The 48357-nt window shown below is 46.6% G+C and carries 34 protein-coding genes, 2 tRNA genes and 1 pseudogene; 24 read left to right on the top strand and 13 right to left on the bottom strand.

Features of this window, described 5'->3' with window-relative positions; genetic code table 11:
• The coding region (locus tag BMY80_RS05335) for a transposase (protein WP_143066457.1) at positions 1-294 on the top strand (294 nt) is incomplete at its 5' end.
• 251 nt (positions 295-545) lie between these two features.
• Here BMY80_RS05335 and BMY80_RS05330 read toward each other — a convergent pair.
• The gene (locus tag BMY80_RS05330) at positions 546-1127 is read right to left on the bottom strand and encodes a hypothetical protein (RefSeq protein WP_093141626.1); all 582 of its coding nucleotides are present in this window, start codon (positions 1125-1127) and stop codon (positions 546-548) included.
• A gap of 191 nt (positions 1128-1318) precedes the next feature.
• Here BMY80_RS05330 and gltS point away from each other — a divergent pair, with 191 nt between their 5' ends.
• Positions 1319-2524 carry a sodium/glutamate symporter gene (gene gltS / locus BMY80_RS05325; protein ID WP_245730055.1) on the top strand — a complete coding sequence of 402 codons (1206 nt, stop codon included), beginning with the start codon at positions 1319-1321 and terminating at the stop codon, positions 2522-2524.
• Positions 2525-2816: 292 nt separating this feature from the next.
• Here gltS and rne read toward each other — a convergent pair whose 3' ends face one another.
• Both rne and BMY80_RS05310 read right to left on the bottom strand, forming a co-directional pair.
• Positions 2817-5642 carry a ribonuclease E gene (gene rne, locus BMY80_RS05315; protein WP_245730053.1) on the bottom strand — a complete coding sequence of 942 codons (2826 nt, stop codon included), beginning with the start codon at positions 5640-5642 and terminating at the stop codon, positions 2817-2819.
• 825 nt (positions 5643-6467) lie between these two features.
• Complete coding sequence (locus tag BMY80_RS05310) at positions 6468-7868, bottom strand: sodium:solute symporter family protein (RefSeq protein ID WP_093141622.1); 1401 nt, start codon at positions 7866-7868, stop codon at positions 6468-6470.
• 489 nt (positions 7869-8357) lie between these two features.
• Here BMY80_RS05310 and rluC point away from each other — a divergent pair, with 489 nt between their 5' ends.
• The 12 genes from rluC (at position 8358) to BMY80_RS05245 (ending at position 18522) form a co-directional block, all read left to right on the top strand.
• A complete protein-coding gene (rluC, locus tag BMY80_RS05305) occupies positions 8358-9335 on the top strand; it encodes a 23S rRNA pseudouridine(955/2504/2580) synthase RluC (RefSeq protein ID WP_093141629.1) in 978 nt (325 codons plus the stop codon).
• Positions 9328-10008, top strand: a complete 681-nt coding sequence (locus BMY80_RS05300) for an HAD family hydrolase (RefSeq protein ID WP_177178496.1) — start codon at positions 9328-9330, stop codon at positions 10006-10008. The genes rluC and BMY80_RS05300 overlap by 8 nt, the downstream gene beginning before the upstream one ends.
• Positions 10009-10258: 250 nt before the next feature.
• Positions 10259-11341, top strand: coding sequence for a hypothetical protein (locus BMY80_RS05290; RefSeq protein ID WP_093141614.1), 1083 nt, complete (start codon positions 10259-10261; stop codon positions 11339-11341).
• 203 nt (positions 11342-11544) lie between these two features.
• Positions 11545-12063, top strand: a complete 519-nt coding sequence (locus BMY80_RS05285; RefSeq protein WP_031578686.1) for a YceD family protein — start codon at positions 11545-11547, stop codon at positions 12061-12063.
• Between the two features lie 14 nt (positions 12064-12077).
• Complete coding sequence (gene rpmF, locus BMY80_RS05280) at positions 12078-12248, top strand: 50S ribosomal protein L32 (RefSeq protein ID WP_031578687.1); 171 nt, start codon at positions 12078-12080, stop codon at positions 12246-12248.
• Between the two features lie 24 nt (positions 12249-12272).
• Positions 12273-13280 carry a phosphate acyltransferase PlsX gene (gene plsX, locus BMY80_RS05275; protein ID WP_143066456.1) on the top strand — a complete coding sequence of 336 codons (1008 nt, stop codon included), beginning with the start codon at positions 12273-12275 and terminating at the stop codon, positions 13278-13280.
• Between the two features lie 6 nt (positions 13281-13286).
• A complete protein-coding gene (locus tag BMY80_RS05270) occupies positions 13287-14237 on the top strand; it encodes a beta-ketoacyl-ACP synthase III (RefSeq protein WP_093141608.1) in 951 nt (316 codons plus the stop codon).
• Positions 14238-14248: 11 nt separating this feature from the next.
• On the top strand, positions 14249-15184 hold the full coding sequence (fabD, locus tag BMY80_RS05265) for an ACP S-malonyltransferase (protein ID WP_093141606.1): 936 nt from the start codon (positions 14249-14251) through the stop codon (positions 15182-15184).
• A 14-nt stretch (positions 15185-15198) separates the two neighbouring features.
• Positions 15199-15930, top strand: coding sequence for a 3-oxoacyl-ACP reductase FabG (gene fabG / locus BMY80_RS05260; RefSeq protein ID WP_093141603.1), 732 nt, complete (start codon positions 15199-15201; stop codon positions 15928-15930).
• A gap of 154 nt (positions 15931-16084) precedes the next feature.
• Positions 16085-16321 (top strand): acyl carrier protein, encoded by a 237-nt coding sequence (gene acpP, locus BMY80_RS05255; RefSeq protein ID WP_031578692.1) that lies wholly within the window; start codon positions 16085-16087, stop codon positions 16319-16321.
• A 104-nt stretch (positions 16322-16425) separates the two neighbouring features.
• On the top strand, positions 16426-17676 hold the full coding sequence (gene fabF, locus BMY80_RS05250) for a beta-ketoacyl-ACP synthase II (RefSeq protein WP_031578694.1): 1251 nt from the start codon (positions 16426-16428) through the stop codon (positions 17674-17676).
• A 255-nt stretch (positions 17677-17931) separates the two neighbouring features.
• Positions 17932-18522: a sugar O-acetyltransferase gene (locus BMY80_RS05245; RefSeq protein WP_093141601.1), complete on the top strand. Its 591-nt coding sequence runs from the start codon at positions 17932-17934 to the stop codon at positions 18520-18522.
• Positions 18523-18645: 123 nt separating this feature from the next.
• Here the strand turns inward: BMY80_RS05245 and BMY80_RS05240 are convergent, their stop codons facing one another.
• A complete protein-coding gene (locus BMY80_RS05240; RefSeq protein ID WP_093141598.1) occupies positions 18646-19803 on the bottom strand; it encodes an N-acetylmuramoyl-L-alanine amidase family protein in 1158 nt (385 codons plus the stop codon).
• A gap of 557 nt (positions 19804-20360) precedes the next feature.
• Between BMY80_RS05240 and BMY80_RS05235 the strand changes: the two genes are divergently transcribed.
• The 4 genes from BMY80_RS05235 to BMY80_RS05210 all read left to right on the top strand — a co-directional run bounded on the left by BMY80_RS05235 (position 20361) and on the right by BMY80_RS05210 (position 25748).
• A complete protein-coding gene (locus BMY80_RS05235) occupies positions 20361-20582 on the top strand; it encodes a YdbC family protein (RefSeq protein WP_093141596.1) in 222 nt (73 codons plus the stop codon).
• A 318-nt stretch (positions 20583-20900) separates the two neighbouring features.
• Complete coding sequence (locus tag BMY80_RS05225; protein WP_031580108.1) at positions 20901-22538, top strand: AAA family ATPase; 1638 nt, start codon at positions 20901-20903, stop codon at positions 22536-22538.
• Between the two features lie 950 nt (positions 22539-23488).
• A complete protein-coding gene (locus BMY80_RS05215) occupies positions 23489-24724 on the top strand; it encodes a Bcr/CflA family multidrug efflux MFS transporter (protein WP_093141588.1) in 1236 nt (411 codons plus the stop codon).
• Positions 24725-24839: 115 nt separating this feature from the next.
• Positions 24840-25748: a PHP domain-containing protein gene (locus BMY80_RS05210; RefSeq protein WP_093141585.1), complete on the top strand. Its 909-nt coding sequence runs from the start codon at positions 24840-24842 to the stop codon at positions 25746-25748.
• Between the two features lie 768 nt (positions 25749-26516).
• On the opposite strand, the gene BMY80_RS05200 is transcribed toward BMY80_RS05210, so the two are convergent.
• The gene (locus tag BMY80_RS05200) at positions 26517-26711 is read right to left on the bottom strand and encodes a hypothetical protein (protein WP_093141583.1); all 195 of its coding nucleotides are present in this window, start codon (positions 26709-26711) and stop codon (positions 26517-26519) included.
• Between the two features lie 237 nt (positions 26712-26948).
• Here BMY80_RS05200 and BMY80_RS05195 point away from each other — a divergent pair, with 237 nt between their 5' ends.
• Positions 26949-28445 carry a hypothetical protein gene (locus BMY80_RS05195; RefSeq protein ID WP_093141580.1) on the top strand — a complete coding sequence of 499 codons (1497 nt, stop codon included), beginning with the start codon at positions 26949-26951 and terminating at the stop codon, positions 28443-28445.
• A gap of 135 nt (positions 28446-28580) precedes the next feature.
• Here the strand turns inward: BMY80_RS05195 and trhP are convergent, their stop codons facing one another.
• Together trhP and rdgC are read right to left on the bottom strand one after the other, a co-directional pair.
• Positions 28581-29915: a prephenate-dependent tRNA uridine(34) hydroxylase TrhP gene (trhP, locus tag BMY80_RS05190; RefSeq protein WP_031579802.1), complete on the bottom strand. Its 1335-nt coding sequence runs from the start codon at positions 29913-29915 to the stop codon at positions 28581-28583.
• Positions 29916-30223: 308 nt separating this feature from the next.
• Positions 30224-31126: a recombination-associated protein RdgC gene (rdgC, locus tag BMY80_RS05185; protein WP_093141578.1), complete on the bottom strand. Its 903-nt coding sequence runs from the start codon at positions 31124-31126 to the stop codon at positions 30224-30226.
• A 663-nt stretch (positions 31127-31789) separates the two neighbouring features.
• Between rdgC and gyrA the strand changes: the two genes are divergently transcribed.
• Positions 31790-34645, top strand: a complete 2856-nt coding sequence (gyrA, locus tag BMY80_RS05180) for a DNA gyrase subunit A (RefSeq protein ID WP_093141575.1) — start codon at positions 31790-31792, stop codon at positions 34643-34645.
• Between the two features lie 281 nt (positions 34646-34926).
• Complete coding sequence (serC, locus tag BMY80_RS05175) at positions 34927-36012, top strand: 3-phosphoserine/phosphohydroxythreonine transaminase (RefSeq protein WP_093141573.1); 1086 nt, start codon at positions 34927-34929, stop codon at positions 36010-36012.
• A 180-nt stretch (positions 36013-36192) separates the two neighbouring features.
• On the opposite strand, the gene BMY80_RS05170 is transcribed toward serC, so the two are convergent.
• The 4 genes from BMY80_RS05170 to BMY80_RS05155 all read right to left on the bottom strand — a co-directional run bounded on the left by BMY80_RS05170 (position 36193) and on the right by BMY80_RS05155 (position 41786).
• A complete protein-coding gene (locus BMY80_RS05170) occupies positions 36193-38565 on the bottom strand; it encodes an EAL domain-containing protein (protein ID WP_093141570.1) in 2373 nt (790 codons plus the stop codon).
• 143 nt (positions 38566-38708) lie between these two features.
• The gene (locus BMY80_RS05165) at positions 38709-40595 is read right to left on the bottom strand and encodes an EAL domain-containing protein (protein ID WP_093141568.1); all 1887 of its coding nucleotides are present in this window, start codon (positions 40593-40595) and stop codon (positions 38709-38711) included.
• 1008 nt (positions 40596-41603) lie between these two features.
• Positions 41604-41679: transfer RNA gene (locus BMY80_RS05160), tRNA-Asn, on the bottom strand.
• Positions 41680-41710: 31 nt separating this feature from the next.
• Positions 41711-41786, bottom strand: a tRNA-Asn gene (locus tag BMY80_RS05155).
• A gap of 370 nt (positions 41787-42156) precedes the next feature.
• On the opposite strand from BMY80_RS05155, the gene uvrB reads away from it, so the two are divergent.
• Positions 42157-44199: an excinuclease ABC subunit UvrB gene (gene uvrB, locus BMY80_RS05150; protein ID WP_093141565.1), complete on the top strand. Its 2043-nt coding sequence runs from the start codon at positions 42157-42159 to the stop codon at positions 44197-44199.
• 270 nt (positions 44200-44469) lie between these two features.
• A complete protein-coding gene (gene nrdG / locus BMY80_RS05145) occupies positions 44470-44973 on the top strand; it encodes an anaerobic ribonucleoside-triphosphate reductase-activating protein (RefSeq protein WP_037319513.1) in 504 nt (167 codons plus the stop codon).
• A gap of 130 nt (positions 44974-45103) precedes the next feature.
• Here nrdG and malE read toward each other — a convergent pair whose 3' ends face one another.
• A complete protein-coding gene (malE, locus tag BMY80_RS05140) occupies positions 45104-46309 on the bottom strand; it encodes a maltose/maltodextrin ABC transporter substrate-binding protein MalE (RefSeq protein WP_093141563.1) in 1206 nt (401 codons plus the stop codon).
• A 552-nt stretch (positions 46310-46861) separates the two neighbouring features.
• Between malE and BMY80_RS05135 the strand changes: the two genes are divergently transcribed.
• A complete protein-coding gene (locus BMY80_RS05135; RefSeq protein ID WP_093141560.1) occupies positions 46862-47830 on the top strand; it encodes a PIN domain-containing protein in 969 nt (322 codons plus the stop codon).
• Between the two features lie 246 nt (positions 47831-48076).
• Here BMY80_RS05135 and BMY80_RS12375 read toward each other — a convergent pair.
• Positions 48077-48357 (bottom strand): annotated as a pseudogene (locus tag BMY80_RS12375) (transposase); the annotation flags it as partial.

Genomic DNA, 48357 nt, shown 5'->3' with positions numbered 1-48357 from the left:
TATCCAAGAGCCATGAAACGCTGGTATGACAATTGGGATGCAATATGCCCGATTTTTAAATTCTCAGCTGAAGTCAGAAAGGTCATTTACACCACCAACGCCATCGAAAGCCTTAATGCGTCTTACCGCAAACTTAATCGCCAGAGAAGCGTATTTCCTAGCGACCAGGCCTTGCTGAAAGCACTGTATCTTTCCACTTTTGAAGCAACCAAAAAATGGACCATGCCTCTAAGAAACTGGGGAGTAATCTACGGTGAATTTCAGATAATGTATGAAGGCCGATTACCAGACTGATTTCCGGTATGAACAAAAGACGGAAGCTGAAACTTCCGTCTAGGAATTATTTTGTTTTTTAATAAAAATAGTTAAATTTCAATAGAAATAATTGACTATTTTATTTATAAAACATAAATCTTGACTTATAAAAACAAACAGGTAATATTAATAACACCAAAGCAGTGACCTTCTGGTTACTGCTTAAAAAATTTTCTCAGGATATTTTTCTATTTACAGAAAGATTTTCACATGCTCGCCGGTGCAGACCGTTAGTATACGGAAGCACAGGTGGTGGTGATGTCCTTGAGATTCTTCAGACTGTCTTCTCTTGGATTGAGTTCACCGATCTTTTCTTCAGCAAAGAAAACTTCAATCTTTGTGGCTTTCTGCAGCTTCTCCAGAAATTCAGTCCAGGCAAGGCCGGTGGATTTGTATTCCGTAGGAATCTCAATTAAATTGTCTTTCATCTCGGTATCAAAGGTGTAGAGCTTGCCGTCTATGTAGAACTCAACCTGATCATAGCCGTCCCGAGTGTTTTCCTCTTCGTTTTTGTAGTATTCAACCTTGTTGGCATGTTCCTTCTCGATTAAATCCTCACCGTCCGCGTAAACGTACAGGTTGCGATGAATCTCTTCACCTTCACCTTCATCTTCATCATCGGCATTTTCATTGACTTCACCCATGCAGCCGATGGCGATTTTGATTTTATTCTTTGGAGAATGAATAGTGTATTCCCACCACTGCTGCTGGAATTCGCTGCTCCAGATGTTGGGTGCGGCTTCGGCGATGCCTGCGGTGAACAAACTTAAAATGAGGCCGGTAAAACAGCCTTTCAATAATCTGTCAGTCATTGTTTTATCCCTTTATATCGACAAGGTTCATAACCGGTCATGTATATTAACATATTCATGAGCATGTAATGTCGTTTTATTAAGGATCTTTGTCTTAAGCGTGACATCAGATTAGCATATTTCCTGAATTTTACTGTATGATTAGGGGGTAATTTAAAAAAGTGTTTCATTTACAGAAAATCCATACGATTATGCAATCTCAAACCGTAATTTACAGTCTTGACATGATGAACTCTCTTATCTGCGCCACTCTGGTTCTTATAATGGGACATGCGGTCAAGAGTATCCTGCCTTTTCTCAGAAAATTCTTCATTCCCGGACCCGTTGCCGGAGGTATCTTTTTCGCGATAATGTCATTGATTGCTCATGAATACTGGAATCATGAACTGCATTTTGATAACCAGCTGAAGGATCTGACAATGATGATGTTCTTCACCGGAATAGGTTACATGGCATCCTTCAGACTGCTTCTCCGGGGAGGAAAGGAGGTTCTGCTGTTTACTCTGTGTACGGTACTGATGATTGTGGAACAGAATCTTACAGGCATCGGTATGGCCTGCCTCTTCAATGAGAATCCTCTGCTGGGACTGGCGACGGGATCCATTTCTCTTGTGGGCGGACACGGAACTTCGGCGGCCTTCGGTGTTGAACTTGAGAAGGCTGGGCTTGCCGGCGGTCTCTCTATAGCCGTAACCTGCGCCACCTTCGGTCTCATCTCAGGTTCTCTCATCGGCGGACCTCTCGGAAAATTCATTATAAAAAGGCACAGCATCGAATATCCCGGACACAGTGAGTTTTCATCAGATGAGTGTGAACAGGAACAGACCGTAAAGCATCTTCGCGAGGATACGCTGGGAGCTGCACTGATATATATTTTTTCAGCGGTGGCAGTTGGAACTCTGCTGATGGACTGGTTGAAATCAGCAGGATTTGTACTGCCCGCCTATCTGGGACCGATGGTTGTGGCCTGTTTCATCAGAAATATCGTTGACTGTACCGGACACCGCGTTCCCGATCATGCGATAGCAACATCCGGCAATCTGGCTCTGCAGTATTTTCTGGCCTTTGCCCTGATGAATCTCCATTTATGGGAACTAAAGTCTCTGGCGGGACCGATTGCGGTAACGCTGGCTGTTCAGTGTCTGTTCCTGATACTGTTTGTTTATTTCGTTACCTTCAGAATAATGGGAAGAAACTATAATTCCGCCGTACTCTGCTGCGGACAGTGCGGTTTCGGTATGGGAGCCACACCTAATGCCCTGGCCAACATGGCTACTCTTACGGGATTTTACGGTCAGGCACCGAGAGCCTTTTTTGTAGTCTCAATTGTGGGCTCGCTTATTATTGATTTCGTAAATGCCCTGATTATCACGGGGTTCAGTAAGGTTCTGTCATAACGGTAAAAATGATTTTCCCGGATATCCGTAAAGATAATCCGGGATGAAAATGTCCGGAGACAGGATTTTCATGTTCATTCGGTAAAGAAGCTGAAAGTCCATGACTCATAAAGCAGAGTCCATGCCTTAAGTTTAACAGTGTCTCACGGAGAATGAACATCAGATGCGGCAGACCGTCAAAAGAGCTGAATACCGCTGTTTCTGAATGCTTCCCGAAATGAAATGAAATAAAAAAGGCATGAATATGATTCATGCCTTTTGTGTCAGATTAAATAAACGCGTCTGCGTTTAATTATTCTGCTTTGCCGTTTTCTTCAGGAAGAACCTGCGGTTCCGATGCTTCTGAACTTTCAGCCGCTTCAGGTTTAACCTGTTCTTCTTCTGCCTTTACTTCCTGCTGGACTTCGACAGCACTCTGAACGTTTTCTGCCTGAGCTTCTGTCTTAACTTCTGCTTCAGCATAAACTTCAGGTACTGATTCTTCCTTTGCTCCGGCTTCGGTCATTGGAACAGTGGTGAGGTTTCTGATGGAGCTTACTCCGGCAAAACCGGCTGCTTCATTGAAGAGCTCATTCTGTTCGGTTCCTGATGAAGGTTCAACGACAGGAAGTTCACCTGCTTCCGGTTCGGTCATTTCAACGTGAGCCAGATTGCTGATGGAACTGAAGCCTGCATGTCTGCCGCATGCTCCGGTAGGAGTTTCGGTTTCGATACCGGCTGAAGGAGCAACCTCGTCAAGATCGCAAGGTGCAGGTTCAGTCATGGCTACAGCCACGAAACTTACGTTGGAGATACAGCCGATTCTGGCAGGAGTTCTGTATTCAAACGGAACAGCCTTAGGAGCTGCAGGTGCCGTCACAGCGGTTTCTGCTGCCGCAGCTTCGGTTTCAACCGCGGTTTCAGGTTTGGCAGCCTGCTGATTCTGGCGCGGCTTGCGTTCCTTTCTCTGGTTTTCACCGTTCTGGTTTCTCTTCTGCTGCTGTTTGCCGTTTCTTGCAGGCTTTTCAGACTTCTGAGTCTGCTGAACTTCAGCAGTGTTTTCAACTGCGGTATGTTCAGTCTTGACTGCTTCTTCCCTGCGGTTGGCGTTCTTTCCTTCCTGAGGATGATTCTTCTTGGCGCTGCGGTTTCCCTTAACCTGAATTTCTTCTTCGATAACAGGTCTGTTCTTGGACTTGTTTCCTGCAGGTTTCTGTGCCTGAACAGCAGTGTTCTGAGCAGGTTTTCTGCCTGTCTGGGTGCTGCGGTTCTTTGCTCCGGCCTGATTTCCGGCAGGACGGTTCTTGCCGTTGCGGTCGCGCTTGGCTGAAGAGCTGTCCTTTCTGTTCACGTTTACCTTGGAGATTGAAGGCTTGCTGACGGTAGCGTCATTGATGTCCTTGTCTTCGGCACGGAACAGACCGACGATGCTGTTAAGCATGCGCTTGAATATACCTACGGACTGAACAGGAGTTACCGCAGGAGCCGGCTTGGCAATGCTTTCGCTGATTGCTTCAAGGTTTACGGCAGGTTTCTGCGGTTCGTAACGGTTTCTGCTGCTGATTACGGTCTGGTCTTCATGGGCCGCAGGGAAATTGCTTGGAGCAGGGGTGTTGAACTGAGGAGCGTTACGCTTCATTAAGTTGAAGGTATTGATTTCAGCATCTTCACCGCTTCTGATACGGGCAATTTCGTAGTTAGGAGTTTCAAGAGTTCTGTCAGGTATGATGTAAACGCGTACTTCGTGACGCTTTTCAATACCGTCGAGAGAATGTCTCTTTTCGTTCATCAGGTAGGCTGCCACTTCAAGAGGAACTCTTGCACATACTGAGGCAGTGAAATCCTTGATGGCTTCCTCTTCAATGATACGGATAATTGAGAGGGCGAGAGAGCCATTGTCTCTGATTGAACCGAGGCCTGCGCAGCGCGGACATACGTGAGAGGTTGATTCACCGAGTGATGGTCTGATACGCTGTCTGGACATTTCCAGAAGACCGAAACGGGAAATTCTGGCAAACTGGATTCTTGCTCTGTCCTGTCTGGTTGCTTCGCGCATCTTGTTCTCGATTTCACGCTGATTCTTAACAGGCTTCATATCGATGAAGTCGATAACAATCAGACCGCCGACATCTCGTAAACGGAGCTGTCTGGCGATTTCCTCGGCTGCTTCAATATTGGTCTGAAGTGCGGTTTCTTCAATGTCTCCGCCCTTGGTGGCCTTTGCCGAGTTAACGTCAATTGAGGTCATTGCTTCGGTAGGATCGATAACGATTGAACCGCCTGAAGGAAGTTTAACTTCTCTCTGGTATGCGGATTCAATCTGTGATTCAATCTGGTAGTGACTGAACAGCGGGTCGCTGCCTTCGTACAGATGAACCTTGGAAATAAAGTCAGGACGAACCATGGAAACATGCTTCTTGACCTGTTCAAATACTTCAGGCACATCAACCAGAATTTCACCGATGTCCTGTCTCAGGTAGTCACGGATGGCTCTGAGAACAATGTTGCTTTCCTGATGGATGAGGAAAGGAGCAGGTCTGTCGTTGGCAGCCTGCCTGATCATTTCCCAATGCTTTACAAGAATATTAAGGTCCCAGTTGAGATCCTCAGGGCTCTTGCCTACACCGGCTGTTCTGACGATAACACCCATGCCTTCAGGAATGGTGAGAGAATCAAGGGCTTTTTTGAGCTCGGTTCTGTCATCACCCTCAATGCGGTGTGAAATACCGCCGGCGCGAGGATTGTTTGGCATCAGAACGATGTATGAACCTGCAATGGAAATATAGGTGGTTAGAGCGGCACCCTTAAGTCCGCGTTCTTCTTTTTCAATCTGAACGATAACTTCGGTACCTTCTGCGATCGCATCTTTCAGGGTGGATTTGTTGGTGTAAGAAAAACCAGGCTTGTAGTATTCTCTGGCTATTTCCTTGAGTGGAAGAAAACCGTGTCTGTCAGTACCGTAATCAACAAATGCGGCTTCCAGACTTGGTTCAACGCGGGTGATTACGCCTTTGTAGATATTAGCTTTCTTCTGCTCATGTCCGGCTGATTCGATATCTAAATCATAGATTTTCTGACCATCAACCAGGGCAACACGCATCTCCTCTTCCTGAGTTGCGTTTATTAGCATTCTTTTCATTAATTACTGCTCTTATCTGGTTATGGTACAGTATTAACAGCAGAATACGTAGAATATGCCGTCCGAGCTTGTATTAGAATTAATAGCAAGTCTTATCAGAACATGGCACATGCCTGAGTCTTATCTATATCTCAACCGCATTCACTTGAAGGCCCGTAAAAGGGGGAATGCTGAACTTATTTTCACGGTTGCCTGAAAATCCATCGGAAAACCGGAATCTCCTGGTCTTATACCGTGTCTTAATGTGAACCCGGATGTTATCCCGGTTCTTATGCAATCTTTAGTTCGGGTCGATTACTCTGCCTTTCATACGTCTCTAAGAGTTAATCCGTACCTGTATACATCTATTTTTCATTTAACACGCCGGCAGGGTGTGAATCACCTGGAGGCATGTCCTGTGGATATTTCCGGAAGGTATCGGAAGGTACCTTTCTGGTTGGAAATAATCCGCGCTAATTATCTCATTATTAATTACTCAGTGGCAATAAAAAAAGCAGAAATAATGTTAAAAAATGTTTGTTTAGGCGAATATTGAACACTTATTCTGCATAATTATGCAGAAACGGACATCAGGAATAATTATGTCGGATTATGAAAAACGCATTATTTCCGGGAGTGGAAAAAATTACGGCGGTTCCGGAAATCCCGTTTTATTTATAATCAGGTTGTACACTTGTTATCCACAATTTATTCACCGCCCGTGAAACCGTAAACAGCCGAACGCAATATTAAAGGCACGGGCGGATAAAACGCCGCGGGACAGTGCGGCCGCTTCGGGACCGGCCGCAGACTCAGTCTGTTCAGACCTGCTTCCTTAAAACCGTGTTACCTTTCGACTGCTTTTTCCACACTAGGTGACAGTGTTTTTCTGTTTAGGATACGGGCGATGACAATCATGATGATTACGGCCGCAAAACCGAGAAAGAGCGGCGGAACGGTGCTGTGAAGCACCGGTCTGGCAAGTCCTGCCACCAGAGTGCCCGCCAGCATGGCGGGAACGGCCCAGGCCGGAGGAATGAGTTTCGGACGGTACAGTGCCAGAACCAGAGGTATGAAGATACCGGCTCTGAGAGCCAGCGCCAGTATGTTCCAGGTCAGTATCTGTGATTCAAGATTGCACAGGGAGAAGGTGATGGTGAGTACGGAAATCAGAATAACGGTGAGACGGTTGGTTCTCAGTATCTTTCCGCTTTCGGTAATTCTGAATACCCTGGTCCATATATCTCTGGTGAGCAGGGTGCTGATGCCCAGCGTGAGTCCGGCAATGGAACTTATCAGGGCGATAATCAGAACTCCGAGGGCTATGCCGGCGAGCGGTTCGGGAAGATAGCGCATGATGAATTCAGGCAGCGCCATGATGGGAGTTACCTCCGGATGCATGGATTTCATGTACATTGAAGCCAGTACACACGGAATTCCCACCGGAAAACTGAGTGCGGAAGCCGCGAAGCAGCCGATTCTGGCGGCTTTCACATCCCTTGCGGAAAATATTGCCTGAGCATAGTTCTGGGCGCACAGAAGTCCGGCAGACATGGATATCACTGTTTCGAGAGGCTGCCAGTATCCCTGTCCGAACATGTCCAGTCCGCGGGGAATGAAATACTCTATGTCCTTCACCTCATGCAGACCCTTTGACGCGGTATAGCCGATGACCGTCAGCATCAGCCACAGAATCACGCTTTTGAAAAGACCTGAAACGCTGGCTCCTTTGATTCCGCCGAAGTATATGTAAACGATAATCAGGAAGAACAGGATGGCACCGGCCGCATAGATGTTTATATCCATAAGGTGGGATATGAGGTAGATGGCCGGAAGTACGGAGGCGACGGCGGCGAAGAATATGCCGCTTGAGGAAATGACGGAGGCTACGGGACCGCTGCCGGAACCGTAGGTGTTTATCAGCAGCTGGGTGATGGTTTCGCTGCCGCTTTCACGGAACCTGCGGGCGAAGAACAGGCCCATGAAGAGAAATCCGGTACCGATGCCGATGGTGAACCACCAGGCGCTGAATCCGAAGGAGAATGCCATCTGCGAAGTGCCTATGGTGGCACCTCCGCCGATGCAGCTTCCGGCTATGGCTCCGGCCACCATGCCTGCCGATGCCCTGCGTCCGTTAAGTGAAAAGCCTTCGGCGGATCTGATTTTTCTGGCGGACCAGATGCCTGCGCCAATGATTAGACTGATGGTGGCAACCATCATGACCATCTGTATTAGTGTAACGGACATAACTGTACTCTTAATTCTGTAATAATCTGTAATCTCTGAAGCCCGGCCGGTGATTTGCGCGCGTGTTTTTCCCGTTCACGCGGCGCTCCGGCTGAATGGTTCTGTCTGAATGCGTTTATCAGTCCGTTTCTGGAATTTGATTGTTATAGTTATGGTTTAAACCGGATTATCCGGCAGGGGCGGTAAAGCCCGTGATGTTATCTTTTACGGTGAGGAACCTCGTGCCGGCGTCTCCGGGGTGTTGCCGGTGAATCATCTGCAGACGTCTAAGTCCTCCGTAAAGTATTATAGATCAATTTTTTCCGCGTGATCACGGCATGGGCGGAATTGTTTCTTTTTTCTTCTGCCGTATTTTCTGAAGTCTTTATGAACATGTATTCTGGCAGGCATGTAACGTTTATTCCTGTCATGTGGAGAATGTCACGAAAATAAGTTAAAATACGAACCGTAGATAAATAGGGTGATGAAAGAGAGATTACCGTGCAGGATATTCGTGAAGAACACAGGGGCGTAAGTTTTCAGACCGTAAATGAGGATGAGGCCGGCGCCAGAATTGATAATTTTCTGATAAGAGTGCTCAAGGGAGTGCCCAAGAGCATGATTTACCGTATCCTTCGTAAAGGTGAGGTAAGAGTAAACAAAAAGAGAATCAAACCGGAGTACAAGCTTCAGGCCGGGGATGAAATCAGAATTCCTCCTCTGAGAATGTCTGAAGCCAAAGTGGTTCTTCCGTCAGCCAATCTTGACAGGGTCAGTGCCCTAAAGGATGCCGTTCTTTATGAAAATGACGGTCTCATGGTGATCAACAAGCCGTGCTTCATGCCCGTTCACGGCGGAAGCGGGGTTTCCTACGGGGTAATCGAGGCTCTGCGTTCCATAAGACCGGAACTTCATTTTCTGGAGCTTGCCCACCGTCTGGACAGGGAAACCAGCGGCTGTCTGATTGTGGCCAAGAAACGCAGCGTGCTGCGTCAGCTGCATGAACAGTTCAGGGAAAAGAACATGCAGAAGCAGTATCTTGCCCTGGTTCGCGGTGTGTTCAGCAAAAGAATAACCACGGTAAGAGCTCCTCTTGCCAAGAACGTGCTGATGAGCGGTGAAAGGGTGGTTCGTGTTGACGAGGTCAACGGGAAACCTTCGGTTACCGATTTTAAAATCAGGGAGAATTTCAGGGACGTGACCCTGGTGGAGGCATATCCGCATACCGGGCGTACGCATCAGATTCGCGTGCACCTTGCCTACAGGAGTCATCCGATACTCGGTGACGACAAATACGGCGACAGGGAGTTTGACCGCAGGTTTGAGGCTCTCGGGCTTGACCGCATGTTCCTTCACGCCGAACACATAACCTTTACCGATCCCGTAATCAACAGGGAAATAACCGTTTACGCGCCTTTACCCGGGGATCTGGAAAATCTGCTTTCAAACATTCGTAAGGAAGATGAGGAGGGAGAGCAACATGTTTGATGACGTAAAAGCCGTTATATTTGATATAGACGGTACATTAATGGATTCCATAAGCCGTATAGTTGAATGCATCAGAATATCCTGTTCAGAGGTCGGAGCCGACGTTCCATCAAACGAGGATTCCAAATCGGTTATAGGGCTGTCTCTAGGCGAGGCCATTGCCAGTATCCTTCCGGGACGAAATGAGGAAGAGGTGAGAAAGGCTGTTGAGGTATACAAGGATACCTACCTGCGTCTTGAAGCCGAAAATCCTACCACTCTTTTCGGAGATGCCTACGATGTGGTATCTGAACTCAAGAAGCGCGGCTACAAGATAGGTATCGCCACCGGTAAATCCCGCAGAGGCTATGACAGGGTGATGAGCTATGTTTCCATTGCTCCGTTCATAGATGTTTCATCAACCGGGGATGAAGTTAGATCAAAGCCGGATCAGCAGATGCTGAACAGACTCAGCGATGAACTCAGAATTCCGCCGAAGGGCTGTCTGATGGTGGGGGATTCAAGTCTTGACATCTGCATGGGCGTAAACGCTCATACCCGTACCGCCGGAGTGCTTACCGGGGTTCATGACAGAAACACTCTGATGAATGCCGGCGCCGATGCGGTGGTGAACACTCTTTCAGATCTCCTTGATCTTCTGCCGGGAACCGGAAACTCTGCCGGAATGCGGTAGGATAACGTCCGGTTAAGGATGATTTTTTCAGAGCCTGAAGTTTGCACTTCAGGCTTTTTTTCGCAGACTCCGGTTAAATCGGACTTAACATGCGTTTTCGGGATAAATGTTTTTGAAAATCAGGTTTTTTCCAGTAAGCTTTATATTAAGGAAGAGTCCTGACGGGCTTTCCGTAAAGTCAGGTTTTTGCGTGCTGACGGCCTGAGTGAACATGGATTTACCGTATCCGTAACCGCAGGAAGGAGAGTTTATGACAGAAAACACTGTTTCAGAATCCGGAAACAAAGATAAGAATCCCGGCGAGGCGGCGGATTGCAGACCTCTGGAGGTTAATATAAGACATGCCAGAGTACTGCGTTCTGCTCTGGACTACTGGCATGAAACCGGCCTGCTTTCCGATGAGCAGCTTAAAACTCTTAATGCCAGCATCAGAGTCGGAATAAACTGGCGCAGAATAATTTTTCATTTCACGTGGATTGCCGTGTGCTGCATGATTATTGCGGTCGGATCACTTCTTTGCAGTGACCTGATTGTCAGACTGATGAATAATACCCCGGCAGCCGTAAAAACCGTGGGGGCCTTTGCCATGGCCGCGGGATTTATCTGCTCTGGACTTGTACAGAAGGAAAAATCTCCGGAATACGTAAAAACATACAGCCTGCTTCTGGTGCTCGGATGCCTGTGCATCGCTTCGGGGCTGTTCTGCTTCGGTATGGCGCTGAACCTGCCTGAAGCCGGCATGGTGTGGATGATGATGGTCGGGTGCTTTGTGTACGGCGCGGTTGCGTGGCTCGGAAAGTCCGGACTGGTGTGGCTCTTTGCCCTGATATCATTCTGTAACTGGCTGGGCTGCTCCAGCGGCTACAGTTTCGGCGCATACTGGCTGGCCATAAAGGAGCCGTACAGATTTCTGATATTCGGCGGTCTGCTTACGTTACTGTCCTTCTGGCCGGTTTCAGCCGGAATCCTGCAGTCCCGGGATCTGCTCGGCACGAGCAGAGCGTACGGCATTCTGGTTTCGTTTACGGCACTGTGGTTTCTGTCAATTTTCGGCGACTCGAATCCGGAACTGTTCTTCTGGGCACTCGTTCTCGGAGCGGGGGCGCTCTACGCCATCTGGTTAGGCGTAAAGACGGAAAGCAGAATGCTTCTGGGATTCGGATGCGCATTCATGGGAATGGATCTGTATACCAAGTATTTTGAATACTTCTGGGACAGACTGCATGTGTCGATATTCTTCTTCCTTTCCGGTGCGGGACTTTTGATAGGTATAAAATGCATCAGAAAATTCATCATTGACAGAGAAAAAGGAAGAGTGGTGTCTGACGACTGACGGAAAGCTCTCGGACAGCCGGTGAAAAAGCTGTTGAAAAAACATCCGCGGAAATCCGGATATTCCGCAGACATCGTTATTCAGCTGAAAAAACCGGCTGTGAGTAAACCTGTGAGTATTTTAGAGGTCAGTTAATAGTCAATTTGTAATTTTTAATTTTTTTCTTTGACTATAATTTGTTTTTTATATATCATAGCGACACTATGCAAAAAGTGAAAATCCCACAGAAAGTGGACCCTCGATATACAGCAGCCAAAAGACTGGACTACGTTGGTATTATTCCAAAGGAAAAGTTGGAAAGACTGCAGGGTATAGTAGAGGAAATTGTTGAAGATGCTGAGGTCAGACTGACTTTCGGTGTCGATTTGCAGGGTATAACAGCAATTGAGGGCAGTGTTGGTACTGCTGTGAAGTGTGTATGCCAACGTTGCGGTGAACTCTTTGACTTGAAATTAAATTCCGAGATTCGCTACACTCCCGATCTGAAAAAGGTTGAGGAGCTTGGATTGGAGGATTTATATGATTACGTCGAAGTCGATGAATTCGGTGAAGTCGATTTATACCAGATTCTGGAAGACGAACTGATTCTCTCATTGCCTTCCTCTCCCAGACATGAGGATGCCGATTGTCCGGAAGGCGGAAAGGAATGGGTGGCTGGCGAATTCATAGAGCCGGAGAAAGCCAACCCTTTTGCGGTTTTGAGTAAATTAAAGAGTAAGTAAATTAGGAGAAGGCAATGGCCGTTCAACAGAATCGTAAGTCTCGTTCACGTCGCGATATGCGCAGATCACATGATAGTTTAGCTACCCCAACTGTATCTGTGGATAAGACCACTCAGGAATACCATTTACGTCACAACGTAACCGCTGACGGTTACTACCGTGGTGTTAAGGTAATTAACAAGTAATCTGAGTAAATAAAGCAGATCACCTTGGAAGGTATTACTGTAGCACTAGATCTAATGGGGGGCGATTTCGGTCCCCGAGTGTCAGTGCCTGCTATCAAGCAGGCACTGGCGTTTTATTCTGATCTGAATGTTCTGGCGTTCGGTAAGGAAGATCTGGTGCTGGATCTTTTCAGAAAAGAGAAGCTGACAGGCAATTCCAGGGTTGAACTGATAAATACTGCCGATGCCGTCGAGGGAAATGAGAATCCTATTCATGCACTGAGACACAAAAGGCAGTCATCAATGTGGGCGGCTATTGAAGCCGTTTCTACTAAAAAGGCCATGGCAGCTGTGAGTGCCGGAAATACCGGTGCTATGGTGGCGATAGCCAACCACCTCCTCGGAAACATTCCTGGAATTCACCGCAGCGCACTGGTAAAAGTGCTTCCTACATTAAATAAGAAGGGGACAGTTTTTCTGGATTTGGGCGCGAATCTTTACTGCGATCAGGATACTCTGTTCCAGTTTGCCCTGATGGGATCAATTCTGGCTTCCGACTACCTGAATATTGAAAATCCGAGAGTTGCTGTTTTGAATGTGGGACGCGAGGCTATAAAGGGGACTGATGTAATTCAGGGCGCATCTGCGCTTCTGAGTCAATGTAAAAATCTGAACTACATCGGGTTTGTGGAAGGTAATGATATTTTCGGCAGTGCCGCAGATGTCATAGTTACCGACGGATTTTCAGGAAATATAGCCCTGAAAACCGCAGAAGGTCTTTATCGTGTGATAGAACAGCGATTATACGGATTTTCTGTTTTGCACAAACTGCTCAAACCTATAAAATATCTTCTTAAAAAACGTATAACTGATATGCAGCCTGATGAATTTAACGGATCATCTCTTCTGGGACTGAACGGTGTTGTCGTTAAAAGTCACGGGGCTGCTGACTGTAATGCTTTAGTGAGTGCAATCGCTCAGGCCAGATCTGAAAGTATTAATCAGGTGCCTAAGCATATTGCTGATTGTTTGGTTAAGTTAAAGGGCGCATAGAACTCTATGTACAGTAAAATTCTCGGTACAGGCAGCTACGTTCCTCCTAAGGTTCGTACCAATGCCGATCTTGAAAAAATGGTTGAAACCAGTGATGAGTGGATTGTTGAAAGAACCGGTATTAGAGAGCGCCGAATAGCTGAAAATGAAGATACTGTTTCAGTAATGGCTTACAAGGCTGCAGTAAAGGCTGTTGAAGCCGCAGGCATCACCGCTGACGATCTTGATCTTATCATTGTCGGAACCACCAGTGCTCCGAACGCTTTCCCTTCCGCAGCCTGTCAGGTACAGGCCATGCTGGGAACAAAGGGACAGCCCGCCTTTGACGTGGCGGCAGCCTGCAGCGGTTTCTCATACGGTTTAAGCATTGCCGATTCATACATAAAGGCCGGTACTGCCAGAAGGGCTCTGGTTATCGGTGCTGACGTAATGTCTTCAGCATGTGATCCTAACGACAGAACCACCATCATTCTTTTCGGTGACGGTGCCGGTGCCGCCGTTATCGGTGCCAGTGAAGAACCGGGCATCTATTCCGCCACCATTCACGCCGACGGCTCATACGGTGATCTGCTCAAGCTGCCTAACGTAAACCGTCTCAACCCTGAAATCGGCTGGCTCTACATGAAGGGCAACGAAGTATTCAAGGTGGCGGTAAACACCTTGAGTCACGTGGTTACCGAAACAATGGAAGAAAACTCCATTGACCGCAGCGAACTCAAATGGCTTGTTCCTCATCAGGCAAATCTCCGCATCATCGCGGCCACCGCACGCAAGCTGGCACTGCCTATGGAACAGGTTATAGTAAATCTTGATAAATACGGTAATACTTCAGGCGCATCCGTACCTATCGCACTTGATGAAGGCATCAGAGACGGCCGCATCAAGAGAGGCGACCTGATTCTTCTTGAATCATTCGGCGGCGGTTTTACCTGGGGCAGTGCTTTAATTAAATACTAGGAGTTGTTTATATGGCTAATTTTGGTTTTGTGTTCCCGGGTCAGGGTTCACAGTCTGTAGGTATGCTTAAGGAACTTTCAGAATTATATCCTGTAATCAAGAATACCTTTGCTGAAGCTTCAGAAGTTCTCGGATATGATCTCTTTGATCTCGTTATGAACGGACCTGCTGAAGAACTCGGCAAGACCTACAAGACTCAGCCTGCCTTACTGACAGCTTCTGTTGCCTTATACAGACTGTGGCAGGAAAAGAGTTCCTTAAAGCCTGCAGTTATGGCCGGTCATTCACTCGGTGAATACAGTGCCCTTGTCTGTGCAGGCGTTATCGATTTCAAGGATGCCGTAAAGCTGGTCAAGCTTCGCGGTGAATTCATGCAGGCTGCCGTTCCTGCAGGCGTAGGCGCCATGGCCGCTGTAATCGGTCTTGCCGATGACGTTGTCATCAAGGCATGTGCCGAAGCCGCAGGTTCACAGGTATGCTCGGCTGTAAACTTCAACTCACCAGGTCAGGTTGTTATCGCAGGTAACAAGGAAGCCGTGGACAAGGCTTCAGAAGCTCTGAAGGCTGCGGGTGCCAAGCGTGTTCTTCCGCTTGCCGTAAGCGTTCCTTCACACTGCGCCCTCATGAAGAGCGCTGCCGATGAACTGGCCAAGGAACTTGCAAAGGTTGAATTCAGGGTTCCTTCCGTTCCTGTAATCAACAATGTTGACGTGGCAAAGGTTACCGATGCGGATTCAATCAGGGATGCCCTGGTAAGACAGCTTTACAGTCCCGTACGCTGGGTAGAAACCGTTCAGTCTGCTTCCGCAGAAGGTATCAAGACCATGATTGAAGTAGGTCCTGGTAAGGTTCTGTCAGGTTTAATCAAGCGCATTGACAAGGAAGTTAACGCAATTTCTTTAAATGATGCCGCAACTTTAGACGCAGCTCTGGCTGCAGTCGCCTAAGTAAAGGAGAAAATATGGATTTTTCAGGTAAGGTTGTACTTGTAACAGGTGCATCAAGAGGTATTGGTCGTGCCATCGCTGAAAGCTTTGCCAAGCTCGGTGCAAAGGTCTGCGGTACTGCTACTTCAGAAAGCGGTGCTGCTAAGATTTCTGAATATCTTGGTGAAAACGGCATCGGTCTGGTACTCGATGTTTCTTCTCAGGAATCAGTAGACAAGTGTCTCGAAGCCGTAAAGAACGCTTTCGGTGACGTTGATATTCTGGTTAACAATGCCGGTATCACCCGCGACAATCTGTTAATGCGCATGAAGGATGAAGAATGGGATGCCATCATCAACACCAATCTTGCAAGTGTTTACAGAATGTCAAAGGGCGTTCTCAGACCGATGATGAAGAAGCGTTCAGGCAGAATCATTTCCGTAAGTTCCGTAGTAGGTCTGATGGGTAATCCTGGTCAGTGCAACTACGCTGCTGCCAAGGCCGGTTTAATCGGTTTCTCAAAGAGCCTTGCAAAGGAAGTTGCATCACGCGGCATTACCGTTAACTGTGTGGCTCCTGGCTTTATCGCTACCGATATGACCGCTGCTCTTACCGAAGAACAGAAGTCAGCCATTCTGACTCAGGTTCCAGCAGGCAAGCTCGGCGACCCTCAGGATATCGCCAATGCGGTACTGTTCCTTGCTTCCGACATGGCTTCATACATTACCGGTGAGACCATCAGCGTAAACGGCGGCATGTACATGTAGTATATTTTTAGTATATTAGTGACATAGGACAGTTTTTTTAATATTTTACTAGATATACTAGATATAAATAGCTATAATGAGCTAAATTAAATAAGATTCATAACCCGAAAGGGTTTGTATATTAACACGATAATCGTAAATAGGATTAATATAAATGAGTAATATTGAAGAACGCGTTAAGAAAGTAATCGTTGAACAGCTCGGTGTTAACGAAGATGAAGTTGTATTATCAGCTTCTTTCATCGACGACTTAGGTGCTGACTCTCTTGATACCGTAGAATTAGTTATGGCATTAGAAGAAGAATTCGATACCGAAATCCCTGACGAAGATGCTGAAAAGATCACTACCGTTCAGAGCGCTATCGACTACATCGAAGCACATCGCAAGTAATAGCTACTTAATGTAGTTTTTCCGTGATATTAAAGAAGAGCGTTTTAGTGATTAACTGAACGCTTTTCTTGTTTAGGTCTTTTTAATTTGTACGGAGGCAATCTGTGTCAAAACGCAGAGTTGTAATAACTGGTCTTGGGATGCTCTCTCCGGTAGGTAACACCGTTGAAGAAGCATGGAAGAATTTATTAGCAGGTAAGAGCGGTATCTCTCTTATCGATCATTTTGATACTACTGATTTTCCAAGCAAAATTGCTGGTCTGGTAAAAGACTTTGATTCTGAAAAGTTTGGTATCAATAAGAAAGACAGCCGTAAGATGGACCTGTTCATCCAGTACGGTATTGCAGCAGCCTTAATGGCTTTTGAGGATTCAGGTCTTGAGATTACTCCGGAAAATGCTCCTCGTGTAGGTTGTGCAATTGGTTCAGGCATCGGCGGTCTCGGTCTTATCGAAAAGAATGCAGAAGCCCTGATTGAAGGCGGTCCTCGCAAGATCAGTCCATTCTTTGTTCCATCAACCATTATCAACATGGTTTCCGGTCATGTATCAATCAGAACCGGTGCACGCGGTCCAAATGTTGCTACCGTAACTGCATGTTCATCAGGTACTCATGCCATCGGTCTGAGTGCACGTCTGATTCAGTACGGCGACGCAGACGTAATGATCTGCGGCGGTGCCGAAAAGGCTTCAACCCAGATGGGTATCGGCGGTTTCTGTGCCCTCAAGGCATTATCAACCCGCAATGACGATCCGGAAAAGGCAAGCCGTCCATGGGATATTGATCGTAACGGTTTCGTGTTAGGTGACGGTGCCGGTGTACTGATCCTCGAAGAACTTGAACACGCCAAGGCCCGCGGTGCCAAGATCTACGCAGAACTCGCCGGTTTCGGCATGAGTTCAGACGCATTCCACATGACTGCTCCTCCTGATGACGGTGCAGGTGCGGCTCTTGCCATGCAGAACGCTATTCATGACGGCGGAATTACCGCTGACAAGGTTGGCTATGTAAACGCTCACGGTACTTCAACTCACCTCGGTGACCTCGCTGAAATCCGTGCCGTCAAGGCAACCTTCGGTGATTCAATTTCCACCGTTCGCGTAAGCTCAACCAAGTCAATGACCGGTCACCTCTTGGGTGCTGCCGGTGCAATTGAAGCAGTAATCACCACTTTAGCAGTGCGTGATCAGATCTGCCCTCCAACCATCAATCTGGTAAATCCGGATCCTGAAGTTGAAGGCATCAATCTGGTTCCTAATGTTGCCCAGAAGGCTGAATTTGATTATGCATTATCAAATTCATTCGGCTTCGGCGGTACCAACGGTTCATTACTGTTCAAGCGTTACGCTGAATAATCAGTTTTATTAAACTTAATTTGAAGGGACGGCTCAGCTGTCCCTTTTTTTGTATTAATAAAAAATGGCACGGTCCCGGCCCCGGAAGGAATCCGAAAAGGAGTACGATGCCTTCTGCGCAGGTTGACCGTATCATCTCATAAATTCAGATTTAAGGAATGCATGTTATCTTCGACAGGTTTCATGAAGATGGTGCGGATTATCTGCTTTTTTTCGGTTATACTGACTGTCAGGCAATAAGTAACAGGAGAGCTTATGACTGAAAAAGAAAAAATGCAGAAGCAGATGCTTTATGACGCCAACTACGACCGGGAACTTATCCGCGAGAGAGCGGCGGCGAAGGAGCTGTGCTACGATTTCAACAGTCTACGTCCGTCTGACGAAGAAGGACAGCGTCGAATCATGCGTGAGCTTCTCGGCAGAACCGGGGGAGCCTTTACAATCGTCGCTCCGTTCTGGTGTGACTACGGATATAACATTGAAATCGGCGAGAACTTTTTTGCCAATCACAACACGGTCATTCTTGACGGCGGTAAAGTGATATTCGGCGATAACGTGTTTATTGCTCCCAACTGCGGATTCTATACCGCAGGTCATCCGACTGATGCTGAAAGAAGAAATGCGGGACTTGAGTACGCATATCCCATCACCGTAGGTGACAATGTCTGGATAGGTGCGGGAGTGCAGGTAATGTCCGGAGTTAAAATCGGCAGCAATGTCGTTATCGGCGGAGGCAGCGTGGTGGTAAAGGATATCCCGGACAATTGCGTGGCGGTAGGGAATCCGTGCCGCGTGGTAAGAGCCATTACCGATGAAGACAGAAAAAGATGCTGGGACAGAAATTAACTTAAGGCCTGTACCGGACTGATTTATAAAAAGAAGGCTGCAGAAAAGAAAATGTCTGTTTTTCTTTCTGCAGCCTTTCTGATCGGTAAAAGGAGTTAAAAATCTCCGTTTATCTGATTTCTGTTATTTCTCCGCTTCAAAATACGCATCGATGCCGTCAGCCACGGCTTTAACGTATCTGTCCTGAAAATCAGGATTCAGAGCCATTTCCTCATCTCTGGGATTGGTGATTACCGCCGTTTCGAGAAGCACGGCCGGAATGCTGCTGCGGCGCAGTATGTAAAGATTGCGGCGGTCATAGACTGCAAGGTCGTCATTTACCAGAATCATTCTCTTGTCATTTCTGTTGTACAGGTTGGGCACCATTCTGCTGTTCTTAAGATATGAGCTGATGGCATATGACAGTCTGTATGATTTCCGAAGCTGCGGGTTTTCGTCGGAAATCAGCACGCAGTAGCCGTTAGCCCTGTCCGTTCTGCAGGTCATGTTTTTTGTCCATTCGCAGTCCTTCTCATGAACCGAGTCATGATGCAGGGATACAAGGATGTCATGTTTTCTGATTTTCGCCACTCTGTTTTTAAGCGGTGACTTCTCCAGAAGGGTACGGGTGAAGTCCACGGAGTATCCGCGTTTTCTGAGTTCCTTTTCGAGCTTCAGGGCCAGATTATGGTTGAGTACGAATTCACTGACGCGGTATTCGGTGGAGACGGCTCCGTAGTTTTCATAATCATGTCCCGGATCCAGCAGTATGCTGATGGAGGAGTGCGCGGCCACGGCTTCTCGGGAATAAACGGTCTTGGATATTTCCTTTGGTGATTTTATCTTTATGTCAGGGGTGGCGAAGGCTTTGTTTATGCTTTCGGGATTAATCTTTCCCTTCTTTTTCTTTCCGCCTTTTTCCTTCGGGGAATCACTGTTCCGCACGTTCTGTTCCGCCGTAACGGAAGTTTCGTCGAAGGCATCATCAGGCTGGGTTTCATCACCGGCATTCTCTTCAGGTTTGTTATCGGACGGATCGGCGATGATTAGGAGTGAGCCCGGAGTGCTGCCGGTCTGATGTTCGTTTTCCGGACGGGAAAAAGCGTCCGGAGAGAGGCAGTTTTTTATAACATGGGTGATGGTATCCGTTCCGTGACCGTTAACGGCAGCCTCATCCCCGGCCTGAACTTCGGGACATAGACACATGGCGGCAATTAAGGCGGCGATTCCCGGAACGCCGGTTTCTGAAAGGAATCCCTTTCCCGTAAACAGAGACTTAAGTAAATTCCCGTCCTTTGACATGAAAAACCTCCTGCAGATGACATACGGTAAATATTCTAACGTTTGCCGTTCTCCCGTTACAGTCCGGCATTGCACTGTTGCTCGGAAGGTCAAAAAAAATCGTGAAGCGGTATCCGTTATTTCAGCTTCATTCCGTATGCCGAAGCTTTTTCCGGTTAAAACCGACTGAAACTGTCTGAATTCTGTTTTGACGGTATTAAATAATTATATTTATCTAAAACAATCTATTTATGAATATTCCCGATGGTTAAAATAGATATTAAGTTAAATAACGATTTTTATTTATTAAAAAGCAATTAAGATAATAAAAGTGTTTGTTTTATAAAAATATTTTTAAAAATATTTTACAATTTTTTCAAAAATGAGACATCGTATACAGATGTGCATGGCAATTAATGAAAGAATATAACGCACAATAAATCAGCTTATGATGTTCCGCAGGTGAATAAAGGAGTGAAAACGGTTGGTTTTCAGAACGGCGGAGCACGGAGAAATAAAAAATAGCAAAACCGGATACTTATAAAAATAATCAATAATTAATACCATAGGAAAGACTAATGACTGATATCAAATTTGAAATAGTAGAGGAGCTGGCTGTTATTTCCGAAAACCCTAAGGGATGGCGCAAGGAGCTTAACCTTGTTTCCTGGAACAATGCCGCCCCGAAGTACGATCTGCGTGAGTGGGCCCCTAACCATGAAAAGATGGGCAAGGGCGTAACCATGACCAAGGATGAGCTCAATTCACTGCGCGCGGCTCTCGGTTCAATCGCAGGATGATTTCCCCGTGAATATCAGCGGGGATGCCCCCGGTGTTTCCGCTGATATTCTTTTTTTTGTTACATGTGCTGCCGTACGCTTTTTCTTATGAAAAACACCGTTACCGGCAGTTTCCTGAAAATCAGGCCGGAAACGCCTGATTTTTCTGAAAACGGACGGATGCGTTCAGCATAATCCGTGAATCCTGCAATAAATTCAGGCTGAAACCTTTTAATACAAGAAATTTTGTTACAATACTGTATAATATGCATTGAATTGTACGATGTGTGTTTAAACGATTTCTGTTTTTCAGAATAATTATAAAAACCGGTATTGCAGATGCTGATTGATGTAACTCAGGATAATCTTTATATTTCTCTCTGTTCACGCAAGCTCAGAGCCGACAAGACCTCATACATTGAAGAGGTCGACAATGCTGTTTCAGAGGGGCACAATTTCATATCCCTGTGCGCACCGGGCGGACTGGGCGTGTCCACCTTTGCCGACATGGTAGGGGCTTTCTACAATGAAAAGACCGAGACCTCCGTATTCTGGGGAACCGATATAGTCAAGTCTGCGGACACTTTCGCCAAAAGAGGCAGGTACGCGGTACTTACCTTTGATTTCATGGAAGTTAACAACACCACTCAGTACAACAGATTCATTACCGACCTCTGCGAACAGACCGCACAGGCCATCAGGACTCTTTATCCTGAAACCGGAAAACTGCCGAAATACGACTGGGCGGCACAGCTTAAGACCCTGAGTGCTGATACCGGCAGAAAGCTGGTACTGATATTCAAGAATTTTGACAGGGTACTGCGCTTTGTAACCCGTACCGCTGATTTTCTGAATGCCTGGCGCAGGCTCTGGGCAGGTCTTATCGAAAGCAGCCGCAGGGACGGTTTTATCTATCTTGCCCTGGCAGGTACCCATATTCCCGGGATTACCGATATGCTGGTTCATCCTGAACATCCGGGGGCAGGTTCACTTTTCTACAATCTTTCCTCAGAGAAGCAGACCGGTTCCACCCGCATGTTCGGCTGGTGCGGTATCACCTTCGAGGAAATGACCACCATTCTGAAGGCAAGCTTCTCCGAACTTGATTCCGATGAACTGTACGACTGGTGCGGTCATTATGACGGGGGACTGGTAAAGCCGAGCACTCTGTTCACCTCAATTGAGGCCAGGGACATGTTCATCACCTCCAATGTGAGCAATGCCATCTGGTTTGTGAGAGACAGTCTCGGCAGCGGAACCGGAGCCTATCTTCTCTGCGGTGACATCGGCGTGGCCAGACTTCTTAACGGCGAAGTGGTGAACATGAAGGAGGTCAGCCAGTATGATCCCCGCGTAAATACCGGCTACGCCAGGGAAATCTATGCCTATACCAGAAGATTCCTGCAGATTCTCTATGCGGAGGGGCTGGTATCACTGGTAACACAGACTGACAGCCGTCTTGACGTGGCGGAACTGGTGAATACCGAGATCGTTATGGCGGTGGCAGATGAGGTTAACTCCAACAGTGATTACCTCAGAGACCTGTGTTCTCTGGTTTCACGCAGGGAACAGATTGAGCAGGCGATTGAGGATGCTGATGCCTCCGTGCTCGGCGAAGTGCTGAGGGATTATCTCCTGCTGCAGAAGAAGTACCTCGGAAACCGCAGCAGCATAACCATCTGGCAGGCGGTTTATGACTTTATTTCCGATATGGAAAACTATGAGATTATCACCTTCGGCAACATCTTCATTCTGAAGGATATCGGCGGTTCCGAGAGCTATTCGGTTATTGCCGTGGCCGTGAATGTCGATGAAAACAGATTCCTTGATGAAACTCTTAACCTGAGACTCAGATCCGGCGCCTTCAGAAAGCTGATTAACGGTTACACCGGCAGAATCTGTGTCATGGCCTATAATTTTGTTCTGTCAAACGACAGCGAGCCAAAGGTTTCAGCGCGTTCGGCTCTTCTTGCCTAGACGTCATTCATTTTTCAGATCTGCTGCGAAGCGGTGTCAGAACTGACTGACACCGCTTCGATCTTTATGGTGGCTGTATTGTTGTTTTTTCCGGAGAATCAGGAGGTCATTGCGGTCATGGTCTTTTTAATCAGATTTACTGAAGCCTGCACATCCCCGTCCATTTCAATTCAGTTTAAATACAGCAGGCTCAGAATAAAAAATGCCCGGCACGACACTGACTCAGGTATTACACGGCACACACAGTTTATCAAAACAGGCAAAATGCTGATGAGTTACGGTTAAAGGTTTTCCGAGTGCCTCAAAACATAACGCCAAAGAGTTAAGATTAGTAGATTTTCTAAAACTCAGAATATTATTTAACTGCTGCCCGGCTGCACCAATACGTCCGGCTGACTCTGCAGGTTTTACCATTAAATCATACATGGTATGGTGAACATATAGCCATTCCTGCTGTACCACTTATCGTGGTTCGAGCCTTTTTCTGGCTTTGCTCCGTTTGCACATACCGCTTTTTCAGGGGCCTGCTTCCTGATTTTTACCTAATTGCTTTTTTTTCAAGGCATCACCGGCATTAAGCTGTTTATCAGACTTTATGTCCGGTATAAATATAAAGTACTTTGTTTATATGTAATACATGCGACATACATGTAAATCATTTATTTTTACGTACTCCATGAAGTGGAATCTGGACTGAATAAACAAAAAAAGACCTGAAACCTGTAATGCCTCTGCAGGCCGGACAAACCTGCGGGAACTTTTTATTTTGAGTGCCGGGCGTTTTTCAGAAAATCAGCTGCGGCAATGTGTGTTAAAATTAGTGCCCGGATTCATTCCCGTTTCATGAACCTGATAATGAAGTCCGCCGGCAAATCTGAAAAGGCAGGGCTTTCCGCCGGGATCATGACAAAGTTAAAAACCAGTTCGCCGTCAATGGAGTATAAGTGCGTATGTCTGATGCCAAATTCATTAAAACAGTTCTGATTCTCTGTTTTGCCAGCTGTGTGGCTCCTCTTGCCACGGATATGTATCTGCCGTCGCTTACCACTATTGCCGGAGTCATGAATTCCTCCATTAACGATATGCAGCTTACCGTAAGCGTGTTCTTCGGAGGTTTTGCCGTGGGGCAGCTTTTTTACGGTCCGGTATCCGATGCCCTGGGACGCAGAAAGATAATTCTGGCGGGAACTCTGCTCTTTACCCTGGCTTCTCTCGGAGCCGTGCTTACCACTGATTTCAGGGTGTTTTTCTGCATGAGACTTCTTCAGGCTTTAGGCGGAGCCGCCGGAGCGGTAATCGCCAATGCGGTGATGAAGGATATTTTCAGGGGAACACAGTTCAACAGAGCCATAAATCTTTCAATGATAGCCATGAGTCTTGCTCCGCTGGTGGCTCCGACACTTGGCGGTTTTCTTGCCGGTTTCGGCTGGAAATACTGTTTCTATCTGCTGACCTTCATCGGGGTGATGATTCTGATATTCATAGGCTTCGGTATAAAGGAATCGCTCCCCGTCGAAAACAGACAGCCTCTTAATTTCAGAGCCGTGGCCGGAAACTACCGCCGAATCCTGGGACATCGCGGTGTCTGCGGTTCAGTGCTGGCTCAGGCCATGAACTGTGCCGCCATGTTTGCCTTTATTTCCGGGGCCTCTTCCGTGTATATGGGGATTTACGGTCTGGACAGCATGACCTTCGGCATCGTGTTCGCCATGAACGTGGTGACCATTATGGCAGTGGTAAGCTTCACCGGTTTCTTCGTTAAAAGATTCGGCTTCATGCCTACTTTCCTGAGTGCTCTCTGTCTGAGTGCCGCAGGCGGAACCCTGCTTCTCGCAGGCGCACTGGTGGAGGTTGAGAGCATCGTACTGGTGATTATTCCGGTGGTGATGACCGTGTGCACTGTGGGGCTTGTGGGTGCCCTCAGTACCACCTACACTCTGGGCAAGTTTCCGGAAATGACCGGAACCGCTTCGTCCGTAATGGGATTCATGCGTTTCGGACTCGGTTCGATTGCCGGACTGGTGTTCAACTGCATTCCCGGTAAATCAGCGGTACCAATGGCCGGAACCATGTTCGTACTGTCAGTCAGAGCACTGCTGGTGTTCCTGTTAAGCCGCAGATACCGCAGGGACGATCCGGCGATTCCCGGAGCCGTGAAAGAAAAGGTGACTGACGCTGAGAAATAAAGTCTGACGGCTTTTCTAAGCAGTGCGTATGATGTAGGATATCTACGGAAAATACTGCGGATACGTCAGCGTGCTGAAAGCTGAATTACGGTGATAACAGAATTAAGGAGGTCTCATGAGTGAGGCTTGTGAAGGTTTAAAACTGGATTTGCACAATCATTCCAACAGGTCAGACGGAGCACATACTCCCGCCGAGGTCGTCAGAAAGGCTGAAGCCGCCGGCATCAGAGTGTTCGGTCTGTCCGATCATGACAATGTATCCGGCATAGATGAGGCATATGAGGAATCCCTGAAGACCTCGGTAAAGCTGGTGGCCGGTGTTGAGATTTCCACTCCGAAAAAGATTCACATTCAGGGACTCTGTCCTGACATCAGAAACGAATGCCTCACATCTCTTCTGAAACAGCAGGACGAAAAAAGAAAGGAGCATACCAGGGAGCTCTGCCGGAAAATGAATGCCGCGGGAATCATGGCCGATTACGATGACCTGATGAACTCCTTTCCCGGAACCGTAAACAAGTACAGCGTATCTCAGTATCTGCTGAAGAAAAAGCTTGTTAATCTCAGTTCTCCGGATGATGTATATCGTAAATATTTCGGGATCGGCGGTGAAATACAAATCGGGGAAGCCGGCTGGTGTAAAATGGAAGAGGCTGTTGAATGCATTCTGAAGGCCGGAGGCATTCCCGTTCTTGCCCATATCTGGCGTTACTTTGATCCTAAAAAGCCTGAAAACACCAGGGAAAGAAGACTGGAAAAAATGCATGATCTGGCTGAACGCTTCAAAAAAGCAGGCGGCGAGGCCATGGAAACTCTGGGATGCAGACAGGGGGAGACGGAAGATTTCAGGTACGAACTGACTTATCCTACAGAGCTTGCTCTTGAGTTTGATCTGTATGCTTCCTGCGGTACCGATTATCACATGGACAGCAAATCTCCTTTAGGAGCCGAGTATGTCTTTGATAAAAGGCTCAAGCCGGTATGGATGCACCCGAAATTCCATTTCTACAGGCCTGAGAACTGATTACGGTTCTTACGGCTTCCCAAAAGGGATCAGAAGATTTTGCGGTTGAACGGATCCGCACGGCAAAGGTGAAAACATGAAACGAAAGGATCTGGCAATGCGGAAGGATGAGGTCAGAGTCATGAAGATTGCCAGAGAGGCTCTTTTTGAATTCATTTATGAAAAGTTCATTAAGGAACAGTAAGAGTTTTCTGATGCTGAAGCCGCGTCAGTGTCTGATTTCTTCGATATTGATCCGTCATCCGGAGAATTCGTTTTCTGCGCCATTGAAGGTGAGAATGAAAACGGCAATCTGCAGACACTTCAAAAAAAGTTGATCTTAAAAAGGTAATGCACCGCATTCCTGATACCGCATCTTCGATGTTTTCTTCAGAAAAACGCTACCGTAAATATACCACTGATGAGCCTGAGAATCCGTCAGAAGACTGAGTCACCGCATCAGGGCAGGGGAATCCGGGCTGCCGCATTCAGCTGATTCTGATACGATATACAACTACGGATTGTTGCCGGGACCTTATTTTTGGAGGCCATAAATCAGTTTTTCTAGCGGAATTTAATCGTTATATCAAAGCAAGCCGCATTTTGGGGCTTTTCACGGAAGTGCCGGAAGCTGACTTATAAAAACAAACAGGTATATTGATAACACAAAAGCCGTAACCTGAAGGTCACTGCTTTAAAAAAATTCTCAGGATGTTTTCTATTTACAGAAAGATTTTCACATACTCCATACTCGAATAAATAGGCCGGTTCTGTTTCCGCCCCTCCAATTTATTCAAATTTAATTTCTTCCTCAGCTCTCGCATAAACGTCAATCTGATTCTGTACATCAGGTTTACTTGCAGACCAACCTCCTGCCATACACAATTTTATAAAATCATCAATGCGATTTACACCATTCATCTCTTTTAACGTAACAGCAACGCCAAATTGCAATGGTTCCAGGTCAATGATACAGGTCATCATTTAATGAAGATATTTCCGATGATTTTTCAGAAATATTTTTAGAAATAAAAGTATATGTTTTAAGTCACATTACTCAATCGGTTTTGTTTGTATGATATCTGATCATGCGTGTAAACATTGCAGGTCAGTACCTGCATCATGTTTTCCGCAAGCCGTTTTTTTTGAAATAACGTCAGGCATGCCTGCATATCTGCGGTACACGGTTATTGGAATTCAGTGATTTAAACAGGAGTCTGTATGAAAACTTCAGAACATACCAGGTGTCCGAACTGTTCTGGCAATATGACCTTTAACATAAGGGAGCAGAGACTTGTATGTGAATCGTGTTCCAGCAGGTTTACCGTATATCAGTATGACCGTCTGCTCAGGGAGAAGAAGGAAGCCGGGGTGGAGAATTTCGCCAGAGGCGCCGTGGTTAATGAAAGTGATTCAGAAAACAGTGAGACAGATCTTCACCGTTCATACATCTGTTCATCCTGCGGCGGTGAAATAACTCCGGGTGTTTTATCAACCACCGAAAACTGTCCGTTCTGCGGCAATGCCATTGTTTTTACCGACAAGTACCGGGATCAGCGTGTACCTGACAGGATTGTTCCGTTCAAGAAGGATAAAGAGGACTTTCTGGAAATCTACCGTAAAATCCTCAAATCCAAGCGCTTTGTTCCTGACAGCTTTCTGGTTGAAGCCAGGGTGGAAAAGATAAAGGCCTGGTATGCGCCGTTCTGGCTTTACGATATGGAGGTGTCCGGCAACGCCGCGTTCAAGGTTGAGAAGGTGAAGCCTTCCGGCAAGAAATATGAACACACCGTATATTCCGGTGTAAGTACGGGCAGAGCAAAATTCTACAGTATTCCTCAGGATGCGTCGGTAGAGCTTGATGACCGCATATCCCAGGGACTGGAACCGTACAATGTGCAGAATGCACCGGAATTCAATTTCGCATGGCTTTCCGGACTTGATGCCGAAATCTACAACATGGATCATGAAGGCGGAATGATCTCTGCCAGACGCCGTGTTGAAAGATCCTTTGACCGTTACCTGTCCGGATCCAAGGATTATGAGTACTACCTGATTACTCACCGTGAATACAGCTTCAAGGCTGCAAAGATAAGCTATGCTCTGTTCCCTCTGTGGCACATGAACATATCCTGGGCCGGCAGGAAATACATGTTTTCCATGAACGGTGAAAGCGGTAAAGCCCTGTGCATATTCCCGATAAGCGAGATTAAACTGCTGTGCTGCGTATTTTTCTCGTGGCTGCCGTTTCTTACCTTTTCATGCTGGCTGACCACGGTTGATGAGTTTATGAAAATCAGGGATTCCGGAAAGGGAATGGGGGTGCTGTTTCTGGGGTATTCATTCCTGGTTTATTCGGTATTCTCCAGATACATGTTCAACAGAAACCTTACATGTATTCTTTCATCAGTTCTGTTCACACTGATTTCCTCATTTTTCGTGTACCTGTATCTTACAGGAGCTGATTCATCAGGTGACCACCTTCTGGCGATGATTGCCGCGGGCATTGTCATCGTTGTGGGTATGGTCGGTACATATGTTGCAGTCAAGAAATCCCTCAAGAAGGAATATACCCTGAAGCTCAAGAAAAACAGCGATGACTATATTAACTTCGGTGACTGCGAGCTGCACACGAAAAAGGACGTCACCATGTCTAAAATACTGGATAACAGCGGCTCTGTCATCAAGGGAATCAATCCTAAGGAAGACGAAGACTGATTTCTGAAAGTGCGGAACCTGTCGCGGAGGCGTTTTCACCGGTGAATACGTGTGACGTCACTGAAAACTCAGGATAAAAGTAACGGCAGACGATATCACGTCTGCCGTTCTTTTCATGAATCCGGATAATGCCGGTTATCTGATTACCGGATTTCTGGTGTTTTCACCGTTTCTGAAGTGACGGACGATAATGCCCATATGAGCCCTGTCGGCAGGGAACGGACACCTGAAGTAAACCACGTGACCGTCTCCCGGAGCTACGGTAATCGGCTGCTTCTTCCTGTCCATGAGGTTGTCCAGGGTGATGAAATCCCTGAAGCCCGGAGCCAGAATTTCCAGAGTGTCGCCGAGTTCAAAACGGTTGCGTACGCTGACCTGCCACAGGCCGTCACCGTCAACACCGGTTACTTCACCCACGAACTGGCTCTTGTCGGAAATGCTGTAGCCGTAGTCGTAGTTCTGATATTCACTGATGCCATGACGGGTAAGGAAGCCGTCGGTATAACCGCGGTGAGCCAGGGATTCGAGTTCAGACTTGAGCTCCTCCACGATGTCCTCTCCGCGCACTGCCGCGTCGATGGCCCGGCGATATACGGAGGCGGTTCTGGCACAGTAGTAGAATGATTTGGTGCGACCTTCGATTTTCAGGGAATCAACGCCGATTTCGCAGAGACGTTTTACGTGTTCAACCGCACGCAGGTCACGTGAATTCATGATGTAGGTGCCGTGTTCGTCCTCGTCGCAGGCCATGAGTTCACCCGGTCTCTTTGGTTCTTCAAGCAGATAGCTGTGCGGGGTAATCAGATCGCTGCCGAGATCCGGTTCAACCAGTTCGCCGGTATCGTCTTCAACCGCCCTGTGAAGCCTGTAGGCCCATCTGCATGAATTGGTGCAGGCACCCTGGTTCGAGTCGCGGTGGGTGAGATAGCCGCTCAGCAGACAGCGTCCGGAGTAGGCCATGCATAACGCGCCGTGAACAAAGACTTCAAGTTCCATCTGCGGACATTCGTTGCGGATTTCCTCGATTTCGTCAAGGTGAAGTTCACGTGACAGGATGATTCTGCTGAGTCCCATCTTTTCCCAGAAACGTACTGAGGCGAAGTTGATGGTGTTTGCCTGAACGGAGAGATGGACAGGCATGTCCGGATAGGCTTCCCTTACCATCATGATCATGCCGGGATCTGACATGATGAGAGCGTCGGGATTCAGGGCGACGATGTCGGCCAGATCTTTCGCGAACTTCTTCACCTTGATGTTGTGAGGCTGAATGTTTACCACCATGTAAAGCTTTTTGCCTGCTTCATGAAGCTCTTTAATGGCAGAGTCCAGAGTCTGATAATCAAATTCGTTGTTTCTGATGCGCAGACTGTAGCGGGGCTGACCGGCATAGACGGCATCGGCTCCGAAAGCCGTAGCGTATCTGAGATTCTTTAAAGTACCTGCCGGTGATAAAAGCTCTGGTTTTTTCATTTATGATCCCTTAAATCTGGTAACTGTATTTTTCAAGCCGGTATATTGTATTATGTTATGAACGATTTGTGTACCGCTCCGGGACATTCAGGAGAAAACTGTCCTGAGAGTGTCATAAGACATGAATCTTTTTCCGGCTGATTTTTTGCGGTATATGGTATCACGTTTGGGGCATTCAGTCAGTAGATTATACTTTCGCCGACAGGAAGGGGATTACCTGTCTCTAATCAGAAAAAAAACGTCAGTCACCGGGACTGACGATTTTTTAAGGAGTTTTATCCGGCGGACGGATAAACAGGTCTCCGCCGTTATTCGCTTTCGCCGCCGAAGGCGTCGATAAGGGTAGGCAGAATCCTGGAGAATTCACCGCTTATAAGGGTAAGGTCCGCATCAAGCTGCGCAACCGGATCATCACTTACGGTGGCGTTTTCATCGATAACGGTATCTGAAAGCTTGATTCTCTTTAAGGAGAAGGTGTCATCGATTACCAGGGAAACATCGTCGTTCACGGTAATGGCCAGACTGGTTACCACCTTGCCTGCTTCGAGGTGAGCCTTGATTTCGGCAGTATCGAGATCCTGCTTCTTGGCCTTTACGGTACCGCCGGCACCTTCAACGGCCTTGAGTTCAACTTCATCACCGATTTCAATGCCTGCCGGACCTTCACCGTTGGCAACCCATTCGGTCATGCAGTCATTGATTGACTTGTTGAACTTGAAAAGTCTGGCAGGGAGTGAACCGAGGCTCTTTCTCAGAAGGGCAATCAAATCTTCGGCCTGTTTTTCGGAGGCGACGTTAACCACTACATAGCCGTATCTGCCGCTTACCCAGATCCAGTTTTCCCTGTGCAGACGGAAGGCTCTCGGCAGAAGTTCGGTAACGATGCTTTCCTTGAGTTCGGCCTTTTCCTTCTTGCTGACGTTGCGGGCCTGCTTGAGTTCGAGCTCTTCAACCTTTTCCTTGAGTTCTTCGTTTACCACACTTGCAGGAAGCATTCTCTTTTCGGTTTTGCAGCGGAAAAAGTAGTCATCGTTGATTTTATGACATAAAACCTCTTCATCCTGACCGAGAGGACTTACCCAGCCGAAACGTACCATGTCCTGACCTGAGCATGGAACGTATTTCTGCGGAGCGAGAAGTTTATCCAGTTCATCGGGACTGTATTTGAAACCGGTATCGAGTGTGTATACTCTGACGTTTTTAAACCACATGTTTAATTCCTTTAAGCTGTGAGACAACTTTACCGGATGGTTCCGCGCGCTTAAGCTGAAACCCCGTGCGGCGGGGGCTGCGGAGAAATCCGTTCTGCAGGCATCCCCCTGACATGCAGGGAAAAGGCGCCGTTTTCCATCAAGTTGTCAGAATTAGAAAATCCGTATAATTATATACGAGTTGTTTTCGTTTTTTCAAAATATTGTCAAAATCCTGAGAGGGATCCTGTTTTCGCCTGAAACAGTCTGCATCCTTTGAGAATCACGCGGCTTCCGGGAAAAAACGGCGGCTCTGAACGGGCCTCAGGCATTGTGAATAAAGGAAAAAGCCCGTTTTTCCCGGGTCGCCGGGGCCGCGGTGATTCCTGTAAGGATTTCATGCCTTTCAGATATCCTGACGGAGATTTTTTTCCTGCCCGGATGCATAACGGGCGGTTCAGGATTTTAACGACGGAATGATAGTCTCCCGAGAGTTTTTATTCAGGTTATACAGCCGTAATCCGGTGATGCTGATTACTATGTGAACAGTCAGCGGAATAAATCCTCTGTTTATTTGAATCAGTGCGGTAATCGGCACATCAGCTTCATGAATATCTTAAGGTTTTTGCGGTTTTATGGTACAATGGCACGCAAATTTTTATTATTTATTAACGAGTAAATGAGATGAGTGACAATACAACCTCCAGGGATACTCTGCCGGAAAACGTTCGTCCGGTGAAGATTACTGAGCAGCTTCAGACTTCATTTATCAATTACGCAATGAGTGTAATTGTGGATCGTGCTCTTCCGGACGTGAGAGACGGTCTGAAGCCTGTGCACCGCCGCAGTCTGTATTCCATGTACAAGCTGAGAAACTTCTACAATACCAAGCATCTGAAATCAGCCCGTGTGGTTGGTGACGTAATCGGTAAGTACCATCCTCATGGTGATACCTCCGTGTATGACACCATCGTACGTATGGCTCAGGATTTCTCTCTCCGTTACCCTCTGGTTGACGGTCATGGCAACTTCGGTGACGCCGACGGTTACAAGCCTGCGGCAATGCGTTATACCGAAGTCAGAATGTCAAAGATCTGCGGTGAAATGGTTGCGGATCTTGAAAAGGAAACCGTTGATACGGTTCCTAACTACGACAACAGTGAAGAAATTCCCGTAGTAATGCCTAACAAGCTGCCTAACCTGCTGATTAACGGTACCTCAGGTATCGCGGTAGGTATGGCCACCAACATTCCGACCCACAATCTGACCGAAGTAGTCAACGCCACCGTGGCACTGATGCGCAATCCGGAACTCACCGTTGACGATCTGATGCAGTACATTCCCGCACCTGACTTCCCAGGCGGCGGCATCATTTACGGTCAGAACGAAATCAAGAGAGCCTACCGTACCGGTAACGGCAAGGCAATCATCCGCGCCAAGACCTCCATCGACGATGACGGCAACGGCAGACAGAAGATTGTGGTAACCGAACTTCCTTACGGCGTAGGTCCTGCTGAAATCGAAAAGAAGATTTCCGAATGCATCCGCGATCGTACCATTGAAGGTATCACCCGCGTGAACAACGGTTCAACCAAGAACGTTCACATTGAAATCTTCCTGCGTCAGAACGAATCTCCTGAAATCGTGCTGAACAAGCTGTTCCAGCAGACCAGAATGCAGATCTCCTTCCCGATCAACATGCTGGCTCTGGTAAACAACCGTCCTGAAGTACTCAACCTCAAGCAGATTATCGAATACTTCATCAAGCACAGAAAGGAAGTGGTAACCAGACGTACCGTATACGATCTGAAGGTTGCCCGTGAAAGAGCGCACAGATTGGAAGCTCTCCTTGTCGCCCTGAGCAATATCGATGAAATCATCAACATCATCAGAAGCAGTGCCAACAGACAGGCCGCCCACGAGGCTCTGATGGCTCATCCTTGGAAGTACGGTGATCTCTCATCGCTCATTCAGGTTGACGCCAGCGGCAGGGAACTCTGCAAGCCTGAATACATTGATGCCGCATTCGGTATCCGTGACGGCTTCTATTACTTCTCCGATCCTCAGACCACTGCAATTCTGGATATGCCTCTGCACCGTCTGACCAATCTTGAACGCAGCAAGATCAGTGAGGAATACGGCGAACTCACCGCCAGCATCAAGTACTATCTTGAAATTCTCGGTTCCGAAGAGCTTCTCCGCAACATCATTATCGAAGAGCTTGAAGAAATCCGTAACACCTACGGTGACGCCAGAAGAAGCGTTATTGAAACCAATACCGCCGAAATCACCAAGAAGGATCTGGTTGACCCTGTATCTGCGGTTATCACACTGTCTCATGCAGGCTACATCAAGTATCAGCCTCTTTCCGAATACGAAGCCCAGAAGCGTGGCGGCCGCGGCCGTCGTGCCACCCTGGTTAAGGATGAGGACGTAATCGACAGCATGTATGTGGTTAACACCCACGATACCGTGCTGTGCTTTACCTCACGCGGCAAGGTGTTCTCCATCAACGTATACGATCTGCCGGAAGCCTCTTCAAATTCAAAGGGCCGTCCGATTGTAAACATGCTGAGACTTGACGAAAACGAATCAATTCAGACCATCGTGCCTGTAAACAGCTTCGAGGAAAACAAGTTCCTGTTCTTCGCGACCTCCAACGGTTACGTGAAGAAGACCAAGCTGAGCGCATACAAGAACGTTAACGCCCAGGGCCTGCGCGCCATCAAGCTTGACGAAGGCGTAAGTCTGGTTAACGTGGCTCTTACCTCAGGCAGCGACGTAATCGGTCTGTTCAGCTCTGACGGACGTGCATGTCTCTTCAACGAATACTCTCCTCTCACTCCTACCGCCGACGCTACCGTTGACGCTGAAAGTGAAAACGAGGAAGGAGCAGATGTGGCTGAAGAAGCTGCCGACGTAAGCGCAGACGTTGAAAACGATGCTGAAGGTTCAGAAGACGATGCTCTGGTCATCGGCCCTAACTACAAGGGCGGCGTAAGAGCCTCAGGCCGTGTGTCACGCGGTGTGAGAGGCATGAACCTTGCCAAGGGCCATCAGGTTGTCTCCATGATGGTTGTTGACGCAACTCTTCCATACGTGCTGATTGCCACCGAAAACGGCTTCGGCAAGCGCAGTCCGGTTGCAGACTTCCCGTTAAGACGCCGTAACGCCAAGGGTGTTATCGCCATCAAGGGTGAAGACCGCAACGGCCGCGTAATCGGTGCGGTACAGGTTACCGACGGTGATGAAATCATTCTGATTAACAATGCCGGTATTCTGGTTCGTACCCGCGTGGACGAAGTGAGCGTAATTTCCCGTTACGGTCAGGGTGTGCGTCTGATTCGTCTTGATGAAGGCCTCAAGCTTGTATCCGTACAGCGCGTGGTAAAGACCGACGATGAAGAGCAGAACGAAGCTGAAGCTCCGGATGCCGAAGGCTCAGCCGGGGCGGCCGATGCGGAAAACGCGGCCGACGATCTGTCTGCAGACGTTCCGGGTGCAGCCGCAAATCCTGCCGACGATGATGCCGACATCTAGTCGCGGTGATGAAAAGGCCTGCTGATGCAGGTCTTTAACCGAAAGATTCAGGAGGAGAAAAACGCAGTTTTTTCTCCTCTTTTCTTTTTACGGCTGAGAGCGGAGCGGAGGACTGAAGGAGCGGTTTCGGTTTTTACGGAAAGGGCGTTTTTTTCAATCCGGAAAATATTGCCATTTATGTGATATTTTTGTCTTACCGCGTTATTTTTCTGTATAATGCTCTAAGTCGTTTATTTAAATATTTTTGAGTAAAGATTCAAAGTAGAACAGGGTGTCTCATTATGAGTAAGGTATACAATTTTTCTGCCGGTCCTTCCATGCTTCCTGAAGCAGTAATGAAGGAAGTTCAGAAGGAGTTTTTGGATTTCAACGGAATCGGAGCCGGTGTAATTGAAATTTCTCACCGTTCCAAGGATTATCTGGCTATCGCCGAAAAGGCAGCCGCAGATCTTCGCGATCTCATGAATATTCCTGACAATTACAAGGTACTGTTCATGCACGGCGGCGGCAGAGGCGTGTTCGCCAACCTTCCTATGAATCTGGGAACCGCTGAAGGCAGTGCAGACTACATTGTTACCGGCGCATGGTCAGGCTATGCCGCTGAAGAAGCAGTGAAGTACACTCACGTTAACTCCATGAGAGGTGACTTCGTCAATGCGGACGGCAAGGTTGAACTCAAGCTTAAGGATCTTCCTTTAAAGAAGGATGCCGCTTATGTTCACATGTGCATGAACGAAACCATTCACGGTATCGAAATCTTTGATGCTCCTGAAACCGGTGACGTTCCTCTGGTTGCGGACATCTCTTCATGCATCCTTTCACGCCGCATGGACGTAAGCAGGTACGGCATGCTTTACGGCGGTGCTCAGAAGAACATCGGACCTTCAGGCATTACCATCGTAATCGTAAGAGAAGATCTTATCGGTCACGCCCAGTCAATCACTCCTGCAATCTGGGACTACAAGGTAACCGCCGACCACGATTCAATGCTGAACACTCCAAACACATTCGCATGGTACTTCGCAGGCAAGGTATTTGCGTGGTTAAAGAGCATCGGCGGTGTTGAAGCCATGGAAGCCATGAATAAGGAAAAGTCTGAACTTCTCTACGGTTTCATCGACAGTTCAGATTTCTACAGCAACAACGTGGCCGTAAGTGCACGTTCACGCATGAACATTCCTTTCTTCCTTAAGGACAGCAGTCTTGATCAGCAGTTCATCGCTGAAGCCAAGGCAAACAACCTCATTTCCCTTAAGGGACACCGTGTACTCGGCGGTATGAGAGCAAGTCTCTACAACGCAATGCCGCTTGAAGGTGTGAAGGCTCTCGTTTCCTTTATGGAAAAGTTTGAAAAGGCTCATAAGTAATTCAAAGGCAATGACCGCGGTTGACGCGGTCTGCCGTAAAGCACATAAAAAACTGCATTATTAATAAAAAAAGAAAGAAAAAAGATTTGGCGGTTCCGCCAAATCTTTTTATTTTTTTGTTTCAGGTTTTAAGCCCCGGCACTCCGGCGCGACCGGAAGGATGCATGCTGTAAAACATCTTTAGATTGAATCCTCACGGTTGACGAAGGCCTTGACGGCACTCAGGTCCTGAGTGCACGGGAAGAGCGAACCCGACATGAGGTTTACGCCGAGTTCCTTGAAGGTTTCCATGGTAATCATGCTGTCAACGTCCTGCAGGATGATGACAGGTTCAATGTTCTCATTCCACTTCTTCACCAGCTGGCTCAGCATGTAGCGGTCATATTCACTGGTAAGCACACGCTTGGTGAGTGAACCGCTGAGCATGGCGGAGGCGAAGCCGTGTTCCCTGATGAAGTCCATGTCCATCATACCCATGTTGTAGTTCTGCAGAGTGAAGTGATAACCGGCTGAGCTCAGCTTCTGGATGGCGGTGAGACAGTTGGTTATATCGTTGCTGATGGCGTTCTCGGTCAGGGCGAAGGTGATTCTGTTCGGCATGATGCGGTACTTGACTGTTACCATGTCAAGGAAGCTCGGCAGGTCGCTGTCAAGAAGCTGACCGTAGTTGAGCGGAATGATGATGCCGATGTTGTGGTTGGTGTCCTGATCAAGCTCTGACAGGTCGTGGAGGGCGTTTTCCACCTTCCAGTAGCAGTTTTCGGTATTGAGACCGGCGCTGATGATCTGATCGGTGAAGTCATCCAGATTGTAGGTGGTGCCTTCCTGGAACCAGTAGTTTCTGGCGATGAGACTTACGATGGTCTTGGTGGACACGTTCATTACCTGATCGTAACGGATAATCAGATCTCCCTTCATTCTCGCGTGCTTGAGCCTGTTGGCGAAGGCGGTGTCGATGCTGGAGGTCTGAGTGTTCATGGAGTCGTTGTATACGGCATAGCTGTCGTTCACCTCAAGCTGACAGCTGTGCTGATAGGCAATGTGGGTCTGCTTCATGATAACGGCAGGGCTGATGGAATTACTCAGTACCTGCACGATACCGGCGCTGATGCGGATTTCATTGCCGCCGTTGACCTGTTCAGCCAGTTCCCTGCGGAATCTGTTGAGCAGTTCGTCCATTTCGGTCTTGTTCTTGATGCTGGTGGTGAGGAGATAGTAGACGGTAGGCTCATAGAAGGCCAGGTAGTCCTTTTCCCTGATGATGTTCAGCATCACGGTGGAGATACGGTGACAGATCTTCTCGTCATCGTAGAATTCCTGAGGCAGAACCGGACAGAATTCCACGGCAAAGAGCTCTATGGCGCTGTTAACCTTGCGTTCGGTCTGCAGATGGGCAATCTGCTCAAGAATCCACTTCTGGTTAGGCAGACTGGTCTGCGGATCGTAGTTGGAATAGAACTCCAGCTTGTTCTGCAGGGATTCAATCTGGCGGGTCTGCTCTTCATTGGAGTTGAGAGCCGAATCCAGATGCCCGAGGAGTGCGAATACCTCATCGGAGCTGCGGGCGTTCTTTGACTTGGCGTACTTGTTGATGCGCAGTCTGTTTCTGATGAAGAAGCTTTCCAGACGGATGAGGTTGAATATGTAGTGACAGAGGATAACCACGGCCAGAATGGTCAGCACGCCGGTAATGGTGAGATTTTCCAGAACGCCGGTCTTGAAGGCGTGTCCGAGGGTAATCTTAGGCAGGAAGGTTACGGTGTAGCCGATAAGCTGATGATTGAAGCTTATAGGAGTAATCACGTAGTTTCCGAACTGCTGATCCTCACAGATGGCGTCAAGCAGCTGTCTGTAGGTGGTCTTGCCGTTGAGAGAATATCTGTACTTGGCTATGGTGTTGAGAATGCGGTTTCTCTTGTTCGGTTCGATGAAGTTGCCCCAGCTCAGCTTGGTTACGTTCTGATCAAGCCACAGGAGATTGTCCTGTTCGGAGATGCCGTAAAGCATGATGGTAGGGCGGTTGTTCAGGTTTTCGAGAAGCTCGGAGATTGACTGGAGCTTGAGGGCCACGATGGCCTTGCCTGAAAGGTTGTTAATCTGATAGGAGCTGTATTCGAGAATATAGCATTCATGGTCGCACATGTACTGGGTGAGACTTGAGCCCCTGTTGCCATTTCCCTCAAGCAGACGGATCTGTTCCTTGAAGTTTTCGAGAATATGAGGCTTGATGGTGGAATTGTTTGGTGTTCTGCTGACCGGTCCCTTTCCCTTGTCGTCTGAAATCCATTCTATGTAGGAAATGTTTGACGGAACGGTGGAGGCTACCGGGTTGCTGTCCAGCACCTGAATGAAAGAGATGATGTCTTCATGGGACTTGCTTTCCATGAAGTCGTAGATGGTGGCGCTCTGAGCGGTGATCATGCTTTCCGCATGGGAAGTATTAACCCTGTTGGTTCCGTAATAGGCAAGATATACGGCCAGAACAATACATACCAGATAAAGAACTACGCCTATAATGAACTGACGTGAAAATGGAAGATTTATATAGCGCATAAGATATCTCTAACGATGTTTAGCCACAGACTGAGGGGATAAAAAAAGACCCGGTCTTACCGGGTCTTTCGTATAAATCAAATCCTCGGCAACATCTACTACAATATCACAATATTGTATATGTTGCCCTGTTCTGTATTAAATTATGCTGAGTACTCTGCACTATTCTTAATGGTTACCCAGTTTAATTCGATTCTGTCTTCGAGTTCCTGAGGTTTTGCAATCATGTAACCCTGGATTGCGTCAACGTACAGAGCTTCAACCTGCTGACGCTGAGCAATGCTTTCGATACCTTCGGCTACGATTACACAGCCCTGACGGTGAGAAACTTCGATAAGCATGCGAACGAACTGCTGAGCGGTGTTGTCCTTGTCGAATGACTGGCAGATGTTCGGATCGATCTTGATGTAGTTAGGCTTGAGTTCTCTGAACAGTCTGAATGAGTCAAGACCCTTGCCGAAGTGGCTGATACTGGTTGAGGCACCGGTTCTGTGGATGATGCCGAACAGTCTTTCAGCAGCCATGTTGTTGCTTTCGAGAAGAGCTTCGTCGATTTCGAATACGAGACCTTCAGCAATGTCTGAATTGCGGATTAAGGTTCTTTCCAGCCAGAGGAGGAATGAAGTGCTTAACAGAGCATTTGATGAAAGGTTGATACCGAATCTCATGTCGGTCTGGTTGATCAGACGGTACTTGGAGATGATGGCATCGATAATCATTTCTTCAAGCTTAACCAGAAGTTCATGACGCTGTGCAGCTGCCAGAACGATTTCGGTTGAAAGCTTTTCACCGGCTTCGGTAGTGAAGTGAGCATAGATTTCAACATAAGGCTTGATTGAAATGTTCATGCTCTTGATTGGCTGATAGTAGAGGGAAATGCTGCGGTGATCGATGATTTCCCTGATGGTCTTCAGCCAGTGCATTTCACCCTGGAAGTAGTTGTCGGTGTTTTCGGTCTGGATGGCGTAGCCGTTGCATGCGGAGGTCTGTGCTCTTGCAAGGGCGAGGTCTGCTCTTGACATGATGTCGGCCTTCTGTTCCTTAGGACCGAAGAAGGTGAAACCGCCGTAGCATACGTTGGTCAGATCGTAGTTCTTCTGGAATTCGTTAACCTGAAGCTTGAGGGCACCGTAGATGGCTTCAATAACCTTTTCGTCTCCCTTTGGAACAAGGATGGCGATATCGGTACCTGAAATTCTGTAGGCGTTGGTGCCAGGGAAGCGCTTGATTGAATCCTTGATCATGTCAGCGAGGTCGTGGATGTACTTGTCACCCATCTGGTAACCGCGTTCTGAGTTGATGAAGTTGATTTCAGATGCTCTGAAGATACCGAGGATTGACTTTTCTCTAGAAGCAACCTTACCTAAAAGACCTTCGAAAGCGTTGTTGAAGGTGGTGCGGTTGTAGAGGTTGGTCATAGGATCCATTGCAGCTGCGTTGGCGAGATGTTCGATCTTCTTCTTGGCTTCAGCGATTTCCTTTTCGTTCTGAGTGTCGTTTCTGGTAAGTTCGCGTGAAAGATCTTCAAAAGGAAGGTCGTCATATCTCTTGCTGAGAATTGAGTTCTTGATGAAGATTGCGTACTTGTAGTTGGCGATGAGGAACAGCTGAGCTGTTACGAGAGCCGCGATAACGATTAACACGATAAGGGTTACAACCTTGATGAGGAAAGAGTTGTAGATTTCGCTTGAATCGATACCGAACTGTACGCTGGTGTTGCCGATCTGGAATTCGTCCTGGGTCTTGAACACCTTGTCAAAAATGCTGGAAGTGTCAGTGCTTGAATTGTAAACCTGTGTGTTGCTTACATAAACATTGAGAGAAGCTAGCTCCAGAGTCGGAATGGCGTTGTTGCCCACGTCAGAGGTAAAGTTACTCCAATCGTAAGCACCCATGAGAACGTTCTTTGTTTTGGCAAGTTCGTTTGAACACTCTCTGCTGGTTGTGTAAAAAGCTATACCGATACCGACCAGGCACAACAATACTGCAACAATTATGCACTTGGTCATGGCACTAATTGATTTAGACATGAAGTCTGCTCCTTGATTTCCACTGTGATGATTTAACTAATTTTCAGACAGAACCACGCGGATCCGGTATTCGTTAATCATTATTTTATTATTTTTATAGTCGATTATTACTGTCACACATGCAGGGCTTTATTTTTCTAATGCCAAAAATAACGAATTCGGAATATCGCACGGGGTGATGCATGATATTTAACAAAATTATAACATATAAATAGTGACATACAAAACAAAATTGTTTATTTTTTAACAAGTTTTTTTAACGGATTTTTATGATGGGCTATAAGAAATATATTGATATTTAGTCCATTAAGCGTATTTCATAAGTTTTAATAATACAAACATATTAAAAATGTTGTATAAGTGTAATTTTTGAAGATGTATAAAAATTGTTAAAGAGTTCAGGCATTTTTTACGTCGTTTTTGTGATCGGAATGCGGATTGTTATATGTTTTTCTGCTTTTTTACAAGACGGTTTTGTGTGAAATCGCGACGGATTAAGGCTTTGACGGCTTTCTGAGGGGAGAAATTCATGCTGCTCTGACCGTGAATGAATTCAGATGCCGGGATTTTTTACTGTCTGAAACCATACTCTGATGTCGGGTAACATTTCCTGGTGTTCGGAAGGAGCGTCAGATGCTTTGGGATTGATCGTGTTCCGTGCCTTACAGAAACATGAGAACCATACACGGGAGATGCTGAAGTTTTCGGTTAAATGGAGAGAGGGAAGGTTCTATCATTCATCCTATATATATGTATATTAAGGAAAAGGAAGATGCTTATGCCGGTTTACAGACTGAAGACTGAAAACCGAAATGATGTATCCAGGAGTGAGTGAAATAAGTAAAAAAATAAAAATAAAAATAAAAATAAAAATAATGAAGCAGTGACTTAGGAAAACTTAAGATTCAAAGGAATAAATGAATTAAAAGACGGAAAAGAATAAAAAAATAAATCTCTGTCTTGGTCTGTATTAAAGTAAGGATTGATTGAGAGATGTTAGAGATTTAATGGCTCCTCCTGCTGGACTTGAACCAGCGACATACGGATTAACAGTCCGCCGTTCTACCGACTGAACTAAGGAGGAACTTCATTAAAAAAGATGTAAGTAAATTGTCTGGCTCCTCCTGCTGGACTTGAACCAGCGACATACGGATTAACAGTCCGCCGTTCTACCGACTGAACTAAGGAGGAACTTTATTTTTGTCAGCTTTGCTTTTCGTTAGTCCGTTAAGCACTGCCAACGCTGTGCATGATATGGGTTTTGCCAGGTTATGTCAACAATATTTTTTAAAAAAGTTCAAAAATATGTTTGTTTGCGTGTATTTTAAGCAAAAACGGATGTTTTGCTTAAAATACGTACGGAAAGAAAGTTTTCCACGTGAAAGACGTGTTTTTCAGTGCAGAAGGATTGCTGTGTCTTCGGGCTTTCCTGCTTTTTCAGAAAAATCTTTCGGATGGTTATTTTTTATGGGAGAAGAGACTTAAGCGTTATTAAGATGAATAAACACCGTCAAGGTGTTAGAATGTTTTCAGTGATTAAAGCCGTACTGGAATTCTGTATATGTCCTTATATGATGAATCTGAAAAATCAAAAGTGTTTGAACTTAAATCCGAATACCAGCCTTCAGGGGATCAGCCTGAGGCAATTGAAAAGCTGGTTGCCGGAGTGGAAGAGGGAAAAAAGGCTCAGACTCTTTTAGGTGTTACCGGTTCCGGTAAAACCTTCACCATGGCCAACGTGATAGCAAGGCTGAACCGTCCGACCATGATTATGGCCCATAACAAGACACTGGCAGCCCAGCTCTACGGGGAAATGAGGGAGTTCTTTCCCAACAATGCCGTGGAGTACTTCGTATCGTATTACGACTATTATCAGCCGGAAGCGTATATTCCGAGTTCCGATACATATATAGAGAAGGATGCCAAGGTAAACGATCACATAGAACAGATGCGCCTCAGCGCCACCAAGGCTCTGCTTGAAAGAAGGGACGTGATTATCGTGGCCTCCGTGAGCGCCATCTACGGTCTGGGTTCTCCTGACAGTTATCTCAAGATGATGCTTCACCTTTCCGTCGGTGAGGAAATCTCTCAGACAAAGATAGTGAGAAGACTTGCCGAACTGCAGTATTCCCGAAATGAAATAGACTTTTCGCGCGCAACCTTCAGAGTGAGAGGGGATGTTATCGACGTGTTCCCTGCGGAATCCGATGATTTTGCGGTGCGTATAGAGCTTTTTGACGATGAAATCGAAGCGCTGAGCATTTTCGAGCCTCTTACCGGAAGACAGATAAGAAAGGTTCAGAGAATCACCATATATCCGAAAACCCATTACGTTACCCCGAAATCAGTTCTGCAGAATGCCATCAGTCAGATAAAGGATGATCTGCAGATAAGAAAGCAGGAGCTTCTTGCCGAAAGAAAGCTGGTGGAAGATCAGCGTCTTACCGAAAGAACAACCTGCGATATCGAAATGATGAATGAACTCGGCTACTGTTCCGGTATTGAAAACTATTCAAGATATCTGTCCGGCAGGGCACCGGGTGAAGCTCCTCCGTGTCTTTTCGATTACCTGCCGAAGGACGGACTGCTCATTATCGATGAGTCGCATGTAACCGTGCCTCAGATAGGAGCCATGTACAAGGGGGACCGTTCACGAAAGGAAACTCTGGTGAACTTCGGCTTCCGTCTGCCTTCGGCTCTTGACAACAGACCGCTCAAATTCAATGAGTTTCATAAAATGCAGCCTCAGACCATCTACGTGTCCGCAACTCCGAACAGCTATGAAATCGAGGAAAGCGGCGGGGAGGTCGTGGAACAGATTGTAAGACCTACGGGGCTTCTGGATCCGTGTCTTGAGGTGAGACCTGTAGCCTTCCAGGTTGAAGACGTCATGAGTGAAATCAGAACAAGGGCTCAGAAAAACGAGCGTGTGCTGGTAACCACTCTTACCAAGAAAATGGCCGAGGATCTTACGGACTATCTGGATGAACACGGAATAAGAGTGAGATATCTGCATTCGGACATTGATACCGTGGAACGCGTGGAAATCATCAGAGACCTGCGTCTCGGCAAGTTTGACGCCCTGGTGGGTATCAATCTTTTGAGGGAAGGTCTGGACATGCCTGAAGTTTCTCTGGTGGCCATTCTTGATGCCGACAAGGAGGGCTTCCTGCGTTCAACCCGTTCTCTGATTCAGACCATCGGGCGTGCCGCCAGAAATCTGCACGGCAAGGCCATCCTCTATGCCGATCACGTAAGTGATTCCATGAAGGCCGCCATCAGTGAAACCATGCGCCGACGTCAGAAGCAGGAGGACTACAACAGAGAACACGGCATTGAACCAAAGGCCATCAGCAAGAAGATTGTCGACATCATGATGCTCGGTGATGAGGCCAGGGACAACATGGCGGGGGCTCAGCTTCTTAACGGCGCCAGTGAGCAGTTTGACGTTTCGTCAATAAACGATGCGGCCGCGCTGGTTAAGCTTATGGATGAAATGCAGGTCAGCATGCGCGAGGCTGCCAAAGCCCTGAAATTTGAGGAGGCCATGGTGCTCCGCGACAGAATAAAGGAATGCGACAAACGCTTAAGAGAGCTGGAATAACATGGTTTTCAGTCCGAATACCCGGTAATGAAAAATCACGGAAACATCATCTGAAATGTTCAGATTACCTACGCTAGTTCTAGGTTTAGATTTTTTCAACTGATTTTTGGCTGAACTGCTGAGGCCTTAAAATATTTTCAGTAAAAAAGTATGACAGCTTGAATAGGCAGAGTACCGAGAGTAAACTATCGATATTTTTAAATACATGAAGCTTTGAACTTCGGAATTTTTAATCATTATTTGTGTACTTTAGATTGGAACATAAGACAAATGAACTACTGTAAATATATACCAATAGATGTTTTGAACGGCAGGGGAACCAGATGTACTTTATTTGTTGCCGGCTGCGAACATCACTGCAAGGGCTGCTACAACCAGTCTACTTGGAATGTAAATGCAGGGTTCCCGTTTACCCAGGATCTCAGCGATACAATCATTGCGGATCTGAATGACACCAGAGTTAAAAGAAGAGGTCTCAGTCTGTCAGGCGGTGATCCGCTGCTTCCGGCAAATCTTCCTGCCGTAAAGGCTCTGTGTGAACGCGTACGCGCCGAATGTTCTCCTGATAAGGACATCTGGCTGTGGACCGGTTACGTGTACAGTGAACTTACTCCGGAACAGATGGAGGTGGTGGAACTCATCGACGTACTGATCGACGGCAAGTTTGTTCTTGAACTCAAGGATCCTTCACTGGCTTTCCGCGGAAGCAGCAATCAGGTGATTCACAAGTTCAATCGTGCTCAGGCCTACTGGAAGACCGGTAAAGGCCAGTAGAAGACGTTTGGAAGGAGACATCTGCTGCTCCCTTCATTCGAGTTTTCAGTCTCTGACACAATAAATAAGGAAGGTCATGATTTCAAATCATGACCTTCCTTTCATTTAAGTTATGCGGAAACGTTAAACGTTAGCGGATAATCTTTGCTTCAGCATCCTTCAGGGCATCCTGAACTGAAGCTCTGCCGGTGGTGGCATTGATGATGGCAAAATGCAGGGCTCCCCAGTAACGTGACATTTCATATACGTTAGGCATAAGGTCACCGTTTGCCGCAATGCGCATCAGCACCGCAATCTTGGGATCTGCTTCCTGCTTCTTTTCAAAAGACTTGAGAGCAGCAACACCGATAGGGCGGTCATTGTTCATTTCCTTATATCCCTTGTCGGTTAACAGGTAGTCGAGAATGAACTTCTTGGCAAGATCCTTCTTCTGTGAATTCACGTTCAGGGTCATGCCGAGTACGCCGACAAGAGGCTTACCCTGTTTGCCGAGGAGAGCCGGAATAGGATTTACGGAGAAATCGATGTTCTTGTAGTTTGCCCATCCCCATGCACCGTCGATGATGCAGGCTACTTCGCCTTCGGTAAACTTCTTTGTCATGATGTCGTAGGTTGCGCCCTTCATCATGTGATCATAAATGATGAGTTCAACCAGATATCTTAAACCGATCTGGGTACCCTGATTGTTAACACCGGTAACCTTGGTATTGTAGACACCGCTGGTATCCTTCCTGAAGGCATAACCGCCGTTTGCGGAGAAGAGCGGATATGAGAAGTAAGGAGTTCTGTAATCCCAGAGGATGGCTCTCTTGTCCTGCTTTTTCAGGTTATCGTCGAGAGCGATGATTTCTTCAAAGGTCTTTGGAGCCTTCGGGGCCAGTTTTTTATTGCACACTAAAGCAGTGGATTCGAGAGACACTGGGTAACCGTAGAACTTGCCGTTTACCAGCATGCCTTCCCAGGCTTTGTCATAGAATCTGCTGTATTCTTCCTTTGAAGGAGTTATTTCCTCGATAAGTCCCTTGCTTACAAGTTCGCCGTACTGGTCATGAGCCCAGACGTAAATGTCTGGACCGCTGCCCATAGAGGCATACTGAATAAAACGAACGCCTACGTCATCAGGATGGGCAACAACTACCTTGATGCCGGTATCCTTTTCGAAGGTTTCGCCAACCTTGCTGATGCCGTTGTAAGCCTTGTCGCCGTTAATCCAGATAACCAGACGGTTTTCGTCTGATCCTGTGTCGGCGATATTCTGTGTTTCTTCTGCCGGAACAGTCTGAGACAGCCAGAGAACTGAAATTCCTACAGCCAGATTTAAGATAAATTTCTTCATTATTACGACCTTTAATATCCAGTGCTTAAACAAGATTTTCACTATGGTTTTTTATAAGATTTATTGTTTGCAGCCAAGCGGGAGTGAATATATCACACTTTGATGAAAATATTATCATAATATGGAAAAAATATCATATTCATAAAAAGATAACAGATAAAACATCTCAAAATGTGTGTTATCTGTATATTCAATTTAATATGATTAACAGATGTATATATGTTGTTAATATAATGTTTTAATAGAAAAATTAGACACTCTATAGTAAAAAATGTAAAATGCATACTGAAATATTTGATGTCCGGATTGTTGCTGTACTGTCTGCGTAGAACAGGCTGTTCCGTAAATGCATGTGAAATCGAACGGTCTGCGTGGCATGATATTTTTGAGTGTGACGGTAAAATATTTTTGGCTCTATCGGAAAACATGTCAAAGAGGTGAGATGGAGCATGGTTTAGGATACCGCTTTGCTGTATAGCAGAAAAGCTGATGCAAAATCCATTTTTATTATTGTGAAAGATCTGATGTAAATCCGCGCAGGAATCTGTAGTAATGGCCAATTGTTTTTTTATAGATTTTGAAAATGTTCATAATGCAGGAATGACTAATCTGAAAAGTCTGACTAAAGATGATCTGTTTTATATATTCTATACGACCAATGCTGAAACCATTTCACTTGACACTGTCAACCAGCTCAATCAGTCATCATGCAGTTATGAACTGATAAAAGTTCCTGCAGGTTCGCAGTCGCTGGATATGCACCTTATTTCATTTGTGGGATATGTGGTGGGTGTCAGTGGAAAAAAGTACGATTATATTGTAATCAGCAAGGATAAGGATTACGACAATATCATCAGTTTTTTGAAAGAAAAATGCGGTGTTAAGATTAAAAGAATTGCATCCGTAAATACCGGTGCATCCACAAAAACCGCGACAGTCCAGAATACCAAACCTGTCAACCCGCCAGCCGCTAAGCCGGTTACTGCAAATACCCAGCCTCAAAAAGAAGCAGTAAAGGATTCTACCGGTTCTCAGTCAAATAGCGTTCAGATTTCAGCTGAAAAACCTGCATCAGGTATCGACAAAGAGGTCGAAAAGATTCTTCTTGATTCCGGTTATCCTCAAAGTCTGATAGAAAGCGTCAACAAGATAATTTCGGATAATATCAAAGAAGAAATGGCGCTAAGTTCGATTCACTGTAATCTTAAAAACATAACTGAAGATTTTCATGCAGTCTATGAACTGGTAAAACCACTAGTTAAAAAGCAACTTAAGTCCGTTGTTCAGGAAGAAGGCGAGGAGGTAAAAAAATCTTCCAGTGAATTGACTCTTAATGAAAAAGTTCAGAAAGTTCTGCGGGAAAAGAATTATTCCGGTGAGATTTTTAATTCTGTGGCATCAATGGTATGTAAGAGCAGCAAAGAGAAGAATGTTAAATTGCTGGTGTACAGAAATATTGTTGCAAAATACGGGCAGGATAAAGGATTGGAAATCTATCGTCTCGTAAAGCCATTACTGTAGTAAAACGGTGTCGGAACAGTTTTTCGACACCGGAAATATCTAATTTATTACGCATGATCAAGATATTAATGTAAAGTTTAATAATTATTGTGAGTAAATCGCATACAGACGCTACACTTATATAATGAATCACTGAAGCCACCCACAAAGATTGAACATGTCACTATTAGTTTCATTTTTATTTTGTAGTCAGTGTTTTTAATTGTATTAACTTACTTTAAAGTAGAACTTTCCCAAATCGTAATACTATACATTCTTTTTTGGTCTGCCAGGAGATCTTTTAGTTGGTACTTCATCTTGTGGTAAAAGAGACAACTTTTGAAGTACCTTAACCTGAGACGGATTCATATTAATAAGTTGCCAGTCACCCGAGTTAATTCTGGCTTGTTTAGCTCTTTTTAAAATTGACATGATTTTTTTATAGGTAAATGTGTTCAGTAATTCAGCCTTATCAAATTTGTTAATCAATTTAAACGATAGAACAGTTGACAGGAAATTGCAGAATTCACTTCCTATGATTGAGTAAT

Origin of the sequence: Ruminobacter amylophilus (assembly GCF_900115655.1) — a bacterium.
Classification (GTDB): Bacteria; Pseudomonadota; Gammaproteobacteria; order Enterobacterales; family Succinivibrionaceae; genus Ruminobacter; species Ruminobacter amylophilus.
Note: the sequence above shows the minus strand (reverse complement) of the source record. Positions and strands in the feature narration are given on the sequence as shown.

Excerpts from the sequence above, each read along its gene's own strand:
- BMY80_RS05330 (WP_093141626.1), bottom strand. The coding sequence starts at position 1,127 with ATGACTGACAGATTATTGAAAGGCTGTTTTACCGGCCTCATTTTAAGT.
- gltS (WP_245730055.1), top strand. The coding sequence starts at position 1,319 with ATGCAATCTCAAACCGTAATTTACAGTCTTGACATGATGAACTCTCTT.
- rne (WP_245730053.1), bottom strand. The coding sequence starts at position 5,642 with ATGAAAAGAATGCTAATAAACGCAACTCAGGAAGAGGAGATGCGTGTT.
- BMY80_RS05310 (WP_093141622.1), bottom strand. The coding sequence starts at position 7,868 with ATGTCCGTTACACTAATACAGATGGTCATGATGGTTGCCACCATCAGT.
- BMY80_RS05300 (WP_177178496.1), top strand. The coding sequence starts at position 9,328 with ATGTTTGATGACGTAAAAGCCGTTATATTTGATATAGACGGTACATTA.
- BMY80_RS05290 (WP_093141614.1), top strand. The coding sequence starts at position 10,259 with ATGACAGAAAACACTGTTTCAGAATCCGGAAACAAAGATAAGAATCCC.
- BMY80_RS05285 (WP_031578686.1), top strand. The coding sequence starts at position 11,545 with ATGCAAAAAGTGAAAATCCCACAGAAAGTGGACCCTCGATATACAGCA.
- rpmF (WP_031578687.1), top strand. The coding sequence starts at position 12,078 with ATGGCCGTTCAACAGAATCGTAAGTCTCGTTCACGTCGCGATATGCGC.
- BMY80_RS05270 (WP_093141608.1), top strand. The coding sequence starts at position 13,287 with ATGTACAGTAAAATTCTCGGTACAGGCAGCTACGTTCCTCCTAAGGTT.
- fabD (WP_093141606.1), top strand. The coding sequence starts at position 14,249 with ATGGCTAATTTTGGTTTTGTGTTCCCGGGTCAGGGTTCACAGTCTGTA.
- fabG (WP_093141603.1), top strand. The coding sequence starts at position 15,199 with ATGGATTTTTCAGGTAAGGTTGTACTTGTAACAGGTGCATCAAGAGGT.
- acpP (WP_031578692.1), top strand. The coding sequence starts at position 16,085 with ATGAGTAATATTGAAGAACGCGTTAAGAAAGTAATCGTTGAACAGCTC.
- BMY80_RS05245 (WP_093141601.1), top strand. The coding sequence starts at position 17,932 with ATGACTGAAAAAGAAAAAATGCAGAAGCAGATGCTTTATGACGCCAAC.
- BMY80_RS05240 (WP_093141598.1), bottom strand. The coding sequence starts at position 19,803 with ATGTCAAAGGACGGGAATTTACTTAAGTCTCTGTTTACGGGAAAGGGA.
- BMY80_RS05235 (WP_093141596.1), top strand. The coding sequence starts at position 20,361 with ATGACTGATATCAAATTTGAAATAGTAGAGGAGCTGGCTGTTATTTCC.
- BMY80_RS05225 (WP_031580108.1), top strand. The coding sequence starts at position 20,901 with ATGCTGATTGATGTAACTCAGGATAATCTTTATATTTCTCTCTGTTCA.
- BMY80_RS05215 (WP_093141588.1), top strand. The coding sequence starts at position 23,489 with ATGTCTGATGCCAAATTCATTAAAACAGTTCTGATTCTCTGTTTTGCC.
- BMY80_RS05210 (WP_093141585.1), top strand. The coding sequence starts at position 24,840 with ATGAGTGAGGCTTGTGAAGGTTTAAAACTGGATTTGCACAATCATTCC.
- BMY80_RS05200 (WP_093141583.1), bottom strand. The coding sequence starts at position 26,711 with ATGATGACCTGTATCATTGACCTGGAACCATTGCAATTTGGCGTTGCT.
- BMY80_RS05195 (WP_093141580.1), top strand. The coding sequence starts at position 26,949 with ATGAAAACTTCAGAACATACCAGGTGTCCGAACTGTTCTGGCAATATG.
- trhP (WP_031579802.1), bottom strand. The coding sequence starts at position 29,915 with ATGAAAAAACCAGAGCTTTTATCACCGGCAGGTACTTTAAAGAATCTC.
- rdgC (WP_093141578.1), bottom strand. The coding sequence starts at position 31,126 with ATGTGGTTTAAAAACGTCAGAGTATACACACTCGATACCGGTTTCAAA.
- gyrA (WP_093141575.1), top strand. The coding sequence starts at position 31,790 with ATGAGTGACAATACAACCTCCAGGGATACTCTGCCGGAAAACGTTCGT.
- serC (WP_093141573.1), top strand. The coding sequence starts at position 34,927 with ATGAGTAAGGTATACAATTTTTCTGCCGGTCCTTCCATGCTTCCTGAA.
- BMY80_RS05170 (WP_093141570.1), bottom strand. The coding sequence starts at position 38,565 with ATGCGCTATATAAATCTTCCATTTTCACGTCAGTTCATTATAGGCGTA.
- BMY80_RS05165 (WP_093141568.1), bottom strand. The coding sequence starts at position 40,595 with ATGTCTAAATCAATTAGTGCCATGACCAAGTGCATAATTGTTGCAGTA.
- uvrB (WP_093141565.1), top strand. The coding sequence starts at position 42,157 with ATGTCCTTATATGATGAATCTGAAAAATCAAAAGTGTTTGAACTTAAA.
- nrdG (WP_037319513.1), top strand. The coding sequence starts at position 44,470 with ATGAACTACTGTAAATATATACCAATAGATGTTTTGAACGGCAGGGGA.
- malE (WP_093141563.1), bottom strand. The coding sequence starts at position 46,309 with ATGAAGAAATTTATCTTAAATCTGGCTGTAGGAATTTCAGTTCTCTGG.
- BMY80_RS05135 (WP_093141560.1), top strand. The coding sequence starts at position 46,862 with ATGGCCAATTGTTTTTTTATAGATTTTGAAAATGTTCATAATGCAGGA.